The organism is Streptomyces sp. NBC_01549 (assembly GCF_026339955.1).
Classification (GTDB): Bacteria; Actinomycetota; Actinomycetes; order Streptomycetales; family Streptomycetaceae; genus Streptomyces.
Genome location: NZ_JAPEPW010000003.1, coordinates 1 through 56153, shown reverse-complemented (window position 1 = coordinate 56153; position 56153 = coordinate 1). Strand labels below are relative to the sequence as shown.

56 protein-coding genes and 2 pseudogenes (1 of these 58 running past the window's edge) are annotated in these 56153 nt (G+C 69.9%); 16 read left to right on the top strand and 42 right to left on the bottom strand.

The features are described 5' to 3' along the window. The 13 genes from OG819_RS46455 to OG819_RS46395 all read right to left on the bottom strand — a co-directional run. Positions 1-470: the 5' portion of an ATP/GTP-binding protein gene (locus OG819_RS46455; protein WP_266655764.1), read on the bottom strand. Its footprint begins 424 nt before the window's first position; 470 of the gene's 894 nt are visible here — the first part of the coding sequence; its start codon is at positions 468-470; its stop codon lies off the left edge, out of view. After that, on the bottom strand, positions 464-1012 hold the full coding sequence (locus tag OG819_RS46450; protein ID WP_266655762.1) for a hypothetical protein: 549 nt from the start codon (positions 1010-1012) through the stop codon (positions 464-466). The genes OG819_RS46455 and OG819_RS46450 overlap by 7 nt, the downstream gene beginning before the upstream one ends. Positions 1013-1448: 436 nt before the next feature. Then, positions 1449-1670, bottom strand: coding sequence for a hypothetical protein (locus OG819_RS46445; RefSeq protein WP_266655760.1), 222 nt, complete (start codon positions 1668-1670; stop codon positions 1449-1451). Between the two features lie 150 nt (positions 1671-1820). Further along, entirely contained in the window at positions 1821-2735 is a 915-nt protein-coding gene (locus OG819_RS46440) for a replication-relaxation family protein (RefSeq protein ID WP_266655758.1), read from the bottom strand. Beyond that, entirely contained in the window at positions 2732-5356 is a 2625-nt protein-coding gene (locus tag OG819_RS46435; protein WP_266655756.1) for an ATP/GTP-binding protein, read from the bottom strand. The genes OG819_RS46440 and OG819_RS46435 overlap by 4 nt, the downstream gene beginning before the upstream one ends. Then, a complete protein-coding gene (locus tag OG819_RS46430; RefSeq protein ID WP_266655754.1) occupies positions 5332-5979 on the bottom strand; it encodes a hypothetical protein in 648 nt (215 codons plus the stop codon). The genes OG819_RS46435 and OG819_RS46430 overlap by 25 nt, the downstream gene beginning before the upstream one ends. After that, on the bottom strand, positions 5976-7127 hold the full coding sequence (locus tag OG819_RS46425) for a bifunctional lytic transglycosylase/C40 family peptidase (RefSeq protein ID WP_266655752.1): 1152 nt from the start codon (positions 7125-7127) through the stop codon (positions 5976-5978). Before OG819_RS46425 ends, OG819_RS46430 begins: the two co-directional genes overlap by 4 nt. Continuing rightward, on the bottom strand, positions 7124-9880 hold the full coding sequence (locus tag OG819_RS46420) for a hypothetical protein (protein WP_266655750.1): 2757 nt from the start codon (positions 9878-9880) through the stop codon (positions 7124-7126). The genes OG819_RS46425 and OG819_RS46420 overlap by 4 nt, the downstream gene beginning before the upstream one ends. Positions 9881-9883: 3 nt before the next feature. Then, entirely contained in the window at positions 9884-10240 is a 357-nt protein-coding gene (locus OG819_RS46415; protein ID WP_266655748.1) for a hypothetical protein, read from the bottom strand. Further along, positions 10237-12921 carry an ATP-binding protein gene (locus tag OG819_RS46410; protein ID WP_266655746.1) on the bottom strand — a complete coding sequence of 895 codons (2685 nt, stop codon included), beginning with the start codon at positions 12919-12921 and terminating at the stop codon, positions 10237-10239. The genes OG819_RS46415 and OG819_RS46410 overlap by 4 nt, the downstream gene beginning before the upstream one ends. Then, the gene (locus OG819_RS46405) at positions 12918-13481 is read right to left on the bottom strand and encodes a hypothetical protein (RefSeq protein WP_266655744.1); all 564 of its coding nucleotides are present in this window, start codon (positions 13479-13481) and stop codon (positions 12918-12920) included. The genes OG819_RS46410 and OG819_RS46405 overlap by 4 nt, the downstream gene beginning before the upstream one ends. After that, positions 13478-13819 carry a hypothetical protein gene (locus OG819_RS46400; protein WP_266655742.1) on the bottom strand — a complete coding sequence of 114 codons (342 nt, stop codon included), beginning with the start codon at positions 13817-13819 and terminating at the stop codon, positions 13478-13480. The genes OG819_RS46405 and OG819_RS46400 overlap by 4 nt, the downstream gene beginning before the upstream one ends. Then, positions 13816-14751: a conjugal transfer protein gene (locus OG819_RS46395; protein WP_266655740.1), complete on the bottom strand. Its 936-nt coding sequence runs from the start codon at positions 14749-14751 to the stop codon at positions 13816-13818. The genes OG819_RS46400 and OG819_RS46395 overlap by 4 nt, the downstream gene beginning before the upstream one ends. Before the next feature lie 718 nt (positions 14752-15469). On the opposite strand from OG819_RS46395, the gene OG819_RS46390 reads away from it, so the two are divergent. Then, positions 15470-16900 carry a hypothetical protein gene (locus OG819_RS46390; protein ID WP_266655738.1) on the top strand — a complete coding sequence of 477 codons (1431 nt, stop codon included), beginning with the start codon at positions 15470-15472 and terminating at the stop codon, positions 16898-16900. Positions 16901-16925: 25 nt separating this feature from the next. Then, positions 16926-18371 carry a hypothetical protein gene (locus OG819_RS46385; RefSeq protein WP_266655736.1) on the top strand — a complete coding sequence of 482 codons (1446 nt, stop codon included), beginning with the start codon at positions 16926-16928 and terminating at the stop codon, positions 18369-18371. 496 nt (positions 18372-18867) lie between these two features. On the opposite strand, the gene OG819_RS46380 is transcribed toward OG819_RS46385, so the two are convergent. Continuing rightward, the gene (locus OG819_RS46380) at positions 18868-19143 is read right to left on the bottom strand and encodes a hypothetical protein (protein ID WP_095849684.1); all 276 of its coding nucleotides are present in this window, start codon (positions 19141-19143) and stop codon (positions 18868-18870) included. A gap of 115 nt (positions 19144-19258) precedes the next feature. On the opposite strand from OG819_RS46380, the gene OG819_RS46375 reads away from it, so the two are divergent. Further along, the gene (locus tag OG819_RS46375) at positions 19259-20455 is read left to right on the top strand and encodes a hypothetical protein (RefSeq protein ID WP_266655732.1); all 1197 of its coding nucleotides are present in this window, start codon (positions 19259-19261) and stop codon (positions 20453-20455) included. A 274-nt stretch (positions 20456-20729) separates the two neighbouring features. Here OG819_RS46375 and OG819_RS46370 read toward each other — a convergent pair whose 3' ends face one another. From OG819_RS46370 to OG819_RS46350, 5 genes are all read right to left on the bottom strand, one after another. Then, on the bottom strand, positions 20730-21635 hold the full coding sequence (locus OG819_RS46370; RefSeq protein WP_266655730.1) for a hypothetical protein: 906 nt from the start codon (positions 21633-21635) through the stop codon (positions 20730-20732). 109 nt (positions 21636-21744) lie between these two features. Beyond that, the gene (locus OG819_RS46365) at positions 21745-22098 is read right to left on the bottom strand and encodes a hypothetical protein (protein WP_266655728.1); all 354 of its coding nucleotides are present in this window, start codon (positions 22096-22098) and stop codon (positions 21745-21747) included. Between the two features lie 77 nt (positions 22099-22175). Further along, on the bottom strand, positions 22176-22460 hold the full coding sequence (locus OG819_RS46360; protein WP_266655726.1) for a hypothetical protein: 285 nt from the start codon (positions 22458-22460) through the stop codon (positions 22176-22178). A gap of 631 nt (positions 22461-23091) precedes the next feature. Beyond that, entirely contained in the window at positions 23092-23322 is a 231-nt protein-coding gene (locus OG819_RS46355) for a DUF397 domain-containing protein (RefSeq protein ID WP_067383621.1), read from the bottom strand. Then, the gene (locus OG819_RS46350) at positions 23323-24195 is read right to left on the bottom strand and encodes a helix-turn-helix transcriptional regulator (RefSeq protein WP_266655723.1); all 873 of its coding nucleotides are present in this window, start codon (positions 24193-24195) and stop codon (positions 23323-23325) included. Between the two features lie 266 nt (positions 24196-24461). Between OG819_RS46350 and OG819_RS46345 the strand changes: the two genes are divergently transcribed. The 7 genes and pseudogenes from OG819_RS46345 (at position 24462) to OG819_RS46315 (ending at position 31156) form a co-directional block, all read left to right on the top strand. After that, entirely contained in the window at positions 24462-24947 is a 486-nt protein-coding gene (locus OG819_RS46345) for an ATP-binding protein (RefSeq protein WP_266655721.1), read from the top strand. A 242-nt stretch (positions 24948-25189) separates the two neighbouring features. Then, positions 25190-26503: a UDP-N-acetylglucosamine 1-carboxyvinyltransferase gene (locus OG819_RS46340; RefSeq protein WP_266655719.1), complete on the top strand. Its 1314-nt coding sequence runs from the start codon at positions 25190-25192 to the stop codon at positions 26501-26503. Then, entirely contained in the window at positions 26500-27726 is a 1227-nt protein-coding gene (locus OG819_RS46335) for a metallophosphoesterase (protein WP_266655717.1), read from the top strand. The genes OG819_RS46340 and OG819_RS46335 overlap by 4 nt, the downstream gene beginning before the upstream one ends. Continuing rightward, positions 27723-28262 carry a dCTP deaminase gene (dcd, locus tag OG819_RS46330; protein ID WP_266655715.1) on the top strand — a complete coding sequence of 180 codons (540 nt, stop codon included), beginning with the start codon at positions 27723-27725 and terminating at the stop codon, positions 28260-28262. Before OG819_RS46335 ends, dcd begins: the two co-directional genes overlap by 4 nt. After that, on the top strand, positions 28259-28795 hold the full coding sequence (locus OG819_RS46325; RefSeq protein ID WP_266655713.1) for a deoxycytidine triphosphate deaminase: 537 nt from the start codon (positions 28259-28261) through the stop codon (positions 28793-28795). Before dcd ends, OG819_RS46325 begins: the two co-directional genes overlap by 4 nt. Further along, positions 28792-29913: pseudogene (locus OG819_RS46320) on the top strand (glycosyltransferase family 4 protein). The gene OG819_RS46325 and the pseudogene OG819_RS46320 overlap by 4 nt, the downstream one beginning before the upstream one ends. Before the next feature lie 199 nt (positions 29914-30112). Further along, positions 30113-31156, top strand: coding sequence for a serine hydrolase domain-containing protein (locus OG819_RS46315; RefSeq protein ID WP_266655711.1), 1044 nt, complete (start codon positions 30113-30115; stop codon positions 31154-31156). A 289-nt stretch (positions 31157-31445) separates the two neighbouring features. On the opposite strand, the pseudogene OG819_RS59255 reads toward OG819_RS46315, so the two are convergent. After that, positions 31446-31892: pseudogene (locus tag OG819_RS59255) on the bottom strand (DNA-processing protein DprA); the annotation flags it as partial. Then, the gene (locus OG819_RS46310) at positions 31829-32134 is read right to left on the bottom strand and encodes a hypothetical protein (protein WP_266655709.1); all 306 of its coding nucleotides are present in this window, start codon (positions 32132-32134) and stop codon (positions 31829-31831) included. The gene OG819_RS46310 and the pseudogene OG819_RS59255, both read right to left, overlap by 64 nt. Between OG819_RS46310 and OG819_RS46305 the strand changes: the two genes are divergently transcribed. Beyond that, positions 32133-32354 (top strand): hypothetical protein, encoded by a 222-nt coding sequence (locus tag OG819_RS46305; RefSeq protein WP_266655708.1) that lies wholly within the window; start codon positions 32133-32135, stop codon positions 32352-32354. The genes OG819_RS46310 and OG819_RS46305 overlap by 2 nt on opposite strands. A gap of 552 nt (positions 32355-32906) precedes the next feature. Here the strand turns inward: OG819_RS46305 and OG819_RS46300 are convergent. From OG819_RS46300 to OG819_RS46290, 3 genes are all read right to left on the bottom strand, one after another. Continuing rightward, positions 32907-33224, bottom strand: a complete 318-nt coding sequence (locus tag OG819_RS46300) for a hypothetical protein (RefSeq protein WP_266655707.1) — start codon at positions 33222-33224, stop codon at positions 32907-32909. Positions 33225-33240: 16 nt separating this feature from the next. After that, on the bottom strand, positions 33241-33597 hold the full coding sequence (locus OG819_RS46295; RefSeq protein WP_266655705.1) for a hypothetical protein: 357 nt from the start codon (positions 33595-33597) through the stop codon (positions 33241-33243). 543 nt (positions 33598-34140) lie between these two features. Beyond that, positions 34141-34275, bottom strand: a complete 135-nt coding sequence (locus tag OG819_RS46290) for a hypothetical protein (protein ID WP_266655703.1) — start codon at positions 34273-34275, stop codon at positions 34141-34143. A 362-nt stretch (positions 34276-34637) separates the two neighbouring features. Between OG819_RS46290 and OG819_RS46285 the strand changes: the two genes are divergently transcribed. The 3 genes from OG819_RS46285 to OG819_RS46275 all read left to right on the top strand — a co-directional run bounded on the left by OG819_RS46285 (position 34638) and on the right by OG819_RS46275 (position 37198). Beyond that, positions 34638-34784, top strand: a complete 147-nt coding sequence (locus tag OG819_RS46285; protein ID WP_266655701.1) for a hypothetical protein — start codon at positions 34638-34640, stop codon at positions 34782-34784. Between the two features lies 1 nt (position 34785). Then, positions 34786-35784 (top strand): peptidoglycan-binding protein, encoded by a 999-nt coding sequence (locus OG819_RS46280; protein ID WP_266655699.1) that lies wholly within the window; start codon positions 34786-34788, stop codon positions 35782-35784. A gap of 457 nt (positions 35785-36241) precedes the next feature. Continuing rightward, entirely contained in the window at positions 36242-37198 is a 957-nt protein-coding gene (locus tag OG819_RS46275) for an IS5 family transposase (protein ID WP_266647766.1), read from the top strand. Here the strand turns inward: OG819_RS46275 and OG819_RS46270 are convergent. Then, positions 37116-37682, bottom strand: coding sequence for a hypothetical protein (locus OG819_RS46270; protein ID WP_266647764.1), 567 nt, complete (start codon positions 37680-37682; stop codon positions 37116-37118). The genes OG819_RS46275 and OG819_RS46270 overlap by 83 nt on opposite strands. Positions 37683-37870: 188 nt before the next feature. Here OG819_RS46270 and OG819_RS46265 point away from each other — a divergent pair, with 188 nt between their 5' ends. Both OG819_RS46265 and OG819_RS46260 read left to right on the top strand, forming a co-directional pair. Continuing rightward, positions 37871-38284: a hypothetical protein gene (locus OG819_RS46265; RefSeq protein WP_266655697.1), complete on the top strand. Its 414-nt coding sequence runs from the start codon at positions 37871-37873 to the stop codon at positions 38282-38284. Position 38285: 1 nt separating this feature from the next. Beyond that, the gene (locus tag OG819_RS46260) at positions 38286-40508 is read left to right on the top strand and encodes a caspase family protein (RefSeq protein ID WP_266655695.1); all 2223 of its coding nucleotides are present in this window, start codon (positions 38286-38288) and stop codon (positions 40506-40508) included. A 121-nt stretch (positions 40509-40629) separates the two neighbouring features. Here OG819_RS46260 and OG819_RS46255 read toward each other — a convergent pair whose 3' ends face one another. The 17 genes from OG819_RS46255 to OG819_RS46175 form a co-directional block, all read right to left on the bottom strand. Beyond that, complete coding sequence (locus OG819_RS46255) at positions 40630-44403, bottom strand: helix-turn-helix domain-containing protein (protein ID WP_266655693.1); 3774 nt, start codon at positions 44401-44403, stop codon at positions 40630-40632. Positions 44404-44586: 183 nt separating this feature from the next. Then, positions 44587-44919: a ParB N-terminal domain-containing protein gene (locus OG819_RS46250; RefSeq protein ID WP_266655691.1), complete on the bottom strand. Its 333-nt coding sequence runs from the start codon at positions 44917-44919 to the stop codon at positions 44587-44589. A gap of 138 nt (positions 44920-45057) precedes the next feature. Then, positions 45058-45240, bottom strand: a complete 183-nt coding sequence (locus OG819_RS46245; RefSeq protein ID WP_266655689.1) for a hypothetical protein — start codon at positions 45238-45240, stop codon at positions 45058-45060. Between the two features lie 127 nt (positions 45241-45367). After that, the gene (locus tag OG819_RS46240; protein WP_266655687.1) at positions 45368-46369 is read right to left on the bottom strand and encodes a DUF3560 domain-containing protein; all 1002 of its coding nucleotides are present in this window, start codon (positions 46367-46369) and stop codon (positions 45368-45370) included. 10 nt (positions 46370-46379) lie between these two features. Further along, positions 46380-46604, bottom strand: coding sequence for a hypothetical protein (locus tag OG819_RS46235; RefSeq protein WP_266655685.1), 225 nt, complete (start codon positions 46602-46604; stop codon positions 46380-46382). Positions 46605-46753: 149 nt separating this feature from the next. Further along, positions 46754-47914 carry a hypothetical protein gene (locus tag OG819_RS46230; protein ID WP_266655683.1) on the bottom strand — a complete coding sequence of 387 codons (1161 nt, stop codon included), beginning with the start codon at positions 47912-47914 and terminating at the stop codon, positions 46754-46756. 48 nt (positions 47915-47962) lie between these two features. After that, a complete protein-coding gene (locus tag OG819_RS46225) occupies positions 47963-48127 on the bottom strand; it encodes a hypothetical protein (RefSeq protein WP_266655681.1) in 165 nt (54 codons plus the stop codon). Next, positions 48124-48417, bottom strand: coding sequence for a hypothetical protein (locus tag OG819_RS46220; RefSeq protein ID WP_266655679.1), 294 nt, complete (start codon positions 48415-48417; stop codon positions 48124-48126). Before OG819_RS46220 ends, OG819_RS46225 begins: the two co-directional genes overlap by 4 nt. A gap of 79 nt (positions 48418-48496) precedes the next feature. Beyond that, positions 48497-49519 carry a hypothetical protein gene (locus OG819_RS46215; RefSeq protein WP_266655677.1) on the bottom strand — a complete coding sequence of 341 codons (1023 nt, stop codon included), beginning with the start codon at positions 49517-49519 and terminating at the stop codon, positions 48497-48499. 77 nt (positions 49520-49596) lie between these two features. After that, positions 49597-50097: a hypothetical protein gene (locus OG819_RS46210; protein WP_266655675.1), complete on the bottom strand. Its 501-nt coding sequence runs from the start codon at positions 50095-50097 to the stop codon at positions 49597-49599. A gap of 83 nt (positions 50098-50180) precedes the next feature. Then, complete coding sequence (locus tag OG819_RS46205; RefSeq protein WP_266655673.1) at positions 50181-50645, bottom strand: hypothetical protein; 465 nt, start codon at positions 50643-50645, stop codon at positions 50181-50183. Then, complete coding sequence (locus tag OG819_RS46200; RefSeq protein WP_266655671.1) at positions 50638-51330, bottom strand: hypothetical protein; 693 nt, start codon at positions 51328-51330, stop codon at positions 50638-50640. Before OG819_RS46200 ends, OG819_RS46205 begins: the two co-directional genes overlap by 8 nt. 285 nt (positions 51331-51615) lie before the next feature. Further along, positions 51616-52620: a DUF932 domain-containing protein gene (locus tag OG819_RS46195; RefSeq protein ID WP_266655669.1), complete on the bottom strand. Its 1005-nt coding sequence runs from the start codon at positions 52618-52620 to the stop codon at positions 51616-51618. Between the two features lie 180 nt (positions 52621-52800). Then, a complete protein-coding gene (locus OG819_RS46190) occupies positions 52801-53103 on the bottom strand; it encodes a hypothetical protein (protein ID WP_266655667.1) in 303 nt (100 codons plus the stop codon). 23 nt (positions 53104-53126) lie between these two features. Beyond that, positions 53127-53618, bottom strand: coding sequence for a hypothetical protein (locus tag OG819_RS46185; protein WP_266655665.1), 492 nt, complete (start codon positions 53616-53618; stop codon positions 53127-53129). An 84-nt stretch (positions 53619-53702) separates the two neighbouring features. Then, on the bottom strand, positions 53703-54050 hold the full coding sequence (locus OG819_RS46180) for a hypothetical protein (RefSeq protein WP_266655663.1): 348 nt from the start codon (positions 54048-54050) through the stop codon (positions 53703-53705). Between the two features lie 616 nt (positions 54051-54666). After that, a complete protein-coding gene (locus tag OG819_RS46175; RefSeq protein WP_266655656.1) occupies positions 54667-55866 on the bottom strand; it encodes an ISL3 family transposase in 1200 nt (399 codons plus the stop codon). Positions 55867-56153: the final 287 nt, after the last annotated feature.

Below are 56153 nucleotides of genomic sequence, written 5' to 3'. Positions count from 1 at the left end.
TCCGGGCCGAGGAGCGTCATCTTGTCCAGGGCCTCCTGAGCCAGCTGTGCAGGATCCACGTTGGCGGCGGGTGCTTGAGCGGCCCAGAAGACCTGCGGTCCAGCGATCGCCGTGCCGACGCCGGCGACGCCCGCGGCAGCCTGCAGGGCGGGACAGACTCGCACATAGATCGCCCCCTCGCTGGGGTCGTGCCCCTCCCACAGCGCACTTCCGGCCGGGGGCTGGGGGTCTAACTTGCTGACGGTGCAAGGCTGCGCCGCAGCAGGTATGCCCTTGCCGCCCTTGGCCGGCTTCCCAGAGGTATTCCCCTGGCTGCCCGGCTTGGGATCGGTGTGGACGTTCACGCAGAACCGCACGATCTCGCACTCGCCTGCGCCGACATGCGGGTCATCCGCCGCGCGGGCCGTGGCGTGCGCTGATCCGAGGAGCAGGAGAGCAGACCCTGCCGTGGCTGCTAACCGTCTCAGCACTTGCGCTCCTGCGGTGTCTCCTTGAGGACGACCCACTGCTTCCCCCACTTCTCCACTCTGATGATGTCGACGTACTTGGTGAGGCGCTCCTTGGGCAGCTCGACTACGTTCTTGGTCTTTTGGTCGATGAGCTTCCACTGGGAGACGTCCATGCAGTCGGTGATGGTCGCATTGGGAACCTTGCGGCCGAGGTTGATGGCGGTGACCTCGGGCGTGCTCCCGGGCTTGCCGGTGGTGACCTGACCGGCCTTCTGCATCGCCTTCGTCTCGCTTTGCACCGTGGCCAGCGCGGCCCCGGTGGCGTACTTCTTGATATCCGTGCCTTCAGTGCCGGCCTGCGAGTACGACTTGGTGACCTCATTGAGGTACTGCTGGTACGCGGCCAGGAGTTCATCCTTGGCCGCAGCCTCGGGGTCTGTGCTCGACGGTGTCGGCGTCTCAGCCGCGGAAGCGGTTGTCGGCGAGGAGGGCTTCGCCTCGTCGCCGTTGTCGGACGAACTGCACGCGGACAGGGCGAGTACGGAGCACAGCCCGAAAGTCACCGCCGCCCCGTTTCGGAAGCGAACAGCAGAATGAACACTCTGGTGTGCGCGGCGTTTCATGATGCCTCCCCGTTCAGCGCAGCTGGGGCGGAGGGCCGACGCGGGCGTACCGCCCGATTACCCGCCCCAGGAAACCTGGTCGAGCTGCGCTGATGCGTTTGCGTAGTCGGAAGGTTACGCATATGCCAGTCAACTTCCCAGCGTGATAGTTGAGTTCACTCGTACAACTCGTGACGTATCCGGTCACTTTCGAAACCGGAAGTCGCTTTGTAGTTCTATGTATTCGCCCGCCCCGCCCGCACATGATCTGGATCGGTCTTCGCTTCGCGCGGACCGCTTCAGTCCCTGTTCGCGAGAACGGGACCTCGCCCCGGCGGTCTTCCTGCGGCCGGTCCAGGTGGCGTTGCGGGCGACCGGATGCTGCGCTCCTCACGCGTCATGCTGGGGGAGTCGGCCACACGGTGATCACGTCACTGTCGAGGGTGACGCGCCGGCCCGGGAATCGGTGGCGCACCAGGTTCAGGTCGTCCAGGTCGAAGTCGCCGGACCCCTCGACGACGCAGGCGTTCCCGACGTACGAGACGGCCTGCGTGCGGACGGGCCACGCGTCACCGGATGCCGTTTCATGGATGCGAACTTCACCAGTAGCTTGCGGCATCTGGATCTCCCAAGGTCAGAGCGCGCATGGCCGATTGAAGAACGCGGCCCCGTTGTGCAGAAGTAAACTAGTCGTTCGCGTAAGCAAACTGCAAGTGAGTTCCGGAGCAGTTGCAAGGCTGCGACATTCGGTCGGCACCAAGACGCTGCATCACAGCTCGGTCCATGGCCGCGGCTCGCCCCCGGCCAGAGGGACCCAGAGATCGCCCGTAGGCCCCCGGAGTTCGAGGTCGTCCAGGACCGCGGCGCCGAGCGGCACCTGCCGGGCCAGCGTGCCCACGAGCGGGTGCTGCGCGACCATGGCCTGCAGGTCGCTGATCCGGTTGCCCAGGACGTACCGGGAAGCTCCGGTGAGCACGAACAGAACCCGGGGGAACACGGGATACCAGCGCAGCCAGACGGCACCGGGAACGACCGACTGCCGCGAGCGCTGCCGCCCCACAGGCTGCGGCTCGTACGACCACAGCCGTGCGTACTCGATCAGCTTCGACGCGAGCCGCTCGCTGCTCATGGTCGTCCGGTCAACCTCGACGAACGCCCTGAGTTTTGTCCGCTGATCCTCGCCGATGACCGTGTAGTGCATCAGCGCATCCGTGATGATCTTCTCGCCGTCGCTGAGCGGATGGGAGACCTCAGGCGTCCAGTCCAGGTGCCCGTGCTCGTCGCCACGTCTGCGGGCATCGGTCACGAACGCCAGGTGAGTGCGGACCACGGTCAGGGTGTGCGGTGTCTTCAACGAGGCAGCGGTGGCTGAGGTGATCGGATACGGCGGCCGGCCCCGCAGCGCGGGGAAGTCCCGGACCAGCCGGGCGCCCTCCCCTGTCAGGTACCAGGCGCGGGAGCGGTTGGACTGCGGCAGCACCGTGTAGTCCACCAGGCCATCACGGCGCAGCTTGTTCAGCGGCGTGGAGACGGTTTGCCGCGCCGTGCCAGGCCGCAGCAGGTCGTGGAGCTGACTTGTGGTCGCCATCCGGTGCTGCCCCAGCACGGCCAGGAGCTGATGCGGCAGCGGCTCAACCGGACTCGGAGTGCGACCGGACGACACGGTCTCGAAGGTGGCGGTCACTGGTAACCCTTCTTCTGCAGCCGTACGGCTGACGGTGTGGTGGGGGCGAGTTGGGCGAGGAACCGGTTCACACGGCCCAGTTGGTTGGTGGCGCGAGTCGTGAGCTGGTCCAGGGGCTCGGCGGCGGCCATAGCGAGGGCGGCGCGCTCGAGCGCCGCCGCCTGGCGGGGGCGTGCGTAGTCGGCGAAGACCTCGTCGAGGTGCGGGCCGGTGATGCGGACCGGGCCGACGCGACGGCCCCTGACCGTCAGCGACATGTAGTGCTCGAAGCGGTCCAGGGTGGCGACGATGTCAGGTCCGGGACGGTCGCCCCATTCTGCGGTGATCGGAGCGATGGCGGACTGCGATCCGGCGGTGGACGCGAGCGTGGAGGCGTTCTGGACCAGGGAGAGCCGCACCTGGATAGGCAGGCGGGCCAGCAGCTGGGTCATGCCGTGGACGTGGACCTTGTACTTGCGGAAGTCCTCGAACATGCTGGCGATCGTCTCTGCGGCTCCGCCGGTCAGGGTGATCAGCTCGTCGAAGTACGGGCGGAACGGCACCCGTTGGGCTTCCGGGGTGTCGCGGCGGGAGCGCACGGCGCGCAGCAGGTCGCGGGCGAGCAGTGCGGTGATCAGCCGGTCGGTGGGTCCGTTGCCGCCCGGGCACACCCACACGATCATTTTCGAGTCCATCGCGGCGCGGATGTTGTAGCGGCCGGCGGGCTGGCCGAGGAACGCGCGGGTGACGGGGTTGGCGGCGAGGCGGGCGATCGGGTTGAGGACTACGGCGAAGGAGTCCGGTGGCAGGGTGGGGAACACCGTCTGCCACCAGGAGCGCGTCTCGTCGTCCAGGCGCCCCTGAACGCCGGCGAGCGCCGCAGCGCGGAAGACCGGGTCGGTGAGCAGCGCCCGCACGTGGAAGACCGTGGCCTGGTCTTCGGGGCGCCCGGCTTGGCAGGCGGCTTCGTTGACGGCCACCAGCACCGCGAGGGAGGCGGTGAGGATGGTCAGTGCGCGGGGTGCGCTGGCGTCGTCCCAGCCCAGTGCGGCCGCGTAGGCGTCCGCGGTGGCCTCGACGACCTCGTGCGCCACCTGGCCCTGGTGCATGCCGAGCGGATTCCATGAACTGACCTGCGGAGCAGGCCCATTGGCGTTGAGGTCGATGAGCGCGATCCGGTCCATCAGAGCGTCGTGGGCCAGGAACGGCAGAGCGCGAGGCCAGGAGTCGCGGTGCGGGTCGACGAACATCAGCCCGCCCCCGGCATGAGCCCAGCCGATCGCCTGCGCTAGGGCGCGCTCGGTCTTGCCGCCGCCCGCCTTGCCCACACCGACCTCGAACAGCGTCTCTTTCGCGTAGCTGGCGACCAAACGACGGCGGCCGTCGGGGCCGCGGTAGAAGCCCTGCAGCAGCAACTGGGGGTTGTCGAACTCGAAGGTCGGCAAATCCCCGGCGAGCAGCGGCAGGCGGCAGTTCACCGTGGGCGGCTTGAGCAGTCCGGTGAGCTCCTCCAGGCGCACCCAGTTCGGACGGGGCGGCTGGCAGTGACCCAACGTCCAGCGGCGCTCGAAGCCGCGTCGGCTGGGCCAGCGGTCCGCCCCCAACCGCCACGGGCCGATCCGCCATCCGCGCATCGCCCACCGTGACCCGCCGCCGAACACGTCGAACGCGGCCTGGAGCTGGGCCAGCCGGGCCTGGGAGCGGCCTTCCGTGTTCGACGCGCACATCACCAGCAGCTGCACGCGCACCAGGTGGTCATCATCGGCGAGCTTGCCCAGAGCCTCCGCGGGGTCCACCCGGCGGGGTACGGGCGGCATGACCAGACGGCGCCCGCCCCCGCCCTGCTTACCGCTGACCAACTGCTGAAGCTGCCAGGCCACTGAGTCCTCGATGCCGGTAGCGTCCTGCCGCACCCACCGGGCCGCCCGCTGGGCCTCGCGCCGCTCCCTGCGGCGGGCGTCCGACACCAGCTGCAGACGGCGGGCCCGCAGCGCCCACTTGGGAGCCCGCTGGATGTCGAGCCGGATCTCGGCCAGGTCACCCAGCTCCGCCCGCAGATCGGAGACGGCATCGATCAGCGGCTGCAGCGGATCCGGGTCCAGCGGAACGTCCCGCAGCGGGGCCGTGGGCTTGCCTCGCAGGACGAACTCCGCCCGCACCACATGCTCACGCGGCTTGTCGACGAGGGGACGGGCCCGCTTCACGGTGACGGCCGGGCCGAAGGGCGTGATCGACAACAGGCGTTCGCCGCCCGCAGGACCCTCGATCCGGTAGCGGAGCGGGCTGGAGCCGTCGGCGCGCAGCCGGATCTGCACCGCCTTCGACCGTCGCGGCGCCCACCACGGCATGCTCGTCGAGGCCCGGGCAAGCTGGACCCCACGGCGGAAGATCTCCTCCAGGCCGGGGTCGAAGTGCTGCGACGGCACGAGTTCCAGCGCCATCCGCTCGGCCGAGGCCTTCCTCGCCAGACGGCGCACCACCATCTCGCTCACGGCCCAGACGACGAGGACGGCCGCCACGGGCACATACCAGAAGGTGATCACCCAGCCAGCAGCGTTGGCCAGGCCGGCCAGCAGACCGAGGACCTGACCGGCCGCCGTGCCATCCGCCCGGTCGGTCAGATACGGGGCTGAGGCGTCCACGTGGACGCTCCTTTCGTCGAAGTGCGTGCGAAGTACCAGTCGGTGATGCGCCGGTCGGTGTAGGTGCCGCCGCGGTCGGCGCCCGCCCACACCAGGTGCACCACCGCCTTGTCCGGGCAGCCGTCTCGGCGGGCGACGGCCGCCTGGATACGGAAGCGAGCGGTGGCGAATGCCGGTGCGATCGCCTGGTCCGGGTCGCCGAAGAGCGCGGGCCACTTGGCCCGGCCGACCCCCGTGGCGTCCGCCCGCAGCAGGCCACGGCCGGCCGCGAGGAGCTCCTGCTCGTCGTCGGCGGCAACGTCGGCGGGCCAGGCGTCTTCCAACGACTTCTGGATGGCGGCATCGCCGGCCACGCCCTCACCGTGCGGCGGCAGCGCGGACGAGCTGGCCGACTGCGTCGACGCAGTGGAGGCCGTGGCCTGCGCGAGCGCACTGGCCTGCGCAGTGCGGCTGCCTGGAGCGGTTCCCGTGGGGCGCGCCGTGGGAGCGGTCGCGCGCGGTGGAGCCGAGACAGCGGGTGCGCCCGCCGTCTGCGGCACCGTCAACAGGATCACCCCGGCCACGACCAGGACCACAGTGACGATCAGCAGCAGGCGCAGCGAACGCGCCGGGGAGTTTGTCATAGCAGCCGGGCCCCTCCCGCATATCCCGACATCGCGTTGACCGCGTCCAGCCGGACCACGGTGCCCGGCCGGGCGGCGTTGACCATCTGTCCACTGCCCAGGTAAATCCCGACGTGATAGATCGTCGCGTCCCGGCCCGGGGCATCGGCATAGAAGACCAGGTCACCCGCCTTGAGCGCGCTGGTGCCGAGACTTGGGGGGATCCGCCTTCCGGCACCGGCCTGGGCGGCTGCGGTACGCGGCAGCTGAATGCCGGCCTTGGCGTACGCGTACAAGGTCAGCCCCGAGCAGTCGAAGCCGGTGATGTTGGTGCCGCTCTTCCCGCTTGGCGAGCAGCAGATCCCTGTGCTGGGCCCGTTCGTGCTGCCGCCGCCCCAGGAGTAGGGGACACCCCGCTGGGAGAGCGCGGCCTCGAGGACGGTGCGGACCGTTCTGGACACGTTCTTCAGGTCCGGGTCCTCGGCGGCTGCCGTGTACTGGTCGATCCAGCCCAGCACGTTCGCCACGTACTCGGTGGAGTGGTTGTACTGCAGGATCGCGGCCTCCAGCTGGGACTGCTTCGTCAGGTCGCGGCCGTTTCCGCACAGGTAGACGGCGGCGCCGAGGGCGGCGTCGTCGGCGTTGTGCGGGTCGGCGGTCTTGTCACCGTTCGCGTCCTTCCCGATCCCCTCCCAGGTGGAGGGGAGGAACTGGAAGGGGCCGACCGCGCGTTCACCGCTGGCGGTGCTGTCCCACCTGCCGTTGTCGGTGTCCGGGAAGGCGGTGGTGTTGCCGCCCGTGCCGGAGCCGTTGAGCAGGACGCCGAATATGCGTGGGCGGATGTCGCCGTTGTCGGCGATGGTGCGGCCGATGGCGTGGTTGGACTCGACCTTGGCTATTCCGGCAAGGATCGGCCAGCGCATGCCCTGGCACTTCGGCACGTACTTCCCCACCTGTTGGACGGCGTTCTTGTAGGCGGTGAACATGCGCGGAGGGATGTCGGCGGCCGTGCCGCCGTCGGCGATCCCGCCGTCGTCTCGCGCGGCGCTCTGCAGCGCGACGACCGCGCTGATCGCGCCGGATATGGGGGCGGCGCAGCACACGGCGGCGAACAGCAGCATCACGGTCAGGCAGCCCCATGTGGCCTTCCGGCTACGGCGGCGGGTCACGGGCCGTCACCGTCCTCGGGCTCTGCCGGGGCCAGCCAGTCGACCTCGGCCCCAATGCGCCGCGCCTCCTCATAGGCTCGCGCCCGCCGCGCTTGCTCCTGCTGCTGGCGGAGTCTTTCGGCATCGGGTGCGGTACGCCGCAGCAGCTCCTGGAACCGGGCCTGTGCCTGGCTGCGCGTGTTGTCGCTGATTCTCCCCGGAGCGGTGGGCCGCGGAGCCGGGGAAGCCGGCGCGCTGGGCGGCGCGGAGGCCTGGCCCGTGCCGCCTGCGGGTCCACCGGACCGGGGCAGCCTGGGAGATGAGGACGGCCCTGAGGGCGACGAAGGGCCGGGGGGCGATGAAGGGCCGGGTGGGAACGGCGGCCTGGGTGGCGGCGGTTGGGTAGGGATGGCAGGGGTGTTGTTGCGGCGGATCAGCCGTCCGGCGTCTCCCCAGGCGTGAAGGTCCTGGCGGACGGTGTTGCCCCATACCTGCACTTGCTGGCGGGCGTCTTGGGAGTAGCGCGAGCCGCTCGTCCGCGTAGCGCGGACGGTGGCGGGCAGGCCGACCGTCGCTCCGTAGGCGGCGCGGCCGCCGCGGTGCAGGATGCGGTAGCCGCGGAAGCGGACGAGCCGGTTGTGTGCGCGGGTGGACAGCAGGGTGCGGTCGGTGTTCTGGTCGTGCAGCACCTGCCCGGAGTTGCGGTCGACGACCTGGCCGTCCTCGTTGCGGTACCGGTCGGGCGGCCCACCGGGCCTGAGCGGCCCGCCGCTGCCTGAACCGCCTGGTCCGCCCCCGCCCGGTCCGCCTCCGGACGCGCCGCCCGTGTGGGGGTCGCCGTCGGCGGTGGGTTTGCGCCACTTGAGGAGCTTGTCTCTGTCGGGCCGTCTGCCGATGAGCAGCCAGTGCGCGCCCTTCCCACCGAGCCGGACGCCCAGCCCGCCTACGGCCGCAGCCGCGGTCAGCGGTGCGAGTCCGCGTCCGGCTTCGGCGGTGGCGTCGGCGAGCAGCCCCCCGGTGTCCACCGGCATCCCAGCTCCGTCGACCAGAGAGGCGAGGGCGCCCATCAGCCGCTGCCGCGTGCCGAGCATCCCGAACCTGCCGCCGCCCCCGCCAGTGAAGGCCCGAAAACCTGCGCCGTACCCGCCCATCGCAGCGGGGGAGTTCATGGCGAGGGCGGCGCCGAGCTCGGAGGTGTCGCCGGGCATGTGGGTGCCGCCGACCTTGGCGTAGCGCATCCGCATGGCCATGCGCCGGCCGAAGGAAGTGATGCCGGTCAGCAGCCTGCGGTGCCCGGCTGCACCGGCGATGGCCAGCACGTCGATCAGCAGGATCCGCTCGACCATCAGGTCGGGGCCGTTGGTGACGGTGGCGTCGACGGCGATGCCGAAGAACGGCACGAACGCGCAGATCCCGACCAGCGCGAGGATCGCGATGCCCCACAGGGACAGCCACTTCCACACGGACTGGCGGGCAGGCCCGGGCAGCATCCCGGCGATGAAGGTCACACCGCCGGCGGCCGCGGCGGCGGCGCAGATGCCCTGGGTGCCGAGCAGGACGATCGCGGAGGACAGCAGCATGCCGCAGATGAACAGCGTGGCGATCAGCAGTAGTCCGGCGCCGCCGACCCGCCACCAGGTGGGCTTCTCGGCGTAGGCGGCACACGCCTTGCCGACCGGGCCGACCCTCTTCATGTCGGCCAGGAAGGAGGAGAATTCTCGGTCTTCGTCGGTGACGATTGCGTTGGAGGCGTCCAGTAGGTCGCCCCCGGGGGTGAGCGTCGGAAGAGTGCCGCTTCCGCTGGGAACGTCGCTGGTGGACCGCTCGCAGTACTTCTTCGCCTCACCCTTGATCAGCCGGCAGGCATCGTTCCTGGCGTCCTTGCCCTTGTTCTGCGCGCTCGCCTTGTACCCGCCGGTGATCCACTTCAGGTGGACCGCATACGCCGTCCGGTCGGCCGCCTTGGCAGGGTCGAGGATGCGCCCGTACTCCAGCAACATGTAAGGCTTGACGATCAGCGCGTTGGTGATCGAGTCCTGGATCGGTCGGGCTACCTCCGCGGCCGAGACGGGGCCTTCGTCCTCCTGCTGAAGGCACTTGAGCTCCTGGTTGCCGGCCATGCCGTCGCACGGGCCGCGGCTGGCGAGCTTGCCGCCCCAGTCGTAGGAGTTGACGCTCTGCTGGGCCACCTCGGCGGCCACCTGCTGGGCCTGCCCCAGCGGGCCGTCCTGGGTGAGCAGGTAGTCGGGGCGGACGAACGCGGACGCGGCGAGCGCCCCGATGAGCAGGGTCAGGAAGATCTCGCCCAGACTGCGGCCGATCCGGCCGCGCACGAGCATGAATCCGGTGAACACGAAACTCCAGGCCAGCAGTAGCCCCTTCAGCCCGAGCGTGTCGACGACCACGTGGTTGTAGGAGTCGGCGACCTTCTGAGCCGGCTGGATCAGGATCTTCAGCAGCGGGAACCGGAAGGCCAGCTCGATCGACCACCCTGCGAGCCCCACCAGCAGCCGGATCAGCGTGAACAGGCCGGACAGGGCGAACGCGAGCGCCTGGGACCTGAACGCGACGATGGACCCGCCTTCGGCGTTCAGCTCGTAGCCGTTGATCGGCACCCCCTCAGAGGAGGTGATGTTCAGCGGCGAGAGCAGATCACCAGTCTCACTGCTGCTGCTCGCCGCATACACGACCTGGCTGTTGACCATGACGAACACGCCAGTGAGCAGCAGGACAAAGCCGGCCGAGCGGAGGGTGCCGCGGTCTGGACGCCACATGTGTCAGCGCCGCCCTTGCCCAGCGGCACTCCGGCGCCGCCAGATGACGACGGCGCCCAGGCCCGCGCCGGCCGTTCCCAGCCGCCACGCCGCACTGGCGGCACTGGGGTGTCCGGCGGGTGCGGAGGTTTTGGTGCCGCGCTCGCAGTAGTCCTTGGCGGGCCCCACGATCCCGTCGCACGGGTTTTGGCGCGCGGAGTGGGCGTCGGTGGCGAAGGCCTGGCCAGTGTGCGGCCACCACGGCTCCGGCGTGCTCGTCCCGAGGGCCAGGACGAGCACGCCGGCGGCGACGGCGATCACCGTGAGGATGCTGGCGGCCGCGGTGATGTGCCGGGAGCGGTCCCAGGAAGAGGTGGTCATGAGATGTGCTCCTTCGGGCGCGCATTCACGGCCTCACCGGCAACAGGTAGGGAGGGCGGGGCAGCGTTTGTGCGGCGTCCGGGTGTGGTGGTGATGGAGGAGGAGATCCGCTCGATGCGGGGGATGGAGACCTTGATGCGGCCGGTGTTCTGCCGCGGGCAGGTCAGCAGGAACTCGCCCTCCCGGCCCTTCTGGCCGACGGGGGACAGGCCGGTGGTCACCAGCCGCAGCAGTTCGGGGTCGTTCGGGTCGAGACCGAGGAACTCCAGGCCGCGGCGGGCGCGTTCGCGGTCGGCGGTGCGGGCGAGCGCCCGGTAGGCCATGAGGCCGCGGTCGGGGCCGAGTTCCTCGGCGTCATGGGATCCGGCGAGCAGGCCGGCGCCGTGTTTGCGTCCGTCGTGGAGGATCTCGTGGACCAGGGCGGTGCCCTCGGCGGACGAGGTGAGCCAGTACAGCTCGTCCGTGACCACCTGGGTGAACCGCTCGGGGTCTTCGAACGCGGTCTGCCGGGCGAGTGCGGCGATCAGATAGAGCACTGCGCGGCCGATGAGCGCTTCCAGCGGCTGCTGGTGCAGGACCCCTGGCTTGTCGAACGCGGCCTTCGGGGGCAGCTTCAGCCCGGTCGTGGTGATCACGATCATGTCGGTGGTGCTGGAGGCGTCCAGCCGTACCGGCGGCAGCGTCGGGTCGAACACCATGCGGGCCAGGGAGTTGGTGGCGACGACGCGGATGAGGCCGGCGAGGGTGGCGGCCGCGTCCTGCCGCTTGCCCGCCTCGCTCGTGGCCATCCTCTCCAGGACCTCGAGGACGCGGTGCATGGAAGGGGCGTCGCTGGCGGCGGCCTGCTCGACGGCATGGTGGAGGACCTCGCCGCTGGTGCTCATCGGACCGATGCCGAGCTGCAGGGTCAGGTAGGACAGGGCGTAGTGGCGGCCTTCGGGGCCGTCGAACATGCGCAGCGGGTCGATGGACACCTCGGCCTGGGCGGCGTCGATGATCTGGACGCGGCCCGCAGCTGCGGTGCGGGCGAAGGTCGCCCACTCGCGGACCGGGGTGCGGTCGATGCAGATCGCGCAGCCGCCGCGCGCCCACACCGCCTCCGCGATCAGCTTCTGCATCACGCTCTTGCCCGCACCGAGATCGCCGATGATCCCCATGGAGGCGGAGGCGTCCTGCTTCGGCGCATCCGCCACGTTGATCATCACGGGGCGGGTGGTGCCGCAGTCCAGGTCGATGCCGAGGAACATGCCGTTCGGGTCGCCGACCTCCGCAGCCGTGAAAGCCCCGCCCAACGCCCAGTCCTCGCTGACCTGATGCTGGGTGAATTCCCGCACCACACCGGGCCGCGCGGTGCCGGGCAGCCCGAGGGTGAACAAGGCCTCCTGCAGCCCGGCCGGACGCACGGCCCGGTAGTCGGCGCCGCCGAGCAGGGCGGCCAGGGCCCGGGCGCGGGCGTCGCAGACTGCGGCGGTCGGCCCCCACACGGTCAGGACCGTCACCGACTGGACCTCGACCTCCACGCTGGTGCGCGACAGGCGTGCGTCCAGCTCGCCCAGGTCGCGGGCGGCCTCGCTCAAGGAGGCGGGCATCCCGGTCGGGCGGGCGTCGTACTGATCGGCCTGGTCGATCAGCTCGTTCTTCTTGCGCCGCACCTGATCCCGCGCCTTCTCCGCCGACACCAGGGTCAGGTCGACGGTGTAGTCGACGGGGAAGTCCAGGAGTTCCAGCTGCGCGAACAGGTCGGCTGCGTCCTGGCTCACGGCAGGCGGGCACTCGGCCAGCGCCAGCTGCGCCTGATAGCCCACCCCGGCGTCGGACTCCACCTGCAGCCACCGCCGCCGCAGCGGCGACGACGTCTTCAGCCGCCACCACGCCGTGCGCCCCGACCGGCCGATCCGGTCCGAGCCCGCCAAGTCCTCGGCGTCGTCGCGCGCGGGGTCGACGCCGCCCTCCTGCAGGCGGACCTGGCCGAGGTCGGCGTAACTGGGGGAGTGCAGCGTCCCCGCCCTCAGCTGCCCTCCGTACAGGTCGCTGGTCTCGGCTTCGGTGAGCAGCGGCTCGTCCAGGCCGCGGTGGAGGGCGTGCTGGATCATCCACACGATCTCCGCCGGGCGTGCGGGGCGGAAGGCGATGCCGCCGGCGAGCGCGGCTTCCACCCGGGAGGCCTGCTCGCGGTAGGAGGTCACCTCGCGTCGTGCCACGGGGGCGGCACGCATGCCCAGCATCGGCGCGACGTCCGCCCACATCGCGCCGAGCGACGCGGTCACCTGCCCGCCGGCGGCGTCGTTTTGCAGCGGCACCGCCAGCCAGAGCGTGCGGCGGTGCATCTCCTGCTCGCCCAGCAGGTCCAGGGTGGCCTCGACGTTCTCCACCCACGGGTGCGTACTGCCGGGGGGCTGGTCGCCGGGCTCGATGCCCTCGATCATGCGCAGGGCGATCTCGCCCGGGTCGACCTGTGCGCACAGCCCGAACAGGCGCGGCGCCCCCGTCAGGGAACGGATCAAGTGCGTGATCTTCGCGAGTTGCTCGTCACGGACCGCGGCCGGGACGTAGGTGCCCTGGACGGTCTCCTCGCGGCGGCCGCGCGCGTCCGGTCCGGGGTGCAGGCGGTAGAGCGCCCACACGCTGCCGTGCGTCGACCACACCAGGTGCCCGGCGATGTGACGGACCGGCACCCTCATCGCACACCCCCCTGCTCGGCCAGCGCGAGCAGCTGCTGCACACCTGACACCGGCCGCACCGGCGCCGCGGGAGCAGCTGGCGCCGGGCGGCGTCGCGTGGACGATCGGGGCGTGGTCGGTGTGCGGTCGGCCGGCCGCCGCGGCGCACGGAGCGGAGCGGCCGCTGCGACAGAGGCGAACGCGTCCTCGACGGTGAAGCCGCCGAGCAGCGTGCGGGGAGCGCGGTCGCGGGCGGCCCTGCCGCCGATCCGTCCGCCGCGCGGCTGCCAGCCGAGCAGCACCCAGCCCAACGCGGCCTGCATCGGAGCGCGGCCGTTGATCTTCGCCCGGCGCACCGCCCAGATCGCCAGCAGCCAGGCCGCGATCGGGACGGGGCCCATCCACGACCACCAGCTGATGGTCTTGACCAGAAGGAAGCCGCCGCCGACGGCGACCGCGATCTGCGCGGGCGTGTAGGGGCCGAGGGGGATGCGCCAGTCCGCCACCTTGCCCAGCACCCAGGGATGGCGGCGGGCGGAGGTGTAAAAGCGCCCCATCCGCACCGGGGCGGCGGCGCTCACAGCCAGCCTCCCGCGCCGGCGGAGTGGTCACGCACGAGGGGATCGGTACTGCGCACGATGCCGGGGATTGCGGGTGCGCCCTTGGCCGGGTTCTTCACCTCGTCGGTGAACATGTTCGCCAGGTCGTTGCGCGAGTTGTACAGGCCCAGCGCGATCACCATCAGGAGCAGGGCACCGATCCCGGCCTTGAGGCTGAACTTCTGGATCATGATGACGACCACGAGGCAGACCAGACCGGCCTGCAGGCCTTTGGTCGCCCACTCCTTGAACATGTTGATCCACGAGTTGCCGAGGTCGTTGAGCTGCCCGGCGAGCATCAGGCTGTGCATCGTGTTCACCGGGCACCCCCGTCCTGGGCGGTCCCGGACTCCAGCGCCGCGACTTCCCACCGGCCCGAGCGGGCCTTGAGCGTGAGCTCGTACCCCAGCGGCCAGCGACCGCCGGAGTCCCGGGCTTCCACCTGCACGAGGACACGCACCGCCGTGCCGTCGGCCGGCACCTTCCCGGCGGCCGCGGCCTCCTCGACGGCGGACACCCGCTGCACCGCGACCGCCGTGTACGGCGCCGGGGAGACGGCCGACATCCGAACGCCGGGTGCGAGGTAGCGGTCCACCTCCCCGGCCCCCGTCAGGTACGCGCCGAAGAACTCGCCGACTGCCAAGGACAGATCGCCGTCGTATGGCACGCTCACGCCGTACGGCGACTTGCCCACCGCGGCGCGCGCCGGGCCGGTCACCGCGCCGGGGGCGCCGGTCACGGCGAACGAGGCGCCGCTCGCGTCGGCGGTCACGGGGACGACGAAGTAGCGCAGCCGCCCGTCGGCGTACTGCGCAGCCACGGTCACCGCCCACTCGCCGTCCCCGCGCTGCGCACTGCGCACGGCGATCACCGCCACCGGCTTCGGCTGCGCACTGGCGACCGGGTCCGGCAGATCGACATCCGGCGCGAGGGACTGCGCAAGCCACGCCTGCGCACTGTTCGCGTCGTCGGCGCCGCTGCGCAACCACGCGCCGACGAACACCTGCGCATAGCCCGCAGGGTCGGCCGTGGCGGCCGCGCTGCGCACGGCGGCTGGCTTGTCCGAGGGGGCGGCCGCGACGGTGGTCGGGCCGGACATCACCGCGACGCCCAGGGCGACGGGGCCGGCCGCGATCGCGGTGAACAGGGCCAGGCGCGACAGGCGGACGCGCCGCCTCATCTTCTCCAGCCGGGCGCCTGCGGCCATCGGAGGAGCCGCGTCGCTCTCCGAGGCCTGCTTGCCAGGGGACATGGTCAAACTCCCAGGTCAGAACGTGTATTTGCTGACCTTGAGAAAACCCGCCGACCCCGACCCGACCACCGACCATGAGCCCCCGACCACGGTCACGATGGGGACACAAAGCCCGTGGTCGGGGTCATGGTCGGCCCGACCACAGCCCCGACCATGGCCCCAGACGGCGACCAGGCACGCCTGAACCGAACATCGCTGTGAAGGTGGTGGGGACGGGGAACTGGCCCAGCGAGCCCAGGGGACACAGAGGGAGAAGCGGCCGAAGGACCGGGCCCGCGCCGACTCCAGGAAGGAGGCTGCGGAAGGCCCGGTTGCGCACGACTTGGCCGAGTGCGCAGACCAACGTCGACGGCGCCTGTCCGCTGTGCGCAGTCGGCTGCACATGCCGAATGCGCAGGGCCCGGAACCGTTGCGCAGCTGCCTGCGCAATGAGCGACGCTGCCGCTGCGCAACCGCGACTGCGCATCCATCGCCTGCCATCGGGGATAGGCCGTGGTCGGCCCGACCATGAGCCCGACCACGCCAGCCCAGTGCGCATGTTGCCGGATCGTGACCGGTGGTCGGGGGCTGTGGCCGTCAGCTTGGTCGGGGGCGCCGGGTGAGCTGACGGAATGGATCTCGTCCACATCACCTCACACAGCGGCCCCGGCCACCTCGCTCCCGCAGGTCCGCTCCAGGGCATCGGCGGCCGTGCGCACATGGCGCGCGAGGAAGCACGATGAGCCGTTTCGGGGCGGGAATCCGTCGTGGGGTGATGGCGGCGGACCAGTTCACCCAGATCGCTAACGCCCTGTTCCGCGACCCCAAGATCTCCTTCAAGGCGAAGGGAATCTTCGGCTACATCAGCACCCACCGCGCCGGCTGGCACGTGACGGTTGCCGACCTCGTGCGCGCCGGACCCGACGGACGCGACGCCGTACGCGGCGGCCTGAGCGAACTGCAGCGGCACGGCTACCTCATCCGCGAACAGCTGAGGCACGACGACGGGACGCTCGGCGAGATCGTGTACTCGATCACGGACCGTCCTGCTCCCGTCGACGCCGACCTTGCCGCGGCGGCTGGTCCGGCGTTCACCTCCGCGCCGGCGGGTGAGGCGCCGCCCGGCTTCGGGGCGGGGATCCGCCGTGGGGTGATGGCGGCGGACCAGTTCACCCAGATCGCCAACGGCCTGTTCCGCGACCCAAGGCTCTCCTTCAAGGCGAAGGGAACCTTCGGCTACATCAGCACGCACCGGGACGGCTGGCGGATGAGCGTCACGGACCTGGCGCGCCGCAGCCGCGACGGCGAGGCGGCCGTCAAGAGCGGCCTCAAGGAGCTGGAGAAGCACGGCTTCCTGCTCCGGGAACGCGAGCGCCGCCCCGAAGGCACCCTCGGCGCGGCCGCGTACTTCATCACCGATCTGCCCAGCCTGCAAAACAGCAGGTCGCAACCGATGTCGGGTTTTCCACCGGTGGATAACCCGACGTCGGTTAATCACCCCGCTAAGAACACCAACAGAAAGAAGACCAACAAGCAGAAGACCAGCACCCTCCCTCCGTGCGACCGCAGCGACATCGCGCGCACACCCGAAGGGACGGACCAGCCCGACGCACCAGCGTCCCCGCTGGCTGCGCTCCCGGCGGATGAGATGCATCCGGGGATCCAGCTGCTGCTCGAGATCGGAGCGAGCCGTCCGGAACTCCTGCTGACCGGCAAGGTGCTGACCGATCAGGGCCGCGTGGCCACGGTGATGCTGGAGTCCGGCTGGAGCAGCGAGCAGCTGCGCCACGTCATCACCGACCGGCCCCTGCCGGACCCAGTGCGCACCTCGGTCGGCGCGATCATCGCCGCCAGGCTCCGCGCCGCCCAGGCCTACCCGTCGCCCACCACCGCAGCAGACCACCACGATGCGCCCCCGTGGAACGAGCCGTACGCAGCGGCGACAACAGAGCGGTCATCGATGGGGGCCGCCGCCCGCAGCGTTACTGACGCCCTGACCTACCGGGCCCTCGTCGAGTGCGCCGGCTGCGGGGTGCCCGCAACCGCCCCCGGTGAAGACCTCTGCCCGGCCTGCCTCGGCTGGCCGCTGTGCCGCACCTGTCCGGGCCCAACGCCCCGGCGGGCCCACCCCGACGGCGGCGGCCGCTGCAGGACGTGCGCCTCCGCCTGACCGACCCACTGGAAGGAAGCAGCCCGTGACGGACACGCTCCGCACACCACCGCCGACCGCAGCCGGCCAGCACCAGCGCCCCTTCACCCTCGACCCGGACCGGTGGGAGGCCAAACGCTCACGCGCCGTGCGCGGCGGGCATGTCTGCTGCGGCTCCAATTGCGTGGCCGGCTGCGAGCCCGTCCTGATCCGTGAACGGACGGGATGGGGGTGGATCGACTGGACGGTCCCGGCCGACGGCAGCCTGCCCGAACAGCCACACCGGATCGCCGTGTTCACCCCGATCGCGACCCGGTCCCAGCGCATCAGCCTGCGCTGGCTGGCCAGACGACCGGCACACCGGATCCTCCTCGGCAAAGTGACCGTACGGCCGGCCACGGCCGTCGTCACGGCCCTCACCCTGGTGGTCGCCGCCCTTGCGCCCATGCACGGCATCCCCTTCGGCATCGTGCTGTCGGCGGCCGTCCTAGCCCCGCTGCTCGTGGAGCACCTGTCTGACCGGCTCGGTACCCGCGCCGGCGAGAACGCCCGGATCGTCGAGGACGAAGCCGCCTGCCGCTACCTGCAGCGCCTCACCGCTCTGCACACCGGCCTCGTCCGGGCCGCCGTCAGCAGCGACCGCTACGAGGTGCGGCGCGCCGTCGAGATCGGCCACCACCAGCTGTTCGACGCCGCAGACCTGCTCCAGCGCCACGACACCCGCTCGGCCTCCAGCGAGCTCATCGCCCGGGAGCGGCTGATGCTGCAACTCGCCGTCCAGACCCGACAGATCGTCACGCCCACGCAGGGCGACGCGGCGGCTGCCCGGCATGACCGGTTCGGCGGGCAGCCTCCGCTGGGTCCCTATCCGCCCGGGCCCCGCCGGCGGCCCCAGCCCTCAGCCGAGCACACGACCCCCGTCCCGCCGACGAAGGAGGAAACGAACATGCCCCAGGACGGTTCCGAGCAGCCCACCGGCGAGGTGTACCTGCTCTTCTCGCACGAGGCCTACTACCCGGCCGCAGCCCAGGAGATCAACACCTCGCTCGTAGCCGCAGCCTCCCTGCTGCACCCCCGTGTCCGGCAGCCCGACGGCGCCCGCATCTACGACCTCCTCACCCGCGGCCGCCGGCCAGGCGAGATCGTTCCGCTTGCCACGCTCACCCACGAACTGGACGGCGGTACGCGCTGGCCGGAGGTCGGCGACTGGGAGGCGGTCACCGAGGATCTGCTCCAGCTCATCCAGGACGGTGAATGCGATGCCCTCAGCCTGGGTCTGCCGGACATCGCCCGTGCCCTGGTGTGCTCCGGCCCGCACAGCGAAGTACGGGTCTACGACCCGGCGGCCGGGCGGCATCAGGCGTACGGGCCCGCCGAACGCATCAAGGTCCTGGTCGAGGTCGGCAGGCAACTGGCCTGGGCGGAAGCCGGGTGCGCCCTGTGGCCGGGTGACGGCCTGCTGGTTCCCGCCAACCCCGGAGGCGCCAAGTGATGTTCGGCTACGCAGCGTACGAAGTCTGGGCGGATTTCCGCAGACTGCTGACCCGGTGTACACGCCCCGAGCACCCCGGTCGCCGGCGGTCATTCCCCGCCGAAGGAGACAGCACCGGGCCCTGCACCGCGTCCGGGAACGACGGCGGCAAGAACTCCCAGCCCAGCAGCTAAGGCGAAACACAGGCCATCGCGCCGCACCAGACCACTACCTGGTGCGGCGCGATGGGCGTACGTGGCTCTCGGGGAGTAGCAGAACGGAAATTCGCGGTGGTCGCTGACGCCGCACCGCGTCAGAGGGCGGGCTCCGTCGTCGCTGCACGAGGGCCGGGGGAAGGGTTGCGAAGTCGGGGTGTGCTGCTTCCACGGCTTCGGGATGCGCTTTGCGTTTGGCGTGCTCGGCGAGCGCCCGGTAGCTGGCGGGCGTAGTTCGCCGCGCTGGCCGAAGAAGATCTTCCGAGCGGGGCGGTGCCGAACAGGTCGGCACCGCCCAAGGGCTAAAACACCCCCGCCTTCTCCTCCAGGAAGAGCGCGAAGTACGTCGCCGCGAGGAAGGTGCCGCCGACCCCCGCGGAGGTAGCCACCGTGCTGGCGTGGCCAGCCATAAAGATCATCAGCGCCACGAGGGCGGCGATGATGCCGACCGCGATGCCGAGCAGAATCGCGAGGATTTTCGCCTTGCGCTGCAGTCGGGCAGTCTCGGACCGGGCTTCTGCAAGGGTGCGCGGCTGCGCGTCTCCACTTGTATTTTGTGAGTTCTGGTTGGCGGGCACCTTGCTCCTCCGATGCGCGGGTTTCTGTTCCGTGCACCGACTCTCCTGCTCATCCGCGAGTTGCGGATTGGGGACGAGGGGATCCCGCAGTTTGGCAACTCACAGGGGGTGCGGGGTGGGCGAGGAAGAAGAGCAATCCGCTGGGGGTCCCGCTGGGAACAAGTCCGCGGAACTAGACACCGAACGGTTCGCGCGACGGCTCCGGGAGGTTCTGGAGGAGCGCGGCCTCACGCGGTCAGCCTTCATCGAAAAGTACTACCTGAACAAGTCCACAGCTAGCCGGTACTTCACCGGGAAGCGGGTCTGTCAGCAACACTTCGTTGCGCAAATCTTCGCCTTCTGCGAGGAGGAGGAGAAGCCGTTGAGCGACGAGGAACGGGTCGAGGCTTGGCAACTATGGGAGACGGCTGTCGCTAACAGCAAGACCCCAAGCCCGCTCGTTCAGCACTACCTGAACGAAGCCGAGTCGCTACGGCGAGAGCGCGACGAACTCAAGGACCAACTGGAGGGTGCCGACGGCTCGTCGCAGGAAGTTCGCCAGGCCCTCACTGCGATGGAGGAGCACGTTGCTGCCCTGGCGAATGGAGTGAACGAGGCCCGCCGGGAGATCACAGAGGACAGGAGAGACCGCGATGCCCTAGGACGCGAGCTGGCGGAGCGGGACCAAACTCTGGCCGAAGAACTCCAACGACAAGGGCAACGGCTGGCCGACCTCGTCGACCGCGAGGATGCAGCCCTGGCCGAGATCCAGATCGGCATGCGCGCCCTGGACCAAGAGGTCCGGGACCTGCGTAGCGAAGTTCCCGCCACGGGAACAGAACTCGTTCCCGCAGGGGAACTCCGCTCCGTCCCCGTCGCCCACGCAGAGATCGTGCTGACGCGGAAAGACCGGAGAGGGCCGACGGCCGCACAGGTGGCCAGGCTCGTGCCTACGTACGACGGGGTCGTTCTCACCTTGAAGGCCTGCGCGGTGATCCTCCCAAGCTGGCTCTTCGCCTGGGCCATCGGATTTCTTGCACACACGGTTGGCACGAGCAACACCTCGGCGAGAGTGCTCCTTGGCTGGGTGACGGGCGTCGTAGGAATGGCAGGGGGAGGCTATGGAACCGGGCTATTGGTCGCAGGGCTGATGCCGTACAGGCCGAAGGATCGAGAGGCGGCCATCCTCATCTCTTCCGCGATCGGCAGCTGCGCGAGCGGGCTCACTTATCCGTTCTTTGGAGTGGAGGGCGCCGCGATAGCCTTCGTGAGCGGCGTGATTCCTGTCGGTCTCCTGCTCCTCATGAACTGGGCGGACGATCACAGGGCCTAGAAAGGTCTCGTCGACACGCCGGGCCCGAATCGACTCTCTGCGTTCAACATCTGCTCTGGTGCTCATCCGGTCTCGGCGCGCTTCGGCACGGCTGCCCTGGGCGGATGCGGCGATGGCCGGTGCCGCGGAGCCGTGTGGCTTCGCGGCGGAGAGGTGGCTGGCCTCTCCATACCGGCCATCGTGCGGCGTCTGGCCCGCCGGGAGTTCGTCGATCCCTTCAACCAGAGGCCGCGGTCTTACGGTATCCCGCGTGTGACGCGATTCGGTGTTGCAGTCAGGGCGTCGAGGACCGGCGGGCGGCCAGCTCCTCGAGGCGGGAGCGTTTCCAGCGCTGCTGGCGCGGTCGGCCGGCACTGCCGCGGCGGTATTCGAACCCGTCGGGCTGCTCGAGATCGGGCAGGAGCCCGTGCCCGAGCGCGCTGATGAAGCTGTCGGCGTTGCCGTATCCGAGGATCTGGGCCGCTTCGGCGGCGCCGACCAGGTCCTCGTTCTCGTCCTGGTCGGCGGCGGGCAGCACACCGCGCGTGCGGGCGGCGGCGACGACGGTGGCCCGGCGCCACTTCTTGCGGGCTCCGCCGCGGCTGCCTTCCTCCCTCTCCAGGGTCTCCGGCTCGGGCAGTTCGGGGATGCGTCCCTGGTAGAGAGAGCTGGAGAAGGAAGCGACACTGCTGTAGCCGAGCAGGCTCGCGACTTCGGCGGTACCGAGCAACTCGTCGGGGTCCCCATCGACGGGCACCGGGGGCAGCGCGGCGGCCGGGGCGGAGCTGCGGCGGCCCTTGCCGGGCCGGTTGCTGGCCCAGGCGACGATCGTGCCGCGGCGCCACATCGGGCCGTCGGCGTCCTCGTCGGGCTCGGGGAAGTATCCGGGCCGGTCGCGGAAGTAGGCGTCGATGGTGGAGGTGCGGGTATAGCCGAGGAGCTTGGCCACTTCCCGCTTGGCCAGCAGCTCGTCCTGGTCGGCCTCGAGTACCGCGGCCGGCAGCGTGCGCTTCTTCGGGGCGCGCTTGGCGAAGAACGCCGCGACCTCGTTGTGGCGCCAGAACCGCTTGCGGCCCTCGGTGTGCGCGACCGCGGGGAAGCCGCTGTCCGGGTCGTTGCTCCACTCGCTGATCCGGGGCTTGCTTGTGCCGAACTCGGACACGATCTGCGCGGTGTCCACGAGCCGCTCGGCGGGAGACATCTGGGCCCCTTTGGAAGGATCAGCAAGGCGGTGCCGGCGCCCGGACGAGCGCGACAGGTTCGATAATGCCAAAGTGGATGGGTTCGTGTCCAACCCGCCGCCAGATCGGCTACAGAAGTTCCTCGCCAAGAAGGCAGACACCGAAGAGTGCGGCGCGCTCTTCCAACTCCGTGTAGGCCATGGCGGCCGGCGCGGCCTCCCAGATCGCGAACGCGAGCGCGGAGACCGCCTCGCCGCGTGTCATCCCCGGCTCCCACGGAGCGCCGACAGCAGAGCACCGCTCGGCGAGCTGGGTGTCGGACAGGTTCGCGACTTCCCGGCGAATACCGGACTGGACGTCGGCGACGCCCTCGCACCAGGCGCGGTGGCCCGTGGCGAGAACGTCCTGCAGCGCGTCCAGGTCACTCAGGTCCTGGGCGCGGGCGGCGAGGTCGAGAAGCAGGGCGGTGGGGTTGGTGTCCATGGTCATCTCCTTCAATCCACTGTAAGGGGACGTATGCCGGGCCGGGTCCGGACAGACCGGCCCGGCACACGCGGGTATCAGCTGTGGGGGGTGCAGCCGTCGCACAGCTCACGGCCGCCGCGGCGCGCCAGCTCAGGTTCCTTGCGGGGGTTCTTCTTCAGCGCCTGGCGGACCTGCTCCTGCAGGGCGGTGAACTCCGGGCCGTCGTCCGTGCACACGACGCCGGGGTCGGGCGCCCCGCAGGTCTCGACGTGCCGGATCAGGTCGGTGATACGCCAGTCGGCGTGGAAGCCGTCGCACCGCACCTGCTCGACTTCGGCGTACAGGTCGGCCAGCCGCGGCCGTTGGCCGACGGGGAGCAACTGGTCGCGGCGGGAAGCGAATCCGCACAGCGCACAGGAGCAACCGAGATTTGGCGGATCTCCCAGACGTCGGCCTTGTTGGGGGTCGACTCTGAGCATCGGACAGCGAGGCAGGCTGTTCATGCGCGCAGGAGGCGGCGTAGGGGCGTCCACAGGTGCTGAGCTCGACCTCGCGCAGCTTGAAGTGCTTCTGGAACTCCTCCCACTCCTGCTCGGTCTGTTCCGGGTATTTCGCAGCCGGCCGGCAGCGGGCCGGGTGTTGAGGAAGGCTCGGTAGAACTTGATCGGCTCCTCTTGGAAGACCCGTCCTCTACAGCGGTGAACGCGGCGCCGGCGGCAGCGTCCTTGCGCTCGGATTCGGATGGGTCTTCACCTGTTTTGCCGGGTTGATGTGCATGTACCTCCTGGGTCGGCAGATGTGGGGCCGCGACGCCGAGCCCGTGAACGGCATGGGGGAGAGGCCTTCGGGCTCGTGACCGGACCGGCTGGTGGCGGGATTCAGCCTGAGATGTGGGCTTCACCTGCGCTGTTGCCTGGGTCTGCGAAGATGGCGAAGGCGGCCGACCCCACTAACGCTGGGGCCGGCCGCCGCTTTCGTCTACGGCTGTCTCACGTCACGGCCGGTGAGTGCTCAGGCCAGGTGGTCGAAGGCGCCCGCTTTCGCTCCGGCCAGCAGGGCCCCGATCTCGCCCCGGGTGTACACGAGCGGGGTCTGCTCGGGCCGCTTGGAGTCGCGCACGGCGACCAGGTCGCCGATCACGCCGAACTCCACGCAGTTGTCGTTGCCCCCGCTGAACGGGCTCTTCTCCCAGGTGACGGTGGAGAAGTCCAGCTCGGCGGGGTCGGGCTTGGTGTTGCTCACTTACAGCTCCTTGAGCATGCTCTTGATACGGCTGCGGGTCTCGGGCGGGCCGAGGGCCGTGGCCCGCAGGTGGTCAAAGACCTCGGTGTAGCGCCCCACATCGTCTGATCCCTCGAAGTACACCGAGTTGGTCAGATTCTCCACCCAGACCAAGTCCGGGTTGGGCTCGGGGAAACCCATGAGCATGAACGACCCGTACAAGCCGGGATGGAACCCGGCGGCGAACGGTAGAAGTTGCAGGGTGATGTTGGTGCGAGGCTCGGCATCCAGCAGGTGTTCGAGCTGTTCTTTGAGGACGGTCGGCCGGGATTCGATGCGGCGGAAGGCGGCCTCGTCGATGACCGCCCACAGCTTCGGCGCATCGTCGTGGACCAGCAGCGTCTGGCGGTTCATCCGCACGTCCACCAGGGCCTCGACCTGTTTGGCGTCCAGGTCGACGCGCATTGCGGTGATCACCTGGCGGGCGTACTCGGGGGTCTGCAGCAGTCCGGGGACCAGTTGCGGCTCGTAGGACCGCAGGGTCGTCGCGCTCTGCTCCAGCTCCAGGTAGCCGCCGTACTGGGTGGTGTTGATGACCGCGGAGTACTTGCGCCACCACTTCTGACGCTGTGCCTGATCTGCGCGGACCAGGTCCAAGATGTCCTCCCGGACAGCCGGGTCGGTGACGCCGTAGCAGTCGAGTAGTGCCTTCACCAGGACAGGGGAGGTGCCGCGGTCACCGTTCATGATGCGGCTGAGTGAACCCTGGTTGACCTCGATAATCTGGCCGACCTCGGCCAGCGTCTTGCCGGACTGGTCGTGCAATTCCTTGAGCCGGGCCGCGAGTTGACGTCGGTAGATGGACTTGGGGGCAGGATTCCTCTTCCAGGCCATGGCGACAGTGTGGCCCTTGCCCGAGGGGTGGACAACCAATCTGGGAAATCTCAATTGGGCATGTTGCCCAATTGAGTTGCCTCAGGGCATGCTGGCTAACGGTTGCGAGGCGTGATGACTTCATCGCGCTTCGTGTCATATGCCGTTGCCTTACGCCGACTTCCCGGGGCGAATCACCGCTCTCGGGGGCCGACGTGCCGACCCACAGCGCGAGCCCGGTCCGACTCCTCGGCCGGCTGCCCGCTCTGTCGACTGGGGAGCACGCCATGCACGAAGCCCAGGCCCACACCGGACCTGCCGACGTCCTGCCGCAGGCATCCTGCGGCTTCTACCTGGTGCACCATGACGCCGGATTCGTCCTCCACATGAGCGCCAGCCCGGAGCATCTGCGGGAGATGCGGCAGGCGGTGTTCAAGACGGTCACCGGGTCGGGAATAGGCGAGGAGATCGCGGACGCGGCACAACTGGTGGCCAGCGAACTCGTCGGCAACGCGGTGAGGCTCTGCGGCCCCTGGGCCCCGGTCATCGTCCAGGTCCAGCCCCAAGACGATCTGGTGCTGGTGAAGGTGCACGACCCCGAGCCAGCCGCCGTTCCCAAGCGCCGCGACCAGGCACCGGACAACGCCGAAGCCGAGGCCGGGCGGGGGCTGTGGATTCTCGACGCGCTCGCCCCGGGCTGGACGGTGAAGCCGACTGAAGTCGGCAAGCAGATCACATGCGCCCTGTCCGCCCCGGCCCTCGTGGACGTCTGACACATCTTCCGGCCCGCACGACGGCTGCCCCCGGGCCGCCCGTCGGGTCGGGGCCGCACGCCCGCCCCGGCGCCCCGGGGATCCACGTGCGGCGGGCACCCCTTCTTTTCCTTCGTGAGGGCGGTGTCATTCGCGGGCCGGCCGCTGCCGCACCCCCGTTGCCGGCGGCCGGACCGCCCCATGAAGCACTGCATGACCAACGCCACCTTCAGTCCCAACTGCGCTTGTCCTGGAGGTTTCTGATGGAGCTTGCTCCCACCCGCACGACTGGTGTCGATGCCGTCACCATCCGGCCCGGCCGCCCGCTGGTCGGCACGGTCAGGGCGGACGGGTCGAAGAACGCAGCCCTGCCGCTGCTGGCCGCCGCCGCGTCTCTCCGTCGCGGGGTTCACCTGTCCGGCGTCCCCGCCAGTGCCGACGTCCACAGGATGCTCGGCCTGCTTGAGCAGTGCGGCTACCGCGTCGCCCACCCGGTCGCCGAGCCGGGGGCCGTGATCGTCATGCCCAAGGGCGGCCCCATCGAGGTGCCCGAGCTGGCGGACGCCGCCCGGATCAGGGCCTCTTACTACCTGGTGGCGCCGCTGCTGGCGGCCTGCGGGCAGGCGGTGCTGCCCTGGCCGGGCGGCTGCCGGATCGGCGACCGCGGGATGGACCTGCACTTCAAGGTGTACGAGGCGTTCGGCGACACTGTCCTGCTCGACGACACCGGATTCCGCGTACTCGCCGGACAGGCCCGCGACAGGGTCGTCCTCACACTGCCGTTCCGCTCACGCGGAGCGAGCATCGCCGCGGTGTGCCGGGCGGTCGCCTCCGGCAGCCGCCTGGAACTGGGCAATCCGAACCTGTCCCCGGAGACCACCGGGGTGCTGGCCTCCTTACGTACCGCCGGGTGGCAGGCCCACGCCAGCGAGGACCAGATCACGCTGGACCCCCCGCCGGGCGTTACGGCCCGCACCGTCGCCTGGACGGTCCCCGGCGACAAGATCGAGGCCGGCACACTGGCCTGCGCGATCGCGGCAACCGGCGGCGAGGGCCGCATCGAGGGCATCAACGGCCCCGACCTCAAGGTCCTTGCGGGCCTGCTGGACTGGGTCGGCGTTCCCATCACTGTCGCCCCCGACGCCATCACCGTCCACCAGGCCCGCACGGTCGGCGACCGGCCGCTGCGGGCGATCGCCTCACTGGCTCCGAACGGCCTGGACGCTGACTTCGAACCCCCGCTGATGGCCCTGGCTCTCACCCTGCCTGGCATCCACCTGTTCTCCGACGACATCAACCCCGGCCGCCACGGCAACCTGATCCCCCAGCTCACCCGCCTCGGCGGCGTGATCGAAGAACTCTCTCCCACCCACTGCCGCCTGGCCGGCCCCCAGCGGCTGAGCGGGGCCGCCGTGCAGGCCACCGACATCCGCACCGGCTCCGCGCTGCTGATCGCCGCCTTGAACGCCCGCGGTGCCACCACCGTCAGCGGCCTCGACCAGCTTCGGCGTGGACACGCCGACCTGCCGGCCAAACTCCGCATGCTCGGCGCCGACATCACCGAGGTAGCGCAATGACCAGGACCTTCACCCAGATCGTGGCCACCACCGACGTCCACTCCGCCCTCGACCGGGCCGACAGCCTGCTTCCGCACCTGCACGATCTGCGGGCGACCTCGTTGATTGCCGACTGCGGCGACTTCTTCGAGGGCACCGGCTACTACCAGCTGGGCAAGGGGGCCAGCGAGCGAGAGATCCTCACGACGCTGTATGACGTCCTCGCCCCCGGCAACCACGGCTGGCCCCACTACTTCGAGTCGAGCCTGCGCGAGATGACCGTGTGCGCCAACGCCGTCGACGACAGCACTGGGCGGCCGCTGTTCGACCGCATACGCATCGTCGACGTGCAAGGCCGCCGTGTCGCAGTCACCGCGGTCATCGGCGTCAGCGCGTTCCACACCATCCCCGCCGACCAGCGGGCTGGGCACCGCGTCACCGATCCCGCCACCGTTTTGCGCGAACTGATGCTGGAACACCACCACCGCGTGGACGCGTGGATGGTGCTGTCCCACTCCGGCTTCGAGACGGACCTCGAACTCGCCGTCGCCTGCCCGTTCGTGGACGTCATCTTCGCCGGGCACTGCCACAGCAGCACCTACGGGCCGCTGAACGTCGGCGACACCCTTGTAGTCAAGGGCGGCGAGCTCGGCACCGGATACGCCGCCGCCGAACCCGTCGGGTCCGGATGGGCCGCCCGCACCGCCCCCTTCCCCGACAACGGCACGGTCCCCGCCGAACTCGCCGCCCTGAAGGAGGAGATCGCCTTCACCGGCCGGATGCTCGCCGCCCGCCTCGGCACCGTCGACGAGCCCTACCGGGACACCGAGCTGGACCGGCACCGCCTCCTGCAGGACATCGCGGACCGACTGCACACCGGGCTCGGCGCCGACGCGGTCATCCTCAACGACACCACCCTGCGGCCCACCCGCCTTACCGACGTGCTCACCCTCGGGGACCTGCTGGCCATCGAACCGTTCGACAACCAGCTCGTCCACGCCTTCCTCCCCGACGCATACACAGCCGACATGGACGGCTTGCTCACGCACCTGGCCAATCAGGTCGGACCACTGGCCATTGCACCGCGGCCACTGCCGGAGGGGATCCGGTCCGTGCTGACCACCGACTACCTCGCCGACACCTACCTCGGCGGACGCACCCACCAGGCCGGACTCCGGCTCGGCCAGACCGTCCGCCGCACCGTCGCCACCCCACTGCCCGACCAGGAGGAAGGTGCCCGATGATCCTCACCGGCCCCGAAATCACAGCAGCCGCCCACGACGGACGCTTAACGATCAACCCCTTCGAACCGGACCAGGTCAACCCCAACAGCTACAACGTCCGCCTCGGCCCCACCCTGCTGACCTACACCGCCCCCGTCATCGACGCCCACCACCCCAACCCCACCACCGCCGTCGAGATCGGCCCCGGCGGCTACGTCCTCCAGCCCGGCGAGCTCTACCTCGGCCACACCCTCGAACAGGTCGGCTCCGACACGCTCGTCCCGCTGCTGTTCGGCCGCTCCTCCGTCGGCCGGCTCGGCCTGTTCGTCGAGATCACCGCCCCCATCGGCGACATCGGATTCCACGGCCAGTGGACCCTGATGCTCTCCCCGATCCGGCCCTTGCGGGTGTACGCGGGCATGAAGATCGGGCAGGTCATGTTCTTCGTCTCCATCGGCGACATCGACCTCTACCGCGGCAAGTACCAGGCCGCCACCGGCCCCCAACCCTCCCGCTACTGGCGCGATGCGGCCCGCGTGAGGGCGGTGGCCTCGTGATCCTCACCGGCCCCTCCATCGCCGCCGCCGTCCACACCGGAGAGATCACCATCGACCCCTACGACCCCGTCCGCATCTCCCCTAACGCCTACGACTGGCGGCTCGGCGACACCATCCGCGTCTGCGCCGGCGACCTGGACGCCGCCGCCCCCACCGCGTTCACCGAACAGCACATCCCCGACTACGGCCTCATCCTCGTCCCCGGCCTGCTCTACCTCGGCGTCACCCACGAGCGGACCGGCTCGGAGACGTTCGCGCAGATGCTCAACGGTGACCGCACCATCGGTTCCCTGGGCATCTGGGTCCACGTCTCCGCCCCGCTCGGCCACCAGGGACACGCGATCCGCTGGACCCTGGAGATCCGTGCCGCCAAGCCCGTGCGGGTCTACCCGGGCATGACCTTCGGCAAGCTCGTCTTCATCGCCGCGCACGGCCATCCGGACAGCTACCAGCACCAGGCGGCGAAGTACGCGGCCACGGACGGCATCGACATCTCCCGCCTGTACGAGGAGATCAACGGAGGCAGCCGATGAGCCGCCCTGCGAGCCCCCCGTCCGGTCCGCGGGCCGCCACCTTCCTGGATCTGCCCGTCGGCAGTCCCGGCGGCAGCGTCGAGCTCTTCCTCGACCTGTACACCGGCGAAAAGCCCCTCATCCCCGCGAGAGCGTTCATGCTCGCCCCCGCCGGTGTCCGTCCTCACATCCCGGCCGGACTCGAGCTGCTGTCCGTCACCGGAAAGTGCCTGGAGGGTCCGGCTTTCGGCCGGTACGTCGCGACCCTGCGCACCTCGCTGACGGCCGTGCTCGACGCCGCCCAGATCAGTGTTCTGCACCTGCAGCACCTCGCCTTCGGCGCCACCCCGGCCCTGATGCGGGCCTTTCCCGTCCATCCCAGGATCGCCCTGGTCCACGGCACCGACCTCCTGTTCGCCGAGGCCCACCGCGACCAGCTCCAGATCCTGCGCGAGACTGCCCGGGCCGCCGACGCCATCATCGTGCCCGCTGGCGCGATGGCCGACCACTTGATCAAGCTCGCCCCGCAGACCGACCGCCGGAAGATCAACCACATTCCCTGGGGCATCCCGGACCGGCTGCTGGTCGCCCCACCGGCCCGTCCACCCCGCGCGTCGATGAGGCATCTGCGGCTGCTGTACGCAGGACGGCTCACTGCCGAGAAGGGCGCCGAAGCCCTGGTCAAGAGCCTCGCTCCGGTCCAGGGCGTCGAGCTGAGCATCGCCGCCCCCAGACGCTAGTTCCATGCACTGGCACCCCTGCTGAAGCGGGCCGGGGTCCGGGCCCGCTATCTGGGCTGGCTCCGCCGCCCCCAGCTGTGGAAGGCCTTCACCGAGCACGACGTGCTCGTCATGCCGTCCACCATCCTGGAGGCCATGGGCCTGGTCGCCCTCGAAGCCCAGGCATGCGGGCTGCCCGTCCTCTACCAGCCGGTGCCGGGCCTGAGCGAGGCCCTTGCCGCCTCCGCCGTGGCCACCGACTTCACCCACTCCGCGGCCCTCGCCCGCGACCTGGACCGGCTGCGGACCACGCCCGGGCTGCTGCCCGCCCTACGGCAGGCGGGCTATGCCAACGCCGCCCGCTACCCGCTCTCAGCGACCGCTGAGGCCCTGGACGACCTGGGCCATCAGCTCACCTAAACCGGCCTCCCAGACCAGGAGGCGGGGCCGCTAGATGCCTGGTCACAGCGTTGTACCTAGCACCGAGGGCCGCTAGACCCAGAACCTCCGCTAGCGGGAGCGCGGCGGCACAGCCGCCACTGACGACGCGCCACTGCCCGGCCTGCCCCGTCCACGTCACTACGCTGACCGGCGGGAGCCGACGGCGAACAGGGAGACCATGACGTACCGCACCGACCGCATCGAAGCCCTGCTGGACGAAGGCGTCCGCAACAAGGTCTACCCCGGCGCCGTGTGGGCCGTCGGTGACGCCGCCCGCATCCGCGCATCCGGCGTCACCGGGGTCCTGGACCCCGACGAGCCGGGTGTGAAGATGCAGCCCAACACCGTCTTCGACGCCGCCAGCCTCACCAAGATCCTCGCCGTGTGGTCCTCCATCGGCGCCCTGTGGGAAGACAGCGTCCTCGACCTCGACGCCCCGCTCGGCACCCTCTGGCCTGAAGTCACCGACCGACCGCTCGGCGCGGTGACCGCCCGCCAGCTGCTGACCCACACCGCAGGCGTCCCGCTGCGGGCCCAGCTGAAGAACCTCTACGGCACCGACCGGCAGGTCATCCGGGCCGGTGTACTGCACGAGGCGCTGCACCGGCCGCCCGGCGAGGCCGTCGAGTACACCGACCGGGCCGCCCTCATCCTCGGTTACCTTGCCGAACACCTCTCCGGCCAGTCCCTGAACCAGTTGGCCGACGCCCGCACCTGGCAGCCCCTCGGCATGACCTCCACCCGCTTCGGGCCTCTGCCCGCCGAGATCGCCGCCCGCTGTGCGCCGACCGAGCTCGACCAGGACACCGACACCCACCTCAAGGGCGTCGCCCACGACTTCTCCGCCCGCCTGCTGGGCGGGGTGTGCGGAATCGCCGGCGCCTTCACCGTCCTCGACGATCTTGCCGTCTTCCTGCGCTACATGATGGACGCCGCGGCAGCCCCCGCTCAGGCCGGTTTCGGGGCTGAGTGGACGGCCTACTCCTTGACCGTGCAGACCGGCGGCCTGGAGCCCGCCCGTGGCCTGTTCTGGCACCCGGCCCCCGGCACCACCGGCGAACAGGACGTGTGGGTCCACTACGGGTTCACCGGCACCGGCATGTGGATCTCCCCCTATCAGGACCGCTGGGCGGCGCTGCTGACCAACAAGCTCTACTACACGCGCGACCGCCAGCCACTGACCGACGTACGCAACACCTTCCGCCAACTTGCCTTCTCCTGAACGCTTGTGGGGCCCGGCGAAGCCAGGCCCCACAAGCCGCCTGGCCGGTACGGCAGACTAGAACTCGCTGGGAGCGAGGTCTTCGATGCCTGCGACCACCCACTGCCATTGCGCCTGGTCTATGATCACGCCGGGGCACGGGGGCGGTTGGGGATGTCAGAGCAGGGCGAGCGTTCGCGCGGGGTCCGGGACCAGGACGGCGCGCTGCTCGGCGAGGCCGGGTGCTGCCTTCTGCGCGGATGTCCTCGGTGGCGGGCGGGGCGAGCAGGGGCCGGTTGAGGTCGGCGGCGACTTCGGCGGTGTGCATCGCCGCCTCGGCGTGGTCCAGGGCCTCGATGAGGACCACCGTGCGCACGAGCGCGGCGAGCAGGGTGGCACTGGCCCCGAGCGTCGCGCCGCTGGCTTCGGTGCCCGGCCGGTAGAGGCTGACCACCGCGCCGCCGGTCGCGGGGACGGTGCTCAGCAGCTGGGCGTGGTCGTGCGGGTGGGCGCGGTCCAGGCCGCGCGGCAGGACGGCGAGCGTCGCCCGTCCGGCCAGGGCGGAGGCCCGGTGGGCGGCCGAGTCGACGCCGTACGCGAGTGTCGCGGTGACCGTATGACCGGCCTCGGCGACGGCGGTGGCGAAGGCCCGCGCACGGGTGATGGCCTGCTCGGTCGCGTTGCGGTTGCCGGTCACCGCGACGGCGCTCGCGGTGAGCTGCGGCAGTTGGTCGCCTCCGCGGGCCCACAGACCCACGGGCAGTCGGGACCGAGGTCGGCCAGGGCCGCGGGCCAGACCTCGTCCGACGGGATGACGAACTGGCAGGACAGCTGTGCGTTGTCGAGTTCCTCGGTCGGCTTGTACTGGGCCAGGCGTCCGCTGTTGTCGTGGCGGACGCGCTGCTCCCAGACCTCCTGGGCAGAGAACTGGGCGAGTGCGGCGGCGAGCTGGGCGGGGGTGAAGTGGGCGGCGCGCTCGGGCAGGACGGGGCTGGGCATGGCGAACCTTCGGGACAGGGCGGCGGCCGGCGGGCATGCCGGTGCCGCGATGGACGGTGTGCTGGATCGAGGGCGCGGTCAGCGCCTGGTGCGGCTGGGCGCGGTGACGGCGTCCCAGGAGGGGCGCGGCGCGGACCGCCACCAGTCGGTCTCCGGCGCGGCAGCCGGGACCGGGGCCGGGCGGGCTGCCGGGGCGGGACGGGCCGGTCCGGCGCGGTGAGCGGGCGGGGGCACGGGCGCGTCCGGCGAGGACGGCGGGCAGGGTGTCGTCGACGTAGGCGACGTGGTGGGCGAGGTCCACACCGACCTGGGCGGAGTCGAGATAAAGCACGTTGTCGCGCAAGGCCACGTTCCCGGTGGCGATCACGTGCACGGCGTCGGTGAGGCATTCGGCGACGTGCCGGGCGAGAGGGCCGGTGACGGTGCAGATGACCGGGATCGGTTCCCCGTCGTGCCACTGGCCGCGTGCACGGTCGTACTCGCGCGGGACCTGCATCACGGTGAACCGGGCTGCTGGCGTGCCTCGTTCGGTGTGGCGCAGCTGCACGGTTCCGTGCACGGGGCCACGGACGACGGCGGCGGTCTCTCCGCTCATGGAGGTACTCCTCGATGCGACGAACGTTCTGGCAGTGCCCGGGAGCCATCCGAACGAGTTCCATAATACTGAAGTCGGGGGCGAGCGTCATCCCCTTTTCCCTCGGGATGGGAGCACCCGCCCCCGGCGAGGCCAGCCGCAGCCCTATCGCTCACGCCGCGTGCCTTCTCCGCCCGCTTATGCGGCGGTCTGCTCTGCGGCGGGCTTGGGCGTCCGGCAGGGCCCGGGGCCCTCGCAGCAGGTGGCCGGGCCCGGGTTGTCCCATCGGCAGGCCGGGCAGTGCCACAGGATGCCGGCGGCCAGGGCTGCCGCGCGGATCGCGTCCTTCTGCCCGTCGTCGGCCACGTTCAGCAACGCGTCCAGCAGGGGCGGCTGCGGCGCCCTTTCTTCGCCGCTGTCGTCGAGTACGACCTTGTCTTCGACCTTGACGCGCAGCGGCACCGTGCCGTCGGGCCGGACGAGCCGGTCCGGGGCGCTGTCGAGGTGGACCGACACCCGTACGGCGCCGAGCTCATGGTCGAGGTAGCGAACACCAGGACGCCGTCGACCTCCACGCAGGGCAGACCACCGTGGAATCCCGGATGGGAGACGGCATAGCGGTGCGCGCGCTCGCATGCGTCCGCCTCAACCGGAAGTCGAGAGACACGACGCGCGTACGGCCGGTCCCGCTGATGTCGGCGGCGTACAGGGAGTAGCCCTCGTCCGGGCGGTTGTTGCGCTCGGGCCCGTAGTAGAGGTCCACGGCCGTGCGGTCGTCGGTGGGCGGCTCGTTGGGGACACCCTCGTCGCCCAGGAGGTTCGCCCAGGATCCGCGCACGTGCCGGGCGAGTTCGGCCAGGGCGGAGTCGGCGTCGGTGAACAGCAGCACGTCGTCCTCCTGCCGGTCCCAGCGGCGCAGCACCCAGGCCTGGCCCGGCAGGCGCGGGCGATGAAGGCGATGGCGGGCGCCGAGGTCGTGGCGAAGTCGAACCGCTCCAGCCAGGGTTCGAGTCCTTTGAGGATCTTGGCGTCCCTTGCCGATCAACGCTCATCCATGACGTTTTAGCAGTTCAGACAAGGTGCGCAGTGTCGGTGCTTCTCGGCCATGACGCCTTCGGGGTCCATGCCGAGGGCCGTGGTCACGAGTTTGGGATCGAGGGTGTTCACCAGGTAGGCCAGGCGGGTGCACCGCAGCGTCGCGCCCCCGCACCCACGCCAGGACCTCGCCGGCCAGCCGCTCCCGGCCGAAGAACCGCTCGCGGTCTCCCAGCTCGATCCAGGCGAGGCCCTGGTACAGCTGATCACTGTCATCGGCAGCCACCGCTGCGGCAGTTGTCTCCGCGTCCGCGGCCCGCCAGCGCCGCTCCACTCCTCACCGTCGCCCCCGCACGCGGCTGCATAGGCCAAGGTGACCGGCAACGACGGCAGTTGCTCACTGGCGGCCGCCCCGCGAGAGCGTTGTCAGGGAGTAGCCGGTGTCGCGGGCCATGGCTCGGTAGGTGATCCGGTCCGCTTCCTGGCGCAGCTCGAACGCGAACCGCTGCGACGGCCCGGCACCCGGGTCCAACGCCCCTCCTGGCGTCCCCCTCCGCCTCAGCGCCGTGTGCATCGCGCGGTCAGCCCGCGTCAACCTATGCACCCCGACAGGGGGCCGCAATGCTGCCCCATCCGCCGGTCTTCCTCCGCGCCCACCCCGTGACCAGCAGCGTGGCCTTTGTTGCGTCCGGCAGGAGGGGGCTGCGCAACAACCGCCGGACCGCGAAAACTCGGTGACAGACGAGGAGGACGAGCCGGCAGGGCAGCCCCCGGACACGGGGCTTGATCTGCAAGCGCAGCGACCTACCTCGACACCAGGCGCCCGCAGACGGCAGGCGCTCTGCGGCCGATCACCGATCGGCCAGGAAACCAAGCGGAACAGGAGAACCGAGCATGACCGACAGCAATCAGGCACCGCCGTACCCGGCGGGCGGCGCGGGAATCTTCGACGTCGATCCCGCCCAGGACGGCATCAGCCAGGACCCCGCGCACGTGGTGACCGGAGATGTTGACGCCCTTCCCGAAGACTTGGAGCCGTGACATGGGAACCGTACAAGGAATGATCTCCGCCGCCCGCAAGCTCCTGGGCACCGGCGAACACCCGCCGGGCTCGAACCACAACGCCGTCACCGTCTGGTACGGCTTCACCGGCCCGTGGTGCGACATGTCCGTCAGCTACGAGGCGGCGCACTCGGACAACCTCAGCGCCGTGATGGGCAAGTACGCCCTCACCACCGCCCACGCACGGGCCTTCCAGAACCACGGCCGCTGGCACTACGGCATCGGCGGCATCCGTCCCGGGGACATCGTCTTCTTCGACTGGTCCGGCACCCGCTCCATAGGCAACATCGACCACGTCGGACTCGTCGAGGCCGTGCACTCCAACGCCACCATTACCACCCTGGAAGGCAACACTTCCGACGCCTTCCGCCGCAGGCTCCGCAACAGCGCCTGCATCGTCGGATACGGCCGCCCGGCCTACGGCAACGCGGCCCCCATGCCCGGCCACGACGGCATCCTGCGCCGCGGCTCGACCGGCAACGCGGTCAAGACACTGCAGAAGAACCTCAACGCCGTCCTGCACACCAAGCTCACCGTCGACGGCCAGTTCGGTGCCGGCACCGAAGCAGCCGTACGCACCTTCCAGTCCAAGTACCACCTGACGGTGGACGGCGCCTACGGCCCGCAGGCGGCAGCGGTGATGAAAGCTGCCCTGGCCGGCCGCAGCACCCCCAGCAAGCCCGTACCGAAGCCGCCGACCGGAAAGCTGACCGTCGACGGCGAGTTCGGGCCCGCCACCTGCGCTGCCCTGCAGCGAGCACTGAACGCCCGCGGCGCGGCCAAGCTCGTGGTCGACGGCGCCTTCGGACCGCTGACAACCAAGGCTCTCCAGCACTACCTCAAGGTCGCCCAGGACGGCGTCGTCGGCCCGGTCACCGTCAAGGCCCTGCAGCACCACCTCGGTGCGACCGCCAACGGCGTATGGGACGCGGACACCACCCGCCACCTGCAAAAGGCCCTCAACGCCAACACGTTCTGACCAACCCACGACAGGCACCACCCACAGGGGCCGGACGGATCCTGACACACCGCACCGGCACCCCTCAACCCAACCGCCGAACCCCAACTGAACAGGGTGCTGCGGTCCTTGTCCGTCCATGACGGGACGGACAAGGACCGCAGCACTCAAACCCCAAGGTCCCGCCACCCACTTCCGGCGGCGTGGCCGTCCTCTCCGACACCAGAGATTTTTTACAAAAAGGTAAACCAGGTGAGTCACATCCATCAGCCCGTCAGTTGCGCCCAGCGTTCCGGCGGTGGTTCACCGGTCACCGCGTACAGGGGCAATAAGTGCGTTGTGGCAAACCGGATCTCGTTCGAAGCCTGCGGCGCGGGTGATCGTTCGGACAGAGTTGCCGGTGTGGTCGCGGGCATGAAGAAACGGGCCCCTTGGTAGTGACGTGGTTGTTGAGGCCGGTCACGAGCAAGGAGACCCGTTGTCCGACCAGTTGACCATCTCTGCTGTACCCGCGTCCACCGCGGTCACCCCGGAGTGCGACTGCTACGCGCACAGGTTCGGTTCGATCGCTCCGGGACGGCGGGCAGGCTGCTATCCCAGTGACATGACGGACGCGGAGTGGGCCGAGGTCCGCGCGGCGATGCCGGTACCGGCCTGGCTCCTCAAGCAGGGCGGGCGTCCGGAGGCGTATTGCCACCGCGAGATGCTCGACGCTGTGCGCTACCTGGTCGACAACGGCGTGAAGTGGATGGCCCTGCCGGTCGACTTCCCGTACTGGCGGGCGGTTTACGACTTCTTCCGCCGCTGGCGGGCCTGCGACTACGTGCGTGAGCTGCACGAACGCCTGCGCTGCGTGGCGAGGGAACGCGCAGGCCGCAACACCGAGCCCAGCGCGGGAATCATCGACAGTCAGTCGGTGGACGCCTCCGAGACCGTCGGCGAGGACAGCCGCGGATACGACGGCGGGAAGTCACGTGACGGGCGCAAGCGTCACATCCTGACCGATACCGAGGGCCTGCTCCTGGAGGTCACCGTGACCACGGCCGACGTGCACGACTCCAAGGCCGCCCCCGCGCTGCTGGAGACGTTCATGGACCAGCCGGGCCGGCTGCTGAAGTTGGTGTGGGTCGACAGCGCCTACCAGGGTCCGGCACTGGCGAAGGCGTTTGCCCGCCACGGAGTGCGGATCGAGGTCGTGCGCCGCTCCGACGGCAGGCGCGGATTTGTCGTACTGGCCCGCAGGTGGGTGGTGGAGCGCACGCTGAGCTGGCTCTCCCGCTCACGCCGCCTCAACCGCGACCACGAACGCCGCCCCGACCACCACACCCAGATGGTGTGGTGGGCCGCTGTGATCAGGCTGTCGAGGCGCCTGGCCGGGGACGCTCCGCGCTGGCCGGAGAGGCGCCCCGGCCGACTGCTGCGGGCGCGGGCATGAACCGTCCGTCCCCCGCCCGCACCAGCCAGCCCCGCTTCTCCAGCACATAGGCACGGTGACGGATCTTCTCCACCTCGTTCTTGATCTCCGCCTCCCGGCCCACCGCCCGCGTCAGCTCCACTCCGTTCACCGGCCCCGACGCAGCCACCACCGCGGCGAACACCTCCCGGTACAAGCCCCTGAGCGCTTCCTCGCCCATGCCCGACCGCCACACCGGCGGCCGCTCGCCCTGCCCCGCGCCGGGGCCGCTCGATCCCACACCGGCAGCCGTCTCACCGCCAGACGACACGGAAACCGGCGTATCAACGTCGCTCTCCTCGGCCAGCACCGACACGAGCTCCTCACGCCCCACCCGGGCCCGCTCGACCCGCTCCCGCGCGGCATCCACCTCCGCCTGAGCCTGCTCCAGAACCTCCGTCCAAGACTCCAGATCCCGCCTCGCCCGCGCCTCACGCTGTTCCATCAACCCCAGCACCGACGGCATCGCACCCTCCTCGATCCACAACAAGCCGTCCGCTGCCTGCCCCTATCCCTCCGCAATCATGCTCCGCACACGGAATAGTCCCTGCTCATCGAACAGGGACTCCCTTTGCCACAACGCACTAAGACCTACTTCAGCGGCAAAACGTTGAACGGAATTTTCCGCACAGTGCACGCGCAATGACGAGGGAGATGCTGGTTATGCAGGCTCAGCTAGTGATCAAAATTCATTCGCATACCGCGGACGCGAATGTACTGGACGCTTTGACCCGGAATCTCTGGGAGGAACTGCGGTCTGTTGACGTCCCCAGCGTGGACCGGCCGGCCGCGGCCGAACGTCCGGAGGGCAGTCGAGGTCCGTTCGCCGAGACCATGGGCACGCTGGTGGTCAGCGGGGTGACGTCGGCAGCCGCCATGAGCGCCATGGCGCGCACAGTGATCGCGTGGATCCGCCGCGACTGCGAACGGTCTGCCGAACTGGAGCACGGCGACAGCAGACTCACCCTCCACGGACTCTCCCAGGACGACCTGCACGCATTGAGTGAGGCGTGGGTGCGCGACGCGATGAACGGCACCGGCCGCGATCCAAGCCAGGACGGTGGCTGAGATGGGCCGCTATGCGCTGCTGGTGGCAACGGGCAGATACGACGACCCGGAACTGAGTCGACTCCGCTCGCCGGCCCAGGACGTCCGCGAACTGAAGGCGGTGCTGGAACATCCAGAGGTCGGTGGCTTCGATCAGGTCACCGTGTTGGAAGATGCCTGTCGTCAGGATGTGGCCGACGCGGTAGAAGCGGTCCTGGCCGACCGGCAGCCCGGCGATCTCGTCCTGCTGCACTTCTCCTGTCATGGTGTGCAGGATCCTTGGGGCCGGCTCCACCTCGCCACAACGGACACCCGGCGAGGTCGGCTGACAGCATCCTCGTTGGCAGCCGATGACCTCAACCGCCTGCTCGAACACTCCCGCGCGCACGCCAAAGTCCTGCTACTGGATTGCTGCTACAGCGGCTCCTTCGCGGCAGGGCTCCGTCCCCGCGCAGGAGGAACCGATGTGCTGTCAGGCCAGTTCGCGGCACGTGGCTACGTGGTACTCACCGCCTCCAGCGCTCTGGAGTACGCCTTCGAAGGCGAAGTACTCTCCCTGGACTCACCGCGTCCGTCGGTCTTCAGCGGCGCAGTCGTATCAGCTCTCACCAGCCCCGAAACCGACCGGGACGGCGACGGATGGATATCGGTGAGTGACCTCCACGCGCACGTGTACTCCACTGTGCGGGCCCGTACCCAACAGACTCCCACCTACTTCGCCCACGGAGTCCAGGGCGAGATCCGGCTTGCCCGGGCGCCGCGAAGCGACCTCAACTGGAACGATGTCCCTGGCAAACGTGCACGCGAACGGCCATGGGTACCCGCAGTTGAGTCCGCCGCCCTCGGCGTCGCCGCCCTCACAGCGACCTCGGCCGCTACCGCCCCGCTGCTGGCCGGCGACGGCTACGGGGGATATCTCATCCCTCTTGGTTCCCCGCCAGCGGTCTGGTGGTACCTCGTTCCGATGCTGCTCGCTTCGCTCAGCGTCGCATGGTGGGCCGGGCGCGTCGCCCGCCGCAGAGTGTTTCTCGCAGCATCCGCCTGTTTTGTGGCGGCCGGGCTGATCGCGGGCCTCATACCGGGCACGGCCGTGCTACCCACCGCACGAGTCGTACAGGGCACGGCGGGAGGCGTGATGGCGGCATTCTCCGTCGCCAGTGCGATCGCACTGGCACAAACGGGAGAACGCCGATACACACTGCCCTGGGTCGCCGTCCTCGGCCCGGTCGGTGCACTCGCCCCGATGACGCCGGAGGTCGACGCCTTGCCGAACCTGCTGGACGGGCGCTGGCCTTACCTACTCACCGCGCTGCTCGGCACACTGCCCCTCGCCAGCAGTTGGTTCCTGGGGTTCTTATCACCCGCACCGGCACCGGCAGCTGCACGCTCCGCTGTCCGCACGCCCCACCCGCACTCCGTGGCCATCGGGGCGGTGTTCTTCGGAGCAGCGTTCACGGGTGTGGCAATGGCCAGCCGTACTGTCAAGCTCGGCAGCATCTTTGCCCTGGTTCCCTGCACAGTACTGTTGGTTGTCGCTCTGGCGGTCGTACTCACGCTGCGCGGCCGGCAGAGCTTCATCTCCATCCGGTCAGCGGGCGCGCTATTTGTGGCAATGGCGGCGACGGCCACCGCATCCGGAGCAGCGGCACTGGAGTCCTGGTTCGGGTCGTATATCCGTGGGACTACCGCTGGATCAATCGGTCCTCAGTACACTTTCGACCCCGCCCACGGTCATGGCGGCACCGTCTTCGCCGCCGCACTGACCGGGCTGGCCGTCGCCCCAGTGCTGGCACGTGGACTGCTGGCCAGGCTCTCGCACACCGCCGTCGTACTGGGCGGCTTCGCAGTCTGCTGCGCCGGGCTACTCCTGCTGTCCACCGCTGCCGCATCTGTCACAGTCGCCGATCTGGGATGGCGCGCGGCACTCAGCAGTTTCGGTTTCGGCCTGCTGCTCGTCGCGCTGCTGCAGTCGCTGGCAGGCAGTACGACGGCTGAAGGCACAGAGGTCGCCGGAGCACTCGTTTCGTTCCTCTGGACGCTCTGCGCCATCACCTCCGCCTGGACAGATAACGCCAATATCTGGAAGACCGAGAAATTGACAGATGGTCCCGAGCCCTCCGACGCAAGTGCACCCCCCTGGGTAGCAACCCTGCTCGGCGACGGTTTCCACATTCTGCTGATCACAGTCGCGATCGGCGTCATCCTCGCCCTGCAGATCTCTTTCCGCGCACGAAGCCGCGAGTAGGGACGCGGCGACCACTGCGCCTGCTGCCGTGCCGCGCTGTAGCGCAGCCAAGCGCCGTCAGCCGCACGGCACCCACGGACGACAGCGGCGGCTCCAGGGCTTCCCGGGCCGAGGCCCGGTCTCAACAGGTCTTCCGGTACGGGATGCTGGGCAGGTACGTCTTCCAGTCGGCCCGCGAAAGGCCGGTTCTGGCCCGCTTGCAGACGTCGGCGACGATATGCGCCAAGCCGATGTCGTACCGCTGCAGGGGGACGTTCGCGCCGGCCGCGTACAGGGTGCTGCCGTCCCGGCTGAAGGACAGCGCCAGGATCGAGTCCCCGGGCGTCGAGAGGACACCGCCCAACCGCTGGTGCGAGGCAACGTCCCACAGCTGCACCTGGCCGTTGGAGCCTGCCGTTGCCAGGGTGCGCGAGTCTGGGGAGAACGCCAGTGCGAGCACCGGCTCCGAATCCAGTTCACCGGCATGGTTGGGCGTCCCGGGCAACACGCCGAGTCGCCGGTCGGCGTGGCCGTCCCAGAGTGTGATCCGGCCCGAGCCGTCGCCCGCCGCCAAGTACTGGCCGTCTTCACTGACCGACAGTGCCAATACGTCGTCCAGGCTGAACTGGCGCTGTGTCACCCGTCCGGATTTGAGATCAATGAACTGGCTGTGAGAGGTAACCAGGCGACTGCCGTCGGGAAGGAACGTCAGAATCTCGCCGCCGGCATGACTTATCATCTTGTTCTTGGACCGACGGCGCAGGTCCCACACCTCTATGACCTCCGCGTCCGGGATACGGGACGCCAGCAGCGCTTTCCCGTCAGGGCTGAACGCGATACCGTTCAGCTCGTTTCCTGACGTCGGATCCGGCAGCGCCAGATCCAAATGGGTCGTTTCGCGGTGTTCTGCGAGATCCCACACGGACACCCGTTCCGGAGGAATGGACCCCCCGGACATGCTTGAGCCGTACGCGAAAACCTTGCTGTCGGGGCGGAAAGCCATGAGCACACCGCAGCCCAGACTGATCCCGTCCCCCTCGACTGCCACCGAAGAATCGTGACAGGAGGCCTTTGGCAAGCTGTCTCGCACACGGCCGGTGTGCCCGTCCCGCAGCTGAAACGTGGCCGAGTCCTTAGACTGGCGGGCAGTCGCCAGGGTGTCGCCGTCCGGGCTGAAAACTGCCGCGTCGGCAGGATCTTGCTGCCACTTGGAGGCCAGGACACTGCGGAGGGAAAGCGTCCGCACGACACCGCCCGTCGTACCCGCGCGGTAGCGGATCACGCCTTCCTGCTGGTCGATCCGGAGTTCCGAGACAAACTCGTTGACCAGCGAGTACCGGAAGACCGGAGTATTGGGGACGTCCGCCCTCCAGACGAGAATCTCATCGTCGGCAACGGATGCGATGAACCTTCCGTCCTCACTGATCACAGCCCAGGTGAGCCCCGACTGCTTGATCCGCTGGATCTCCCGGCCTGAGGAGACGTCCCAGAGCCGGACACCGCCACTGCCCGTGGACACCAACGTGCTGCCATCAGGCGCGAACTGAACTTCGTCACTGTCACACAGCGTTCGCTGCGCTCCCCTCGCCCACGAGGTCGCCATCTTCCGGTGTCGGGTGACGTCCCACAATTCGAATGATTCGCCTTCCGGGCACAACGCCAGCAAGCGGTCATCCGGGCTGACAGCCGCCGAGGTGATCCCCTGCTCATCGCCAAGGGGGCGCTCGAACACCAAACGCCGACTCCTCACGGACCACACTTGAACAGAGGATGATTCAGCCGCGTTGGAGTTGTCGGCGACGAGGGTCCGCCCGCTGGGGCTGAATCTGATCAACCCACCCGCGCCAGCGGAGCGCAAGAGTCCCTTGTCCGACGGGGCCGGGAGCAACCCCGCCAGGTGTATTCCTTTCTCTTCGAGCGTAGCGAGCGTCCGTGCGTCCGGACTCATCCACACATCACCACCACCCGCGAAATTTCCGAGGCTGCGGGACGATGTGAGTCTTCGGTGGGTACGCACATCCCACCGTTCCACCCGGTCCTTCCCAGCGCTGACCAGCGTGCGGCCGTCACCGCTGAGAAGGTACTGGGCGTTCGGATCCCTACCGCCCGGCGGGGTGAAAACATCCTCCTCGCGCTGCGCCATGGCGCCGAGCACAGCTGAGCGGGTCTCGTTCGTGTCGGCGAGCCGGTAAGCCGCAGCACTGAGCTGCATCGCCTTCACGGGGTCGGAGAAACGCATGCTGTCGGCGACGGCGGCGATGCGGCGGGCCTCGGCCTGGATGTGCTGTCGGTTGTTCGTACGGCTCTGCTGCCAGGCCACGACACCGGCCATCAGCGCCAACGCGAGCAGCACCGAGAGCGTGCTGGCCAGGCCGCGCAGCCGGCGGCGTTCACGGGTGCGGCTCGCGCTGCTGGCGGTGAGGAAGGAACGCTCCAGGCCTGTGAGGTCCTCGGCCCTACTTTGCTCCGCGAAGTGCTCCTCGGCGCCGCTCAGCCGGGTGCCCCGGTAGAGGGCGCCGGGGTCGCGGCCGAGGTCGTGCCAGGCGCGGGCGGCCTCAGTCAAGTGCCGGTGGGCAAGGAGGCGTTCGCGGTCCTCATCGATCCAGGAACGCAGCCGAGGCCAAGCGGTGATCAAGGCCTCGTGGGCGAGGTCGACGGTGCTGTCGTCCAGGGTGAGGAGTCGGGCACGGGCGAGGCGTTCCAGGACCACGGCGGCGTCCTCGGCCCGGCCGGTGTCCAGTTCGGCACGGTCGGCGGGACGGCGGGTGTCCTGGGAGCCCTCACCGGGGGTGATCAGCCGGAGCAGGATCCGCCGGGCGATGTCGCCCTGAGCGGGAGTGAGCTGGGTGTAGATATGCTCGGCGGTGCGGGCGATGGCGCCGTGGATGCCGCCGGCCGCATCGTAGGCGGTTTCGCCCAGGGCCCGGCCCTTGCGGCGGCGCCAGGTCTCCAGCAGGGCGTGGGACATCAGCGGCAGTCCCCCGGGCTCGCCGGAGACCTCCTCCACGATCCTGACGGTCAGCGCCTTCTCCACGATCAGGCCGCTCGCCATGGCCGGCTTCACGATCGCCTCGCGCAGTTCCGCGGGGTTCATCGGGCTGACCAGCAGGCTGGTGGCGCCCAGAGCCTGGGCCAGGGCGTCGTGTTCGGCGCAGCGTCCGTAGAAGTCGGCCCGTACCGCCAGGACCACCCGTAGCCGGTTGTCCGGGTACAGGGCGGTGAGGGCGAGGTCGATGAACGCGCTGCGTTCGGCGAGGTCGGTGCACAGGGTGAAGACTTCTTCGAACTGGTCGATCACGACCACCGTCTCGCCGGGTCCGTCCTTGGCCGTGAACAGGGCGGCGTGGGTGCGGGCGGGGTGCGGGCCGGGGGTAAGGATCCGGATGGCAGCCGGACGCTGGTGCGGGGCGGGTTCGGTCCGCAGGAGAGGCGCGGTCTGCAGGGCGGGGATCAGTCCGGCGCGCAGCAGCGAGGATTTGCCGCTGCCGGAGGGCCCGAACACGGCGCTGAACCGGCGGGCCCGCACCAGCGCCAGGACCTCGCTGGCCAGCCGCTCCCGACCGAAGAACCGCTCGCGGTCACCCGACTCGAAGCGGGCCAGGCCCTGGTAGGGCGGCGGATCGGTGTCGTCGTCAGCCGCCGCGGTGGCCGCCTCATCAGCTGCCGCCTCCCGCCATCGGCGCTCCCACTCCTCACGGTCACCGCCGCAGGCCGCCACGTACGCCAAGACGACCTGCAACGACGGCAACTGCTCGCCCGCAGCCGCCCGTGACAGCGTCGTGACGGAGTACCCCGTGCCACGGGCCATGGTCCGGTAGGTGATCCCGCCCGCCTCTTGGCGCAGCTTGCGCAGCTCGTACGCGAAGCGTTGAACTGGCCCGGCCCCCGGGTCCACTGGGTTTTCTTGGCGTCCCATGCGGTGTCCCCCTTTGCCCGACGCGCGGTCGTCGCACCGTCGGCCCGCGTCAACCTACGCACCCCGATTGGTGGCCGCAACGCCTTCTCAACAGGCAGTTTCCCTTTGCTCCCGGCTCTGACCAGTAGCGCGGATCTTGTTACGTGCGAGGGAAGGGGGCAGCGCAACTACCATGCACCTCGGTCAACTCGATAACGCAAGCCACGGACACGATCTAACGAAGGCCGACACCTCCTTCAGGGACAGGAACCGGGTCCAGTCGTCGCGGCCGACCAGGTTGGCACGGACGAACGCCTTGACTGGCCGCTTCTCGTGGCCCTCCGCCCCGGCGGTGGCGTTGGTGATCTGCGTGGCCTGGGAGCGCCGCCAGCCTTTGAACACGCTGTACGTGCGGTCCGGGCGGGGCCGGACACTGACCGGGTCCTGGATGACGACCACCTTCGCGGAGTTGATCAGGTCGGCGTCGGGCTCGGTGTCGTGCTCAAGGGCGTTGCACACGGTGGTGGCTGTGGCCATGTCTGGCCTCCTTGTGCTGGGTTGACGGACTTTCAGCGGTATCGGGAGGGAGTCACCTCTCGACATGTTCCATAATACTGAATCGGCGGGGTGGGGCAACCGAATTTCACAGCGCTAGCCAGCCATCAAAAGCGCAGTTCAGATGACCTTGAGGCGCTGTGCCGCGTGCACGGAGCACGCGTATACAGCACGTGTTCCGCCGCCGATGCGGGGGATGGATGTCACCTGCTCGTTGCAGGGCAGGCCGCAGTCGACGCACCGGCGGTCGTCATCAGCCGCGGGGGCCGGCGCGGGCGGCGGGGGCAGTACGGATCGGGGCATGGCGGAGCCTCTTTCGTCTTCGGGACGGGGGAGTGCCGTATGCACCTTGTGTGGGCCGGGCGTTGACGGCTACGCGTTGCGACCGCAGCGGGCTACGTGCACGCAGCGGGTGGGGCGCGGCACGCGCTTAGGCGTCGTACTGCTCCTGCTCGCTCGCGGCGGCGTTTCCGTCCTTCGTCGCCTTCTCCTGTTCCTCCGCCAGCCGCGCCCGCATCTCCTCGGCGCTCACGCGGCCGGTGACCTTGTCGTACGGGAGCTTCCCGTTCCACGAGTACTGGCGGTTGGCCTTGGACACGATCGGCCCGGCCTCGGGCCCGCCCGGCACGGTGACCGTCTTTTTGTTGACCCGCAGGACCTCCAGCAGGCGGCTGCCGGAGCGCACGAAGTCACCCGGCTCGAAGTCGCCCGGCCCCCACAGCTTCACGCCCTCGGCCTCGGCCTGGGCGATGACCCGCTCCCAGTAGCCGATCTGGTCGCACAGGTCGGCGTGGTCGGCGTCGAGCCGGACGAGGGCCTCGGCCAGAGCCTCAGGGGTGAGCCTGCCTGCCTCGGCGGCCTCGACCGTCTCGGCCTGCTGGCGCTCGACGCGGCGCCGGTCGGCCTGCAGATGCTCCAGGCGGCGCAGCGTCACCCCCGGGTTCCTTCTGTGCTGTTCGTAGTGCTCGGCCGTGACCGCGCGGCCCGCGCAGCGGTCGGCCTCCGCCTGCTCGGACTGGCCGAACAGCCCGTGCGCACGCTCCAGGTCGCGCATGTGCCGGTTGGCCGAGTAGTGGTCGACCTTCACCGGCTCGCCCCCGTACCCGCGCGTGATCTCGCGCCCGCGTTCCCACTTAGCGTCTGACGACGTCTGGAAGCACTCGGCCCGCGCGCCGAAGTGCTCGGCGCGATTGGCGGCCCGGTCGGCGCGGTCCTGCTCGGCCTCGGCGAAGGCCCGGCGCTGGGTCTCGTCGATCTCGACCGCCACCAGGTGGCCGGCCCCGCGCAGGGCATCGGCTGCCAGGCGGATCCGGTACAGGTCGGCGCGGCGGTCACGGGAGCCGCGCAGGTAGATCCCGATCCCAGGAGAGGCCCGGAAGCGGAACGGCTGGACCAGCTCGTACACACCGTCGCCCTTCACTGAGCCGGACACGAGAGTCCCGTCAGTGCGGGTGTGGGTGATGGTCAGGGGGGGCCTTCGCCGGACGCCCCTGCGCTTCGAGGTCGGCGACCAGTTCGGCCGTCGGATACAGAACGGCGCTCCAGCAGGTCGGATCGGTGCAGGTGTACCAGGTGCCGGTGAAGCGCTGTGCCGGGGACTGGTCGCCGGTGTGCAGTGTCATGGGGCCGTGCTGGCGGCACTCGGGGGTGCGGGTCGCGTCGGTCACGTAGGCGCCCTCTCTCGGTGCGGGTGCGGGTGTGGGGGTTGGGGGGTGCAGCTCTCTCGCGCGGGTGCGGCGTTTCATGTTCCATAATACCTGCCTTGGGGGGTGGGCAACCGATTTTCATGGCGCTGCCCCACCCCGGAACGCGCAGATCAGGGCCTGGTCGGCGGATTGTTGTACGTGACCTGGATGCCGTCCAGCATGACGGCCACCGTCCGGCCGGGCCTGGTCAGGAGCCGCGCGTAGGCCTCCATGTCCTTGTCGTAGAGCTCGACTTCGCGTTCGGGCGCCTCGAAGCGGGCACCGGGCCGGATCGCCCCCCAGGGCTCCAGCAGCCGCGCCACCTTGGCCCGACCCGGCTCCGCGCTCGGGTAGATGTGGAATCCCGGCGTCTGCGTGTAGTCGACGTCGGCCAGGCCGTAGGGCATGTGTCCGGCGGTAGCCAACTCCACGGCCAGGGACCGGAATTGCTCGTCCTCGATCAGGTCTGCCGACAGTCCCGGCAGGTCCATGGACGCGACTGCGGCGCGCCGGGCGGCGTCCTCCTCGCCGTTCGCGCTCTCGGCGATCCCCTGGGCCCACTCCCGGTCGTCGTACGTCCGCACGCACGCGCCGGTGAACTCGTCGACCAGGTCCCACCCTGCGCCCCCGGCGGCAGGGGCGATCCGGAACCGGGTGTCGGCCTGCCTGGCAGGGGGCTCGGCGAAGAACACGTAGCCGCTGCCGTGCGGCTCCGTCGTCGCCAGACCGGCCCGGCGCAGGACATCGGCCATGAACGGTGCCACGGCCCGGGAGGGCCCGTCGAGCGTGTGCCACCAGGCGACGGCGCACCGGGCGGTCAGCCCCAGCGGGCGGCGTACCGGCTGCTCGGAGATCGCCACCCCGCCCCGGGGGCGGTCGAGGAGTCCGGCCAGGGCGGCGTCGGCACGCTCGAGCGTGGCTGGCTGAGGGGCGGTGCGCTCGCGCAGTTCGACCAGGGCTGCGGTGTGCGCGGGCAGCAGCCGCTGACGGATGTGGTCGGCCGTGTGCCGCGAGGTGGCCTTGGCCTGGCTCTCGCTGGGGCGCGGGCGGGGCAGGGCCGTGACCGTGATCGCCTTGACCTCGATACCGTGCGCGGTCGCCTGCTCGGGCAGAACCGCGGTGACGGTGATCCGGGTCCGGGGGCGGTTCAGGGTGAGTTCCAGGGCGCGGCCGTCGGCGTAGACGATCCGCACCCGGCCGGTGTCGCCGTCCTTCTCGGTGCGGTCGGCGCCGACCTGCTCGGCAACCGAGCGTGCGAGGGACTCAAGGCCGGCGGGGGTGGACAGTTCCATGGTGGGTCTCCTTCGGGAAAGGGGGACGGGGGATTCGGGGCGGTGCGCCTACGGCGCAGGGGGCTGGACGTCGTGGCGCTCGGCGTCGGCGCGGGCGTCCCCGGCGGTGTATCCGCTGTCGCACCAGGCGCGGCAGAGCTGCCCGGGCGGGGCGTTGCAGGTCTCGCACCGTTCTTCGAAGTCCTCGGGCCTAAACGGCGGCGGGCTGCTCATGCCGGGACGTCCGTGATGTGCTCCGCCACCAGGCGGGCGGACAGGACCGGGGCCCTCGTCATCAGTGCCGCGCAGCTGGCCTGCCAGATCTGCCCCGGACTGGACGGGGAGATCTGGAAGTTGGTGGCCGGGCTGACCTGCCACATGCGGCCGTGCGGGTCGGTCACGGTGTACGTGAGGAACTGCGGGTCGTCCTGGCGGCCGTTGTCGCTCCAGTCAAGGCCGGCGGCGGTGAGGGCGCGGCCGAGCTGGGCGCAGCGTTCCGGGGTGGCGTGGGCGAACGTTGCCATGGGGCATCTCTCCTCTTGATCAGGGGCGGGGGCCGGGGCGGCCTGGCGGTGGGCCACCCCGGGGAGCGGCCGTATCGGCCTACGGGCGGGTGAGGTCGCGGTGGATGCGCTCGCTGGTCTCGCGCGCCTCCCGGCGGGCCTGCGCGGCTGCGGCTTCCGGGCTGGCCGCGTAGACGGTTTCGACGCTCCCGAACGCGTTGTCGGCGTCCTCGCGGTACTCGTCGCACAGATCGGCCCGTTCGCCCGGATCGGCGGGGGCCTCCTCCACGTGCCAGATGTCGACGTCGCCGCCGCCCGTCCACTGACCGACCACGAAGTACGGGCGGTCCCGGTTCTCCGGCGCGGCGGCGGGCCGGGCCAACCCCTCGTACTCCGACCGGAAGAGCGTCAGACGGCGGCCCTCCTCATCGGCTGCGCCCTTGCTGATCTCGACCCACTTCGGCAGATACTCGGCGCGGTGCGCCAGACTCTCGCGGTCCGGTGCCAGCAGTAGTGCGAGCACCGGGTGCGGACGGGCGGTGAACCAGCGGGCCAGCGTCCACCAGGCGGCGAGACTGCGGGCGGCCTGGACCCGGTGGGCCTCGGCCTCCTCCAGATAGCAGGCCTGCGCCCGTTCCGCGTACGAGATCATCGCGTCCAGCCACTTCAGCAACTGCGGGGTGTCGTGGCGACGGGCCGCGAGCTGGAGGCGGGCGAAGTCGCTGCGCCCGGCGTAGTCCGCGGCGCACGCGCGCAGGATGGCGGTCAGCGTCTGGCTGGCCTGCTCGGGCGCGGGGCGGTCGTCGGTGTCGACCAGGGACACCGGTCCCTGCCACCCCCAGGGCACGTCGGCGGAGTGGGCCAGCACCCGGACCGTGCTGCCCTGGTAGGCGCGGCCACGGATGCGCACGAGCGGCTCGGCGGGCAGCTCGCGCACGGCGCTGGCGGATCCGAGACTGGCCCGGACGGCGTCGAACTGGTCCCACCGGGCGGGGCTGCTGGTCGCGGTCACGTGGACGGTTCCCCGGGCGGCACCGGTGAGGCTGTAGCGCACGCTGCCGGTGGCGTCCGCCTCGGACGGAACGGCGCGGACGGTACCGGACGGGGTGGCAATGGTGATCACAGGGTCTCTCCTCACGGGGCGTACAGGAATGGGGAGTTGGCGGGCGGCCCGGCCCCCGCCGGGGCCGGGCGGTGGCCTCAGCTGGTTACGGACGGATCCGGCAGGAACGGGGCGGGGTACGCGCGGGCGACGGGCGCCGAGCCGCCCCCGCACGGCCGTACGGCGGCCTGCACGGCGGCGGGCTTCATGCCGTGCAGCCATCCGCGCTCGATACGCCACCCGCAGACAACCGGGTCCGGTTCCTGGTCGGTCTGCACGACCAGGGTGGCCAGGACCGTGCAGCTGCCTTCCAGGGCGGCCGTGACGGCGGCCTCGATGGCGGCGAACTCGTCCGGGTCCGCGTCCAGGTGCCATGCAGGGGCGGTCGTGACCGTGACGGTGGCGCTGGCCAGGCGGTAGCGGCCGTCGACGTCCACCACGGCGTAGTGCAGGCGGTGACCTCCGGCACCCAGGGCGGTGAAGAGCTGGGCGAATGCGCGGTGCGCGCGGCGGCGGGCGGCCGCGATCGCTTCGTCTCCGGGGTACGGCAGGCTGCGGCGGTCGGCGCGGGCGGCCTGGTCGGGCTGCGGGTTCGTCACGGTGACTCCAGCGGGGCGACGGGTGGGGGCCGGCTACGCGCGACGGGCGGGGGTGCCCGCACGCCGTGGCGCGCGGGCACTGGTCAGATGACGGGGCGACGGCGGCCCAACTCGTCCAGGCGACGGATGTCGGGCGCGGGCTCCCGGATGTGGCACCAGGTGCGCCCCATGAAGTCCTCGGCGGTGTAGAAGTGCACCGTCCGGGCCCGGTCGCTTCCGCCTGGCGTGGTGTACGCGGCGGCGTACCAGTAGCCGTTGATGTTGACCGGAACGGCATCCTTGGGCCACTCGTGCGGGACGGGGGTCAGGTGCGCTCGGCGGGCGTGGTGCAGGCGGTCTTCCGTGGTGAGGTCGACCGCCATGAAGTGATCCCGCTCCATCGGGTGCCGCTCGCCGAACTCGTCGTCCTGCTCCCAACAGGCCTGGCAGTGGCCGAACCACATGCACGGCAGGAGGTACAGGGGGCGGTCGTGCATCTCGGTGACGGTGCCGTGGTAGGTGACGCGGCTCCCGATGAACAACCGGGGCGCGGGCGCGGTCTCAGACATGGGCGGCCTGCCAGGCCTTCGCGTTCCACTCGCGGGTCAGTTCGTCGGCGTACGCAACGTCGCGCGCGGACTCGGCGTCCAGGGCGGCCACGACCCGGACGCTGCCCCGGATCTGGTCCGCGCGGCGCTGGGCGGCGGCGGCCTGCTCCTGGCGCTCGGCCTCGCCCTCCGGCACCTGCTGCACGAGGGAGATCCGCCCGTCCCTGTTGAAGATCACGAGGTAGCGGTGGAAGTCCTCGATCCGCGACGGGCGGGCCGGGCCGGTCGTGGTGTCGGCCAGCGTGGCGCGGGCCTTGGCCAGCAGCTTCGCCACTTCCTCGGTCGCCTTCACGCCCGTGTCCCGCTGGGGCTGGTTGCGGCCGTAGTAGACGCGGGCCTTGTCGCGGACGGGGGCGAACTCCACCGGGGCGTAGATGCTGAGCATCCTGCGCGCGTAGGCGTCGCGCTGGTCCCGCTCGTGCTGGGCGGCGTGGGCGGTCAGGGTGACCGTCGCCTGCCTCCAACCCAGGGCGCGGGCGGCGCAGGATGTGCCGTAGTACACGACGTCTTCGGCGGTGCCGTCCTCGTTCCCGTCGGCGTCCAGCGGCATCAGCGCTACCGTGCGCTTGAGTCCGCGGCGGCCGCAGCAACCGCACTCGTCGTAGTCGTCAACGATGCCTTTGATCGTCCATTTCGGGATGGGCATGAATGGCCTTCCGTGGGGCGGTGGGTGGCGCGTCGAGCTGCTGGGCATCCGCCGGCGCGGCCTGGGCGCAGTAAGCGGCGGACGTGTTCTTGGCGCGCGGGCTGCTCCGCAGACGCGAGGCGCTGCCGCTACGCGGCAGGGGCGGGCCGGGGAGCGCTCCGCGCTCCTGAGGCGGGGTGAGCGCTCCGCGCTCGGGCGGGGCGGCCTGTGCGGGCCTGTGGGGGCCTGTGGGGGCCGGGCGGGCACCCGTGGGGGAGTTGGGGCGCCCGCCCGGCGTTCAGGGGGTCAGACCGTGGTGAGGGCGAATGCCTTCTCCATCAGGTCGTTCGCCGCGCCGCTGATGACCCGCTCGGCGCGGGCGTCCGCCTTCTCGGCGTCAGTCTTGCCCCGGGTCGGGGCGACGTGGTTGGCGTACTCGGTGAGCGCGTTGTAACCGGCCCACCGCGTGCCCCGGATACCGGCCTGGGTGTCGGCGTGCTCGAACAGATTCGAGATCGCCCCCCACCGCTGGCGCTGGTTGGTCTTGGTGCGGGCGCTGTCGTTGTCCTTGACCGGCCACAGCTCGTCCACCACCGACTTGAGCTCACTGAGCGTCATCTCGGCTTCGATCATGCGCTGTGCGGCCCGCTCGAACTCCTCGGCGTACCGGACGGTCAGACCGAGGGCGGAACGGGCCTGCGCGATACGGGCCTTGGCTCCGGCGGTGTGCCGCACCACGAACGAGGAACGGGCCCCCGCGATCGCCGCGCGCTGGGTGTTCGCGCACACCACCCGGATCGGCGTCACGACGACGCGGAACGCGCTGCCTCCGTCGTGGCTGTTGAACGCCGCGATGTACAGGTCCACGTCGTCGTTCCCACCAATGGTGAGGGTCTGCGGCATCTTCATGGTCAGGAACACCTGACGGCCGTTCTTGAGCGATCCGGCAGTCTCGAAGTGCGCGCCGGACTCGTCGGCCAGCAGGTTCAGGAACTCGGCGTGTTCCTCGTTCTGTACGGGGTGGTAGTCGCTGCCGACGACTCCGAGCGTCTCCGTCCGGCCGGTCTTCGGGTGCGTGCGAGCGGTCGCGAAGTGCTGCGGGACCTCCAGGGGCGTGGTGCCGTCGGCCGTGATCTCGGTGGCCGTCAGGGGCAGAAGACGCACCTTCCAGTTGTCCAGGGACGCGAGGCGCATGGCCTCCTCGGCAGTCATCGCGCCATCGGTGACGGTGCCGAGCTTGTGCCAGGCGCTCGTGTTGGCGGAGGCGAAAGCGGCGGTGCCGTCGGTGAACTGCTCGATCTCGTGAGCCACTGGGGCTTCCCTTCTGGTGACGAACTTTCGGCGTGTCCGGTAGGGGGCCAACCCTTCCGAACTGGTTCCATAATACCTAACTCCGGGAGTGGGGCAACCGATTAAATCTCCGGTGCGCCCCACCCTCGGGGCCACGCTCTGACCTGCGGCTACGACTGCGGCGGCTTGTGCCGCATCAGGTCACTCGCCCTGCTCGGCAAGGGCGGTAATGCCGTAGTAGAGGTACTCCGGCACGTTGAACACGTTGGTCTCGACCGGGTAGTACTGCGGGCGCTCGGTGACCATCCGGAACATCCGCCACCCGTCGACCGCGTCAATCTCCGACCACTCCAGAACCTTGCCAAAACCGGCGAGCGTGTCGCCGACTGCGAGGTACTTGACCTGTGCGCGGTAGCGCATGGTCCCGGTCCGGTCGCGGCCATCTTGCTCGACCACATGGGCGCGCGGGTGGGTCTTAAGCTGCTTGGCGATCCTCTGACTCATGATCAGTTCCCTTCCGTGTGGGCTTACCGCTGCCAGTGCTGCGGGAGTGCCGTAACGCTCGACGTGTGGACTCCGGTCAGTGCGGTGACGAACGCGCCGTTCCTGTACTCGCTGAGGCGGTAGAGCACGGACTCTTGTCCTCGGCGGTCCAGTTCGCGCTCAATGCGAGTCACCCAGTAGCGGCCGTGGCAGCACTCCTGCGACCCGTGGTAGCTGACCAACTGTCCGACGCTGGGGCCGCTGTCCGCGTGTAGGGCGGCGGACAGGTTGGCCAGGGCCGTACCGAACGTGTAGGGCGGCAACGGAACGTCGGCCAGCGCGGGCCCGGTGTGCCCGGTCCGTACGCCAGAGATCCATCCCGCCTCGAAGAGGGGCCGGGCCAACTCGCGTACGTCGTGCGGGAAACCGGTGTTCTCGGGGAGCTGCTCCAGGGCTGCCCGGAAAGCGGCCTCCATTTGCTCTCGCTCGCCATCGGTCGCCGGAATGGCGCGGTGGGCGGGCTCAATGCTCGTCATGCTCACAGTTGCTTTCCCTCCGGTTGGTGTAGGTGCTGGGGATGCCCGGGGGGCCCGGTGGACCGGACCCCCCGAAATTGCCGCCTACTTCAGCCCGCGCGTCCGCAGAAATTCACTGATGCGGAATGCGACGGCGCGCACCGAAAGGGATGCACCCCGGAAGGTTCCGAGAATGCGGGGCCCGGTGTCGCTGTCGTGGATGACGTGGAACTCGAACCCCTCGGCGACCGGCAGAAGAATTCGGATGGGACCGGCCGTGGTCTCGAACCGGATAGACGTGGTGTTGTCGTCCTGGTTGTGCTCGATGACGGCGTCCCGGAGGAGTTCCGGGCGCGGGAGGAAATTGGCGATCCGGCGGGCCTTTGCAGCCTGAGGGGTCGTGATCTCGTCCGTGCTGGGAGCCACCTTGCCTCCGCTGATGACGATTTCCACGCTGACGCCTTTCTATTGACGAACGTTCGGCGGTGCCGGTTAGGGGGCCACCCCTTCCGACATGTTCCATAATACAGCAGTCTTGATCTGTTGCACCACCTCACGCGCAAAACTCCTGCGCTATCTCTTGCGTCATCTCCTGACCCTGCCCGGCGGCCGGCCTCCGGGCGTCCCTGGTCAGCTGGCCTTTCCGTCGTGGTCGGGGAGCTGACATCCCCTCTGCTGCCGCTCTCCCTGCCCGAATGAGAGAAAAAGGGTGGGTGTGGGCGTGGGTGGCGCGGCGGCGTCGGGGATCGGGGCGGGTGGTTGTGTTGCGCGTCGGCGGGGCCTCCGCGCTCTGTGGTGGGGCCCTGGCGGGCCCTGGACCGTGTGGGCGGTCCAAGGGTCCGGTCTGCTCGGGTTGTCTGTCGGGTCGGTTCCTGGTTGGTCGGTCTTCCGGGGGTGTGTCTGCTCCTGTCTTGTCCTCGGTCTGTCTGTCTCCTGGGGGGTGTCGGTCCTGCCGGAGGCAGGCACACCTGCCAGGAACTGACCCAACGCCCCTTGCCCTGAAAGGGGTTGGGCCCCGGAGGGGCCCTTTCCTTTCCCGGGTATTCCGTGGTTTACTGGGTCTTCGAATTTAGTGGGGGTGTGCCTCCCGTCGGCTTCGCCGGGTGGTTGCGCAGCGTGAGCGGAGGCGTTGGTTCGCTCGGTTGCGGAAGCCGAAGGCGTTACGCGCTTCGAGCTTGATGAGGCGGTTGTTGCCCTCCGAGGCGGCGTTGGTGATCCCGGTGGTCAGGTAGGTCTCGATGCCGTCCCACCACTGCTCGATGGTCTCGGCGAGGGTGACGAGTTCGGGCAGGTGAGCGTGGTCGGCGACGTGGGCGAAGAAGCGGTGGCGGGCGGTGGAGATCGCGGAGTGGTCGGGGGTGACGTGCCTGCGGGTGACGGTCAGGCCCAGGAGGTCGCGCAGGAGTTCCTTGCCCTGCCAGGCCGCATAGATCTGTCGGCCGTAGGTCCCCATGTACTCCAACTCGGTCTTGAGGAGCTCGCGTTGTTCGTCGGTGAGGTCTTCCTTGTTGCGGCGCAGGAGCTTGCGGACGCTGTAGATGCTGTCGCCCTTGCGGGCCCGGCGGCCGTGCTGTTTCCAGGTGAGGCGTCGGCGCAGGTCGGCGAGGTGGCGCTGGGCGAGTTGCACGATGTGGAAGCAGTCCACGACCACCGCCGCGTGCGGCAGGGCACGGTGGACGGCGGCGCGGAAGGTGGAGCACAGGTCGATGGCGACGTAGCGGACCTGCTCGCGCCAGGCGGCGGGCCGGGCCGTCAGCCAGTCGGCGACGGAGGCGGAGTTGCGGCCCTCGACCTGGCCGAACAGGCCGCGCCCGCCGATCGCGTCGACGAAGCCGATGTGCCAGGCGTCCGCGACCAGCTCCCACTTCTCCGTGTCCGGGTTCTGCTCCCACACCGGCTTACCCCGCCGGGTCTCGTCGATCCCGATCGCCTCGGTCACCGGCGGCTCCTCGGGCAGGACCTTCGCGGCGTAGTCCTCGAAGCAGTGCTGCACGATCGGCCAGGACAGGCCCAGATCCCGGCCGGCCTGCACCACCGATCGCCCGCCGTCACACACCGCGGCCCCGGCCGCCCGCCGAAGCGCCCCGGTCGTACGCATCCGCGCGGGTACCTGGCCTATGGACTCGGTGAACGAGCGGCGGTCGCAGTCGAGTTCGGTGCAGTGCCAGCGTGCCTTGCGCCACCGGATACTCACCGGGCGCCCGCCGCAGGACAGGTGTCTGGGGGCGGTGGTGCGGTAGTCCTTCAGCCGGGTGGAGAAACCCCGCACGAGGGGCAGGCCCTCGCGGACTCCTCGTTCGTCACGACGTATACCGTCGATCCGCCTGCCTTGTCGTCCTTGACCTGCGTCACACTCACCCCCTCCAGCCCAAGCAGTCGCGTCGCAGCCTCGTTGGTCCCGGTATCGTCGATGCTCAAGCCCGTGGGTTCTTCATGATCGGTTGCCTAGACAACAACCATGATCACGAAGACCCGCGGGCTCCTGCGTCCAGGCCACCCACACCCCAGGCCCATCACGCTCGGTGACTGAACGTCAGGCCGTCACCGCCGCACCCC

Excerpts from the sequence above, each read along its gene's own strand:
- OG819_RS46445 (WP_266655760.1), bottom strand. The coding sequence starts at position 1,670 with ATGCCGCAAGCTACTGGTGAAGTTCGCATCCATGAAACGGCATCCGGT.
- OG819_RS46430 (WP_266655754.1), bottom strand. The coding sequence starts at position 5,979 with ATGACAAACTCCCCGGCGCGTTCGCTGCGCCTGCTGCTGATCGTCACT.
- OG819_RS46420 (WP_266655750.1), bottom strand. The coding sequence starts at position 9,880 with ATGTGGCGTCCAGACCGCGGCACCCTCCGCTCGGCCGGCTTTGTCCTG.
- OG819_RS46415 (WP_266655748.1), bottom strand. The coding sequence starts at position 10,240 with ATGACCACCTCTTCCTGGGACCGCTCCCGGCACATCACCGCGGCCGCC.
- OG819_RS46410 (WP_266655746.1), bottom strand. The coding sequence starts at position 12,921 with ATGAGGGTGCCGGTCCGTCACATCGCCGGGCACCTGGTGTGGTCGACG.
- OG819_RS46395 (WP_266655740.1), bottom strand. The coding sequence starts at position 14,751 with ATGTCCCCTGGCAAGCAGGCCTCGGAGAGCGACGCGGCTCCTCCGATG.
- OG819_RS46390 (WP_266655738.1), top strand. The coding sequence starts at position 15,470 with ATGAGCCGTTTCGGGGCGGGAATCCGTCGTGGGGTGATGGCGGCGGAC.
- OG819_RS46370 (WP_266655730.1), bottom strand. The coding sequence starts at position 21,635 with ATGTCTCCCGCCGAGCGGCTCGTGGACACCGCGCAGATCGTGTCCGAG.
- OG819_RS46365 (WP_266655728.1), bottom strand. The coding sequence starts at position 22,098 with ATGGACACCAACCCCACCGCCCTGCTTCTCGACCTCGCCGCCCGCGCC.
- OG819_RS46350 (WP_266655723.1), bottom strand. The coding sequence starts at position 24,195 with ATGGCCTGGAAGAGGAATCCTGCCCCCAAGTCCATCTACCGACGTCAA.
- OG819_RS46345 (WP_266655721.1), top strand. The coding sequence starts at position 24,462 with ATGCACGAAGCCCAGGCCCACACCGGACCTGCCGACGTCCTGCCGCAG.
- OG819_RS46340 (WP_266655719.1), top strand. The coding sequence starts at position 25,190 with ATGGAGCTTGCTCCCACCCGCACGACTGGTGTCGATGCCGTCACCATC.
- OG819_RS46335 (WP_266655717.1), top strand. The coding sequence starts at position 26,500 with ATGACCAGGACCTTCACCCAGATCGTGGCCACCACCGACGTCCACTCC.
- dcd (WP_266655715.1), top strand. The coding sequence starts at position 27,723 with ATGATCCTCACCGGCCCCGAAATCACAGCAGCCGCCCACGACGGACGC.
- OG819_RS46315 (WP_266655711.1), top strand. The coding sequence starts at position 30,113 with ATGACGTACCGCACCGACCGCATCGAAGCCCTGCTGGACGAAGGCGTC.
- OG819_RS46305 (WP_266655708.1), top strand. The coding sequence starts at position 32,133 with ATGGCGAACCTTCGGGACAGGGCGGCGGCCGGCGGGCATGCCGGTGCC.
- OG819_RS46310 (WP_266655709.1), bottom strand. The coding sequence starts at position 32,134 with ATGCCCAGCCCCGTCCTGCCCGAGCGCGCCGCCCACTTCACCCCCGCC.
- OG819_RS46285 (WP_266655701.1), top strand. The coding sequence starts at position 34,638 with ATGACCGACAGCAATCAGGCACCGCCGTACCCGGCGGGCGGCGCGGGA.
- OG819_RS46280 (WP_266655699.1), top strand. The coding sequence starts at position 34,786 with ATGGGAACCGTACAAGGAATGATCTCCGCCGCCCGCAAGCTCCTGGGC.
- OG819_RS46270 (WP_266647764.1), bottom strand. The coding sequence starts at position 37,682 with ATGCCGTCGGTGCTGGGGTTGATGGAACAGCGTGAGGCGCGGGCGAGG.
- OG819_RS46265 (WP_266655697.1), top strand. The coding sequence starts at position 37,871 with ATGCTGGTTATGCAGGCTCAGCTAGTGATCAAAATTCATTCGCATACC.
- OG819_RS46260 (WP_266655695.1), top strand. The coding sequence starts at position 38,286 with ATGGGCCGCTATGCGCTGCTGGTGGCAACGGGCAGATACGACGACCCG.
- OG819_RS46255 (WP_266655693.1), bottom strand. The coding sequence starts at position 44,403 with ATGGGACGCCAAGAAAACCCAGTGGACCCGGGGGCCGGGCCAGTTCAA.
- OG819_RS46250 (WP_266655691.1), bottom strand. The coding sequence starts at position 44,919 with ATGGCCACAGCCACCACCGTGTGCAACGCCCTTGAGCACGACACCGAG.
- OG819_RS46245 (WP_266655689.1), bottom strand. The coding sequence starts at position 45,240 with ATGCCCCGATCCGTACTGCCCCCGCCGCCCGCGCCGGCCCCCGCGGCT.
- OG819_RS46230 (WP_266655683.1), bottom strand. The coding sequence starts at position 47,914 with ATGGAACTGTCCACCCCCGCCGGCCTTGAGTCCCTCGCACGCTCGGTT.
- OG819_RS46225 (WP_266655681.1), bottom strand. The coding sequence starts at position 48,127 with ATGAGCAGCCCGCCGCCGTTTAGGCCCGAGGACTTCGAAGAACGGTGC.
- OG819_RS46220 (WP_266655679.1), bottom strand. The coding sequence starts at position 48,417 with ATGGCAACGTTCGCCCACGCCACCCCGGAACGCTGCGCCCAGCTCGGC.
- OG819_RS46205 (WP_266655673.1), bottom strand. The coding sequence starts at position 50,645 with ATGTCTGAGACCGCGCCCGCGCCCCGGTTGTTCATCGGGAGCCGCGTC.
- OG819_RS46200 (WP_266655671.1), bottom strand. The coding sequence starts at position 51,330 with ATGCCCATCCCGAAATGGACGATCAAAGGCATCGTTGACGACTACGAC.
- OG819_RS46190 (WP_266655667.1), bottom strand. The coding sequence starts at position 53,103 with ATGAGTCAGAGGATCGCCAAGCAGCTTAAGACCCACCCGCGCGCCCAT.
- OG819_RS46185 (WP_266655665.1), bottom strand. The coding sequence starts at position 53,618 with ATGACGAGCATTGAGCCCGCCCACCGCGCCATTCCGGCGACCGATGGC.